Source organism: Pseudomonas sp. JUb42, assembly GCF_024807945.1.
Taxonomy (GTDB): Bacteria; Pseudomonadota; Gammaproteobacteria; order Pseudomonadales; family Pseudomonadaceae; genus Aquipseudomonas.
On record NZ_JANUFD010000011.1, the window covers coordinates 1 to 57671 of the forward strand.

The window sequence follows — 57671 nt, forward strand, 5'->3', positions numbered from 1 at the left end:
GCTCCTACCCGTGCTCTAAGGCACGTCGGCTTATCAGCTTGCCATTCACCCCTCTCACCTATGACTTTAACTCTCCTTGCAGACACAAGCGGCTTTAGCCGCGAGGATGCTCTCGCGGCTAAAGCCGCTCCTACGGGGATGTGTCTAGAGCGCTGGATCAGGCAGCCAGCGGCTGCCCTGTCAGGGTAATGTCCACGCCCGGCGAGCCAATGGAGTTGGCATCACCCACCTGGGCATAGGCGCCCAGAGCGCCCGCCTTGGCATAGGTGTAATGCGGATCGCTGGTGGACGTCTGGTCCCATACCGCCGTATAGCTGTCCTTCGAGCCGCCAAACGCCGTGCCGGTATGGCTGCCGGCCTTGAATGTGCCGCTGGTAATGGCGGAGGTTGCGATGGACGTGCCGTCCGCATCAAACGCCGCAGCACCGTAGTTGAAGGACGTCGCTACGTTACCGTTCTGGTCGTAGATCACCACACCATCGCCTTTGCCAAGGCCCGGGCCGTCAACGTTGATGACGTTGCTGGCACCCGTCAGGTTCCAGGCCGTTTTGAATGCCCCCGCAGCTGAGTCTTTCACCGAAGCAATGACCAGGGTCTTGCCAGCGGCGATCTGCAGGTTGCTGCCCAGGGAAACACCCGAGACGAAGGTCTTGCCGTCGGAGTCGGTGAACTTCCAGTTGGACAGGTCAATGGTGGTGGTGCCGTAGTTATACAGCTCGACGAAGTCACCACCCGTTGAGTTGGATGCCACCTCGCTGATCAGCAGGTTGTAGTGCGGCACTTCGCCGGTCTTGAAGCTGAGGTTCTGGCTGGCGATGGCGTTGTTGTAGTGATCGGCCACCGCGTTGGACTGCAGCTCGACGCTGTACTGGGTATTGGCGGCGAGCTTGGCGGTCGGGGTCAGAATGACTTTGTTGTAGTCCACCTTCACGCCCGTGCTGGCGCTATCAAAGGTCTGCACCACGTTGCCGTTGCCGTCCTTGAGCACGATCTTGCCGCTGCCCAGCGCCACGCCTTCGTCGAACGTCAGGGTAATGCTGCTGGTGTTCTTCGATACCCCGGTCGCCGCATTGGCTGGCGTGCTACCGACCAGCTTGGGCGCGGTGGTATCGGTCACCGCGTTGCCGACGGTCACCAGATTGCCTTTGAACTGCTGATTGGCGGCGTTGAGGTCCTTGGATGCCTGGGTCTGGCCAGCCCATACGGTGTCGCCATTGTCCTGCAGCAGCAAGATTTGAGTGCCGGCGGTGATGCTGGTAGGCGAGGCAATGGATTCAAAGCTGCCGCCAGTGGTCTTGAGCAAGGCATCGAGGTTGTTATCCCGCTCGACCGGCTGGTGGGTCTTGTCACCATCCCAGGTGAACAGGCGGAAATCGTTCGGCACATCTGCGCTGGCGCTCCCCGAGGGACCGGCAATGATCAGGTAGCCGCTGCCGTCGCTGGCCTTGTCGATGGAGCGGATACCGCGACCGCCCAGGTTCAGTTCGATGGCTTCAAAGTTCGGCGCCTTGGTGCTGTCGGCCAGCACGTCCTTGTAGTTGGTCACCGCGATGATCAAGGCTTTATCGCGTGCGACGTTGTCCATCTGCGGGGCGCGAAAGCCCAGCCACAGGGCGCTGTCGTTACTCGAGGTGGTCATGCCTTCGATGGAAAAGCCATTGGTGTTCTCCGGAGCAATGCCCGCACCGGCTGACGTGGCAAAACCGTAATAACCCGCTGCCTTGCCGTTCGCGCCCGAGGCATCCCAGGCGGTCAGCGCGGCCACCAAACCGGTGTATTTGTCGGTGGTCACCGAGAAAGTCGGCTTGCCGTCGACGGCGGTGATTTTCAGGCTGGTAATCACCTCACGACCCGGGGCCTCCACACCTTTCTTGTCGTTGCTGTGGGAGCCGGTCAAATACAGATTGCTGCCCACCAGGGTCATGGCTTCGAAGTCCATCTCACCGGTGAGCCCCAGCGCGGTGCCGTAGTCGAATTCGCTGATGGCCGGGCCACCGTTTTTGTCGTACACCCGCACCACGTTGGCTTCGTCATCACCGACGATGATGTAGTTACCCCACGCCACTACGCCCGATGCGTCGGAAGAACCGAAGGTGCTGCCGACCTTGGGTTTGAACGTGAACTCGGTGGGCTGCGGGGCTGGCGGATCGACCGGCGTCACCGGGTTGACCGGCGCGGTGGGTGTGGCCGGCGCCGTGGGTGCTGTGGCCGGGTCGCCGTTGGTGATCAGGTTAGTCGCCAGTTTGTTGACCAGGTCTGCGGTGCTCTGGGCGCCCTTGGACTGTAACGCGGTGTTGAGCTCGGTGTTGCTGGGTGAACGACCGACGATTGCTTGGTAGGTCAGGACGACCTGAGCCTTGTCAGCGGTGGCACTCTGCCCTTCAGGGGAGGCAGTGATAGAAGACAGCAGGCCCGAAACACTGCCGCCATTACTCAACTGCGCGCTCCAGTACGCCAGGCCCGCCGCATCCGGGGCACGGCCCAAGGTGTTTTGATAGAGCGTGGAAACCAGCTGAGAGACAGATCCACCCGCTACGTTGGCGAACTCGGTAGACCCGGCGAACGAATGGGTCACGTCATCCAGCGAGGCGCCGCTGCGTACCTGCTGCGTCCAGTACTGCAGACCTGCGGTGTCGGGAGTACGGCCGAAAGCGGCCTGATACAACGCAATGATCGGCTGTACCGTGGTCACCGACTCGGTCGAGGTGGTGAAACTGGTCACCACATCCGAAAGTTTTGCGCCGCCGGACTCTACCTGCGCAGTCCAGTAGGACAGACCTGCAGCATCGGGCTCACGACCGAGAATATTCTTGTAATAGGAGGTGATCGATTCAGTGGTAGTGGCCATGATGTCCGGGCTCTGTATCAAAATGGATACGCGACCGTAACAATGGATTTTGACGAAATTGTTTCAGGGGGGCAGAAAAATGGCTGGCCCCGCGTCCTATAGGAGATCCCGCACCGTCGCGCGGCGAACACTAACCGGGGCAGGAGGCAAATCTTGTGTGCGAACTCATTCGCGATTTGGTCGGGACATCCGACGCATTTGTAGCGTTTGAAATACCGCTTTCGCGAATGAATTCGCTCCCACAGAGCCTTGTGATTCAGTCAGTTTTACGTTGTTTGATAGAAGCCGACTTCCACAGAGTCTCACTCCAACACAGACAATTACCGCGCCGAAAACCGCGCCTCAATCAGGTCCAGTTCGCTCAGCACCTGGCGCAAGGCGTCATCGCCGATCTTGTGCTGGCGCCGCAGCGCATACAACTCCAGGCGTTGTGCACGCAAGGCGCTGATCCGCAGGCGGCGCTCCAGCTGATCCATGCGCCAGGCCAGCGCCTGCGCCTCCGAGGTATCATTGAACACCTCCAGTTGATGGCGATACTCCGACATGATCCGCGCCTTGACCTCGGTGGCCATGGCCGCTTGCGCAGCATCCACCGGGCCATCACCTGGCGCTGGCGCATCGGCCTCGAGTGCGCGAATGGCGGCTTCGGCCGTGCTTTTCCAGGCCTGCTGCACCTCCTGCTTCGTCGCCTGATCTGGCGCCAGGGCGATACCACGCAGCAACAGCGGCAAGGCCACGCAGGCCGAAATCAGCGACAACAGAATCACCCCGGCGGCGATGAATACCATCATGTCGCGCACCGGAAAGGCTACACCGGCGCCCATCAACATCGGCACCGACAGGACGCCTGCCAGGGTCACCGTGCCGCGCACGCCGCCAACCGTCAGCAACCAACAGGCCCGGGCCGTCAATACGCCGGTGGCGCTATCCCGGCCGAGCCTGTTATCGATCAGCACCCGCAGCCGCCAGAACACTTGCACCCAGACAAAACGAAGGGCCAGCAGCGCCAGGAAAATCGCCAGCAGCTCCAGGCAACGCCAGAACAATACCGGCCACAGCGTCGGCTGGTCATGTACCACGGCACTGATGATGTCCGGCAGTTGCAGCCCCAGCAGCAGGAAGATCAGGCCATTGAAGGCGAACTCCAACAACGCCCAGACACTGCGATTGAGCAGGCGGGTACTGGTCTGGCGCGGCAGCAAATCGACCCAGCTCTGCATCATCCCGGCCGCCACGGCAGAAAGAATGCCCGATGCGCCCAGGCGCTCGGCCAGCACATAAGCGGCAAACGGCAATAGCAGCATGAACACCACATGGGCTGCAGGGTCATCCCAGCCGCGATCGATCATCCAGCCGCGCATGCGCCCGACCAGCCAGCTCAATGCCACACCAATGGCCAGGCCGCCACAGGCCACAAGAACGAAGGTCAGGCTGGCATCGGCCAGGGAAAATAACCCGGTCAGCGCCGCTGCGAGGGCAAACTTGAAGGTCACCAGGCCCGAGGCGTCATTCATCAGGGCCTCGCCCTGCAACATATACATCAGCGGGCCCGGCATACGGTCACGGGCAATCGCCGACACCGCCACGGCATCCGTAGGTGACAGCACCGCCGCCAGGGCAAAGGCCAGGGGCAACGAGATATCTGGCAACAACCAGTGAATGAAATAGCCTGCGCTGACCACGGTAAACAACACCAGGCCCACCGCCAGTGTCAGGATCGGCCCGCGATAGCGCCACAATTCACGCTTGGGCATGCGCCAGCCGTCGGAAAACAGCAAGGGCGGTAAAAACAAAAACAGAAACAGCTCCGGGTCCAGGGCCACATGCAACCCCAGGGTCGGCCAGGCCAGCAAGGCCCCGGCAGCGATCTGCACCAACGGCAACGGAATGGGGAGCAACCGCCCGAGGGGCCTGGACACTGCAACCAGGGTCAGCAGGATAAGGACGGTGTAGGCAGTTTGCATGCAGATATTCCTGACAGGCGCTGAACGCTCCAGATGACTGAGCCCCATCCTAGCCGCTCAGGCATGTGCTGTGCCTTACACCTAGGTATGAAGGGGGCGTTTTTTGCCTGCGAAAAAAACCGAAATTACCTACATAGCTGCACCTAGAACGCCATTACAGAGCCGATGCTAAGGTGCACTACCTTGCCGAGATCAAATAATCGTCGAGGTTTTATTCATCCTTTTCCCCGACTCGATCACGCCGAATAAATCCAGGCCGTTGTATTGTTTTGCAAGGAAATTAATGGACAACAGAACTGTTCGATGGATTACGAACCTTTTACTGTGTGTAGGTACAGGTTTCATGGTGACGGCAGCAAGCGTTCTTACCCTTGGTGATCACGGCAGAGCCGACACGATTCTTTACAGCGCTACCATGCTCGTATGCAGTGTAATTGTTGTGGTGGTGTCTTATTTGATTGCCATGCAGGAGTTGAATTGATGGTCCTACTGTTAATGTCAATGTGGTCAGCCGCTATCGCAGCTTTAATCCTGTTTGCGGTATATCGCTCCAAGGCCAGGATGCGATCACTGGACGCCACCCGTGACAAAATTCAGGACTGCTCGCAAACCAAAGCTGGCAAAACGCAGCAGCCCGAATGATTCCCCCTCTGTGGGACCGGCTTTAGCAGCGAAGGCATATCCCGGCCAACGCCGCTCCCACCGACGCATAAAAAACGCAAATAAAACACCTGCCATACAGCATCCTGTCATCCCCCATGGTGTATAGAGCTTGCAGCCAGTCACACACCGCCGCGATATCGAGACAGACCGGGCGCCGGATGCAATGGCATGGCATAATCCCCGGCTGTTTTTTTTGATTCCATGGGGACGTTCTGGCGATGGGCAATTCCACCAGTGACCACGGCGCTATCAGCCTGTACGGCATCAAAGCATGCGACACCATGAAAAAGGCTCGCACCTGGCTCGATGAAAAGGGTGTGGACTACCAGTTCCACGATTACAAGGCGGTCGGTATCGATCGTGAGCACCTGACGCAGTGGTGCAACGAACACGGTTGGCAAGTGGTGCTCAACCGCGCCGGTACGACCTTTCGCAAGCTCGACGATGCGCAGAAGGCCGATCTCGATCAGGCCAAGGCTATCGAATTGATGCTTGCGCAGCCTTCGATGATCAAGCGCCCGGTGCTGGATCTCGGCGACAAAACCCTGATTGGCTTTAAACCTGAACTGTACGCAGCGGCCATCGCCTGATTGAGATGGCCTTTTAATCTAGAGGTATTTACATGTCCACTTCCCTGTTCAGCCTGGCCTTCGGCGTTGGCACTCAAAACCGTCAAGGCACCTGGCTGGAAGTTTTCTACGCCCAGCCCCTGCTCAACCCGTCTGCCGAACTGGTCGCTGCCATCGCACCGATCCTGGGCTACACCGGCGGCAACCAGGCGATCACCTTCACCACTGATGTGGCATCGAAACTGGCCGACGCGGTCAAGTCCGTCGATGCCGCCCAGGCTGCCCTGCTGACCCGTCTGGCCGAGAGCCACAAGCCGCTGGTCGCCACGCTGCTGGCCGAAGATGCCGCGCTGACCTCCACGCCTGAGGCCTACCTCAAACTGCACCTGCTGTCCCATCGCCTGGCCAAGCCGCACGGCCTGAGCCTGGCCGGGATCTTCCCGCTGCTGCCGAACGTTGCCTGGACCAGCCAGGGCGCCGTAGACCTGGGCGAACTGGCCGAGCGTCAACTGGAGGCGCGTCTCAAGGGTGAGTTGCTGGAAGTGTTCTCCGTCGACAAGTTCCCGAAAATGACCGACTACGTGGTGCCGAGTGGCGTGCGTATTGCTGACAGCGCCCGCGTGCGCCTGGGTGCCTACATCGGCGAAGGCACCACCGTAATGCACGAAGGCTTCGTCAACTTCAACGGCGGCACCGAAGGCCCTGGCATGATCGAAGGCCGAGTATCTGCGGGCGTCTTCGTCGGCAAGGGTTCGGACCTGGGCGGCGGTTGCTCGACCATGGGCACCCTGTCCGGTGGCGGCAATATCGTGATCAAGGTCGGTGAAGGCTGCCTGATCGGCGCAAACGCCGGTATCGGTTTCCCGCTGGGCGATCGCAACACAGTGGAATCCGGCCTGTACGTCACGGCTGGGACCAAAGTCGCCCTGCTGGACGACCAGGGCAAGCTGGTCAAAGTGGTCAAGGCACGCGAACTGGCCAACCAGCCTGACCTGTTGTTCGTGCGCAACTCGCAGACCGGCGCGGTAGAGTGTAAGACCCGCAAGTCCGCGGTCGAGCTGAACGAAGCGCTGCACGCTCACAACTGATCGATGCTGCCTCCGGGTTCGGGCCTTCGCGGCCCGGACCCGCTTCACCGGGTTATATCGATGACCATGTTCCTGCCCTCCCCCTGGCGTGCTGACTTTCCAGCCATCGCCGAACTGCAACGGCAAGGCCAGACCTATCTGGACAGCGCCGCGACTGCACAAAAACCCCAGGCCCTGATCGACGCCCTGACGCGCTATTACGTCAATGGTGCGGCCAACGTCCATCGTGCCCAGCATATGCCGGGCATGCTCGCGACACAGGCCTTCGAAGACAGCCGTAACCATGTCGGTCAATGGCTCAATGCCGGTGAATCCGGACAGATTATTTTCACCCATGGCGCCACCTCGGCCTTCAATCTGCTGGCCTATGGCCTGGAGCATGAGTTCGTCGCCGATGACGAGATCGTTGTCAGCGCCCTGGAGCACCACGCCAACCTGTTGCCCTGGCAGCAACTGGCCCAGCGTCGCGGCCTCAAGCTGATAGTGCTGCCGCTGGACGCCAATGGCCTGATCGACCTGGCCGCTGCCAGCCAGCTGATCGGTCCCAAGACCCGCCTGCTCGCCGTCAGCCAGCTGTCCAACGTGCTCGGCACCTGGCAGCCGCTGCCTGCCCTGCTCAAACTGGCGCAAACCCATAACGCCCTGACCGTGGTCGATGGCGCCCAGGGTGTGGTCCACGGTCGCCATGACGTGCAGGCACTGGGCTGCGACTTCTATGTATTTTCCAGCCACAAGCTCTACGGCCCTGACGGCGTCGGCGTGCTCTATGGCCGCCATGACGCGTTGGCACGTCTGCATCACTGGCAGTTTGGTGGCGAAATGGTCCTGACCACCGATTTCCATCAGGCCAGCTTCCGCCCCGCGCCCCTGGGCTTCGAAGCCGGCACGCCGCCGATTGCCGGGGTGATCGGCCTCGGCGCCACCCTCGACTATCTGGGCAGCCTGGATCAGGAGGCCGTGTTCGAACACGAAGCGGCCCTGCATCAACTGCTGCGCGACGGCCTGCGCCAGCGTGACGGGGTGCATCTGCTCGGCGCGCCGCAACTGGCCCTGGCCAGCTTTGTCGTCGATGGCGTACACAATGCCGACCTCGCCCACCTGCTGACGGAGCAAGGCATCGCCGTGCGTGCCGGGCATCATTGCGCCATGCCGCTGCTGCAAAGCCTCGACCTGCCCGGCGCGTTGCGCGTGTCTTTGGGCCTGTATAACGATTCGGAAGATATCCAGCACTTCTTCAACGGCCTGGATCAGGCCCTGGATTTGCTGCGATGAGCCTGCCGACACAAGCCCAGGAAGCCCTGGATATCTTCGGCCAACCGCAAGGCTGGGAGCAGCGCGCACGTCTGCTGATGCAATGGGGCGAGCGTTTGCCTGCCCTCAGCGACGAAGAGAAGATCGACGACTACCGGGTGCATGGCTGCGAAAGCAAGGTCTGGCTGCTGGGCAGTGTCGAGGACGGTCACTGGCAATTTCGCGCGGCCAGCGATGCGCGGTTGATTCGCGGGCTGGTGGCGTTGCTGCTGGCACGGGTAAACGGTTTGTCTGCGGCGCAGCTGCAGCAAGTCGACCTGCCCGGCTGGTTCGAACAACTAGGGTTGAGCCGTCAGCTCTCGCCCTCACGCAGCAACGGCTTGAATGCCGTGCTGCAACGCATGCGCGAGATGGCGCTTTTGTAGGAACAGCGGTGCATCAGGGAGACCCATTCGCAGCCTTCGGCAGCTCCTACAGGGCAGCGCCGCGTCAGGGATTAATCCTTCACCCGCTCCGAAGGCCGACGCGCACCCGCCACAATCTTGTCCACCGCCTTGGTCGCCGCCACCATGCCAAAGGTCGCGGTGACCATCATCACCGCACCGAACCCACCGGCGCAGTCGAGCTTGACGCCGTCCCCAACGAAACTTTTCTGCAGGCAGATGCTGCCGTCCGGCTTGGGATAGCGCAGCTGTTCGGTGGAGAACACGCAGGGCACGCTGTAGTGGCGGTTGGGTGTGCGCGAGAAGTTGTAGTCGCGGCGCAGGGTCGAACGCACTTTCGAGGCCAGCGGGTCGTTATAGGTGCGGTTGAGATCACAGACCTGGATCTGGGTCGGATCGATCTGCCCGCCCGCGCCGCCGGTGGTGATGATCTGGATCTTGCGCCGCTTGCACCAGGCAATCAGCGCGGCCTTGGCGTTGACGCTGTCGATGCAGTCGAGCACGCAGTCGATCTCTGGCGTGATGTAGTCGGCCATGGTCTCGCGGGTGACGAAGTCAGCTACCGCGTGAACCACCACATCCGGGTTGATCGCTCGCAGCCGTTCGGCCATGACTTCGACCTTGGGCCGCCCTACCGTGCCCTCAAGGGCGTGCAACTGGCGATTGCTGTTGCTGACACAGACATCGTCCATATCGAACAGGGAAATTTCGCCCACGCCCGTGCGGGCCATGGCTTCCGCCGCCCACGAGCCGACGCCGCCAATACCGACCACAGCGACGTGGGCAGCGCGCAAACGCTCCAGGCCTTCGATGCCGTACAAACGGGCGATACCGGCAAAACGCGGATCTTCAGTGCTCATGGGCCTTACCTCAAAAAACCGGCGCGCAGTATAGAGCGCCTTATGGCGCCGTTACACATGGTTTTGCTTTAAGATAGCCGCCTTTTCATGCTTTGAATCCTGCCACCGGAGTCCTGTTCATGACGGCCCCAGCCGATCTCTCGCCTACCCTGCAGCTCGCCTGCGACCTGATTCGCCGTCCGTCGGTCACTCCACTGGACGCTGACTGTCAGGCCGTGATGATGAAGCGCCTGGGCGCTGTCGGCTTCAAGCTTGAGCCGATGCGCATCGAAGATGTGGACAACTTCTGGGCGACCCACGGCGAAGGCGATGGCCCGGTGCTGTGCTTTGCCGGTCATACCGATGTGGTCCCGACCGGCCCGGTCCAGGCCTGGCAGAACGACCCGTTCAATGCCCTGATCGACGAGCACGGCATGCTTTGCGGCCGCGGCGCCGCCGATATGAAAGGCAGCCTGGCGTCGATGGTTATTGCAACTGAACGTTTCGTCGCCGAATACCCGAATCATCGGGGCAAGGTCGCCTATCTGATCACCAGCGACGAAGAAGGCCCGGCCCATCATGGCACCAAGGCCGTGGTCGAGCGTCTGGCGGCACGCAAGGAGCGCCTGGACTGGTGCATCGTCGGCGAGCCGTCGAGCACCACCCTGGTCGGTGACGTGGTCAAGAACGGCCGGCGCGGCTCCCTGGGCGCGACCCTTACCGTACGCGGCGTACAGGGCCATGTGGCCTATCCGCATCTGGCGAAGAACCCGATCCATCTGGTCGCTCCGGCCCTGGCCGAACTGGCCGCCGAGCACTGGGACAACGGCAACGATTTCTTCCCGCCGACCAGCTTCCAGATTTCCAACCTCAACTCCGGCACCGGCGCGACCAACGTCATCCCCGGTGAACTGACGGCGGTGTTCAACTTCCGCTTCTCCACCGAATCCACCGTCGAAGGCCTGCAACAGCGCGTCGCCACCATCCTCGACAAGCACGGCCTCGACTGGCATGTGGACTGGGCCTTGTCCGGACTGCCGTTCCTCACCGAGCCGGGTGACTTGCTCGACGCCGTGTCGGCCAGCATCAAGGCGGTCACTGGCCGCGACACCAAGGCCTCCACCAGCGGCGGCACCTCCGATGGCCGCTTCATCGCCACCCTGGGCACCCAGGTCGTGGAACTGGGCCCGGTCAACGCCACCATTCACCAGGTCAACGAGCGCATCCTGGCCAGCGACCTCGACGTGCTGACCGAGATCTACTACCAGACCCTGGTCAAGTTGCTCGCCTGATGCTGACTTGCCCGATCTGCTCAGCGCCCCTGGCCAACGTCGATAACGGTGTGGTCTGCCCGGCCAACCACCGTTTCGACCGCGCCCGCCAGGGCTACCTGAACCTGCTGCCAGTGCAGCACAAGAACAGCCGCGACCCTGGCGACAACCAGGCCATGGTCGAAGCCCGCCGCGACTTTCTCAATGCCGGGCACTATGCCCCGGTGGCGCGGCGCCTGGCCGAACTGGCGGCCGAGCGCAATCCGGCACGCTGGCTCGACATCGGCTGTGGCGAGGGTTACTACACCGCGCAGATCGCCGAGGCCCTGCCCCATGCCGACGGCTATGCTCTGGACATTTCCAGGGAAGCAGTCAAGCGTGCCTGCAAGCGCAACCCGCAGCTGACCTGGTTGATTGCCAGCATGGCGCGGGTGCCGTTGCCCGATGCCAGCTGCCAGTTCCTCGCCAGCGTGTTCAGCCCCCTGGACTGGAACGAGGCCAAGCGCCTGCTCAGCCCGGGTGGCGGCCTGATGCGTGTCGGCCCGACCAACGATCACCTGATGGAACTGCGCCAGCGCCTGTACGACGAAGTCCGCGACTACGCTGATGACAAACACCTGGCCCTGGTGCCCGCGGGTATGCAGCTGCAACACAGCGAAACCCTGCGCTACAGCCTCAAGCTGATCGACGGCCAGTCCCGCGCCGATCTGCTGGCCATGACGCCACACGGCTGGCGGGCCAGCGCCGAGCGTCGCGCCCAGGTCATCGACCAGCCAGGACCGTTCAAGGTCACCGTATCCATGCGTTACGATTATTTCGTACTGCAATAGCATTCAATTGAGGCCCTTATGCGCCAGCCCGATATCGAGATTTACCTGAAAGACGCCGACGTTGATCACAAGGCCATTACCACTTGGCTAACCGACGCCATTGGTCCGTGCAGCGACTGGTCGCAGAAAGGCCAGACCTGGAAATGCACCGCTAACGGCATTCCGGTGGTGTGGATCCCCAAGGCTGTAGGCAAATGGAACAGCCTGTGCCTGGACAGCGACAAGACCCCATGGGAAGACGACATCGCCTGCGCTCGCGCCGCCTTCGCTGCGCTGAACGTCGAAGTGCGTTGCGCACCGGGCACCTGGATCGAGGACGAAAGCGACGAAGCCGCTGATCGCTGGATCCGCATCAGTGCCGACGGTGAAGAAGAAATTACCTGGCATACCTCGTAACAGCGCTTTTCAAAGCAGGAGCGAATTCTGTGGAAGCGAATTCATTCGCGAAAGCAGTTATGAACACGAAACAAATGCGTCGGTGGTACTGGCCCCTTCGCGAATGAATTCGCTCCCACATTCAATCCTTACAGATGTTCGACCTGTGCAAGCCGAACTATCCACCAAAAATCCGGCCAAACCCTTGCCCGCCCCTTCCAATACAGCAGAAGCCGTATGACCCGATCCCCGTTTCGCCGTCTCGTGTTCGGCACCCTGCGCCGCCTGCTGTATCTGTGGGTGCGCTCGGAAACCATCAATCAGTCGTCCTTCACCCTCAATCTGGATCGCAGCCGGCCGGTGTTCTACGCCTTGCAGTCGCCGTCCCTGAGCGACCTGGCGGTGATCGATACGGAATGCCGCAAGGCCGGTCTGCCTCGGCCGATCCTGCCGGTGGCGGTAGGCGGCATGATGGAGCCGGCGGCGTTCTTCTACCTGACCCCGGAGCCGGACTGGCTCGGCCGTCAGGACAAGCGCGGCGCCCCGCCGGTACTCGAACGACTGGTCGGCGCGGTCAGCCAGAACCCCGGCGAAGACGCGCAAATCATTCCCGTCAGCGTGTTCTGGGGCCAGTCCCCGGACCGTGAATCGAGCCCATGGAAACTGCTGTTCGCCGACAGTTGGGCGGTCACCGGGCGCCTGCGCAAACTGGTCAGCATCCTGATCCTCGGCCGCAAGACCCGGGTACAGTTCTCCGCACCTATCCACTTGCGCGAGCTGGTCAATGAAAACAAGGGTTACGAACTGACCCTGCGCATGAGCCAGCGCCTGTTGCGGGTACACTTTCGCAACCTCAAGAGCGCCGTGATCGGCCCCGACCTGTCGCACCGGCGCAACCTGGTCAAGGGCCTGGTGGACGAGCCGCTGGTCAAGCAGGCCATCCTCGAAGAAGCCGAACGGGAGAAAATCCCCGAAGCCAAGGCCCGGGAACAGGCCCTGCGCTACGGCAATGAAATCGCCTCGGACTACACCTACTCGGCGATCCGCTTTCTCGAAGTCGTGCTCAGTTGGTTCTGGAACAAGATCTATGACGGCATCAAGGTCAGCCATATCGATGGCGTGAAGGATGTCGCGCCGGGCCACGAGATCATCTACGTGCCCTGCCACCGTAGCCATATCGACTACCTGCTGCTGTCCTACCTGCTGTTCCGCAATGGCCTGACGCCACCGCATATCGCCGCAGGCATCAACCTCAATATGCCGGTCATCGGCGGCCTGCTGCGCCGTGGCGGTGCGTTCTTCATGCGCCGCACCTTCAAGGGCAACCCACTCTACACTGCGGTGTTCAACGAATACCTGCACACCCTGTTCACCAAGGGTTTCCCGGTGGAGTACTTCGTCGAAGGCGGCCGCTCGCGCACCGGACGCATGCTGCAACCCAAGACCGGCATGCTCGCCATCACGCTGCGCAGCTTCCTGCGCAACTCGCGCACGCCCATCGTTTTCGTGCCGGTGTATATCGGTTACGAACGGGTCCTGGAAGGTCGCACCTACCTCGGCGAACTGCGCGGCGCGGCAAAGAAGAAAGAGTCGATCTTCGACATCTTCAAAGTCATCGGCGCCCTCAAGCAGCGCTTCGGCCAGGTATCGGTGAACTTCGGTGCACCGATCAAACTGGCTGAGTTTCTCGATCACGAGCAACCGGACTGGCGCGAACAGGAACTGGGCCCGCAATTCAAACCGGCCTGGCTCAACGAAACCACCAATCGCCTGGGTGAGCGTGTCGCCCGGCACCTGAACGAAGCGGCGGCGATCAACCCGGTCAACCTGGTGGCCCTGGCCCTGCTCTCGACCCAGCGTATGGCCCTGGACGATCAGGCCATGGAACGGGTGCTCGAGCTGTACCTGACCCTGCTGCGTCGCGTGCCCTACTCGCCCCACACCACCTTGCCCGAAGGCGATGGCCGGGCGCTGATCGAGCACGTCAAGGCCATGGACCTGGTGTCCGAGCAGAAGGACGCCCTGGGCCGGATTCTGTATCTCGACGAACAGAACGCCGTGCTCATGACCTACTACCGCAACAACGTGTTGCACATCTTCGCCCTGCCCGCGCTGCTCGCGAGCTTCTTCCAAAGCTCGTCGCGCATGAGCCGTGAACAGCTGCTGCGCTACATCCATGCGCTGTATCCGTACCTGCAATCGGAGCTGTTTATTCGCTGGTCGATGGCGGAGCTGGACGGGGTGGTCGATCAGTGGCTCGAGGCCTTTGTCGAACAAGGCCTGCTGCGCTTTGAAAACGATGTTTATCTGCGCCCGGCGCCCAGCTCCCGAGAGTTCGTGTTGCTGACCTTGCTGTCCCGGGCCATCGCCCAGACCCTGCAACGCTTCTACATGGCCATCGCTCTGCTGCTCAACAGCGGCCAGAACACCCTCAGCGCCGAAGAACTGGAAGACCTGTGTACGATCATGGCCCAGCGCCTGTCGATTCTGCATGGCCTCAATGCGCCGGAATTCTTCGACAAGAGCCTGTTCCGCCACTTTATCCAGACCCTGCTCGACCTCGACGTCTTGCGCCGGGACAGTAATGGCAAACTGGGCTATCACGAACTGCTCGGCGAGCTCGCCGAAGGCGCGGCCAAGCGCGTACTGCCAGCGGAGATTCGCTTGTCGATTCGTCAGGTGGCGCTGCATCGCAACGAGCAAGCGAGTGAAGTTGCGGAAAAACAGGAGTAATTCGCGGGAATTTGTAGGGATTTTCTGAGGGAGAGTGTCGATTGGCGGACGAAGCTTTATTTAGCGCTACGAACATTTCGTTCACTGCTAACTTTTCGTCCGTGCCACTTTCGGCACTTCTTTCAATAAGGAAATTGAAATGACCAGTGAACGCGTTACCCGCCTGCAAGGCGAAGTTTATTACCTGCCACGCATTGCATTGCCTGAGGGCTGCACCCTGACGGTCACGCTGAATGACATCACCGCATATGACGCTCCGGCAATCACTATTGCGGTCAGCCAAACCGACGTTACCCGACAAGTGCCGCTACCCTTCGAACTCGGCTATAACGCCAGGCTGTTGCCGCAAGGCCGTGATTATGAACTGGAGGCGCGCATCGAGCTGCAAGGCCGCCTGCTGTGGATCAACGACACAATGCAACGCGTACAACCGACCGACACTGATCAGACCGGCCTGAGAATTCAGGTCGTTCAAGTCAACGGCTGATCGATCCAGCGCGGCACATCGCCTTGATGTGGCGCGCCCTCCCTTCTTCCCGCAACCCGTCTAGACTGTGTTACAGGACATCTCAGCTGCTGATCTGCGCGGGCAAATCCTATAAATTCCGGCCCCTCGCGCAAGCTCTTTGTCAGCGCAACCGAAATACGGATAGGCCCATGAAAAAACTTACCCTATTGCTGATGGCCGCCCTGCTCGGCGCCTGCAGCAACCTGCAACCATCCACTCACGCCAGCCTCGATGGCGAAGTCTTCTACCTGCAACGCATGGCCTTGCCGCCGACCGCCACCCTGAGCGTCAGCCTGCAGGACGTTTCCCTCGCCGACGCCCCGGCGTTGGTCCTCGCCCAGCAAAACGGCCCAGTCAAAGGCCAGGTGCCGCTGCCCTTCCATCTGCATTACGATCCGACGCAGATCCAGCCCGGCCATCAGTACGCAATCAGTGCGCGAATCGAATCGGATGGACAACTTCTATTCGTCACCACCGAACGGCATGGCGTACAGTTGGACGGCAAGGATCCACAGCCGTTGCGCATTCGCCTGAATCCGGCGCGCTGACGCCTGGGATCTTCCCGACCAGGGCTGCGCCATCGTGCAATGGTGCTGCCAGCAGTTTTCAAGAAAGCTTTATTAGAAAAGGATGCCCCTATGTTCCGCTCTTCCCTCGGTTTCGCCGCCCTGTGCAGCGGCCTGCTGCTGTCGGCCAACGCCTTTGCCCTGTCGCTGGGCGATCTGTCGCAGTCCGACGCCACCGGCGGCCTGAAAGACGCCCTCAGCCAGGGTGCGCAGATTGCGGTCAAACAACTGGGCGTGCCCGGTGGTTTCAGCAACAACAAGGACGTGCGCATCGAGTTGCCGGGCAACCTGGGCAAGGCCGCCAAGAAAATGAAGCAGTTCGGCATGGGTGATCAGGTCGATCAGCTGGAGAACAGCATGAACCAGGCTGCCGAAGCGGCAGTGCCTCAGGCTCAGGCTTTGCTGGTCGATGCCGTGAAGAAAATGAGCGTGTCCGACGCCAAGGGCATTCTGGCGGGCGGCAAGGACTCAGCCACCCAATACCTGGACAAGAGCAGCCGCGAACAGATTCGCGCCAAGTTCCTGCCCATCGTCAAGCAAGCCACCGACAAGGTTGGCGTGGCCCAGAAATACAACGCCTTCGCCAGCCAGGCTGCGTCCTTCGGTGTGATCGACAGCAAGTCGGCCAACGTCGAAAACTACGTGACCGAACAGGCGCTGAACGGCCTGTTTGAAATGATCGCCAAGCAGGAAGAAAGCATCCGCGCCAACCCGGCCGCTGCCGCTACCAGCCTGGCGAAGAAGGTATTTGGCGCGCTGTAACGTCGGATTGGAATGCAATGATCCGTAGGACCGGCTTTAGCCGGAGGGCGCCTTTGAAACTGATGACGCTCTCCCGGCTAAAGCCGAGCGCCGCCCGGCCGGTCCCACAGGATGTCGTTGATTCAGATAGTTATGTACTACCCGCTGCGGTTTTGAGCACACCAAATGAGACGATTCCGAAGGATCGCTCTCTATCCTTTGAGTGAAATTTCCTAAACAATCCTCCCCCGCTTGTGCTCGTCAGATTCAGGAATTAGCCTGCGTCCCGCCGCTGAAATCAGTGGCCGGGTGTGGAAACCTGTCTTTTACGAACGCATCAGTGCCTCAGGTTATTTACCTTCGGGTAAGGCTTTATGGCAGCTATGTTCGGGCAGACTTCGGTCTGGCCGGGGTGCTCGTGACTCGGTTTTCCACCCCGTTCATAGCTGCCACCTCTTCGCCGTGTGGAAACGGCAATGAGAAGGCTCCAAAACTTACGAGGCTACACCATGATTAAAAAGCTCGTCCCCGACCCACCCCACACCTTCGAAGAACTCCTGACTCGCCTGTTCGACCTGCTGCGATGCGCGGCGGCGGTGATCTATGAAGCAGGCGATCAACACACAGGTTCCGACCGCAATCTGGCGTTTGCCGGGCTGTATTTGATCGATATGGCCAAGGCCCTGGCCGATGAGTTGCTGAACCTGATCAGCGAGCATCAAGAGAGTTAGCGCAAAACCGTGGGAGCCGCCTTGGTGGCGATCGAGTGCGAAGCGCTCGCAAGGGCGTCAGTGACCGCACCGACGCCATCGCCAGCAAGCCGGCTCACACTTTATTTTTTCACCCTGAACCACGCCGCATACAGCGCCGGCAGAAACAGCAGCGTCAACGCCGTCGCGACAATCAGCCCGCCCATGATCGCAACCGCCATCGGCCCATAGAACACGCTGCGTGACAGCGGGATCATCGCCAGCACCGCCGCCAGGGCGGTCAGCACGATGGGGCGGAAGCGGCGTACCGTGGCTTCCACCGTAGCGTTCCACGGCGTCAGGCCCGCCGTGATGTCCTGCTCGATCTGGTCCACCAGAATCACCGAGTTGCGCATGATCATCCCCGACAGGGCGATGGTGCCCAGCATGGCGACGAAGCCGAACGGTTGGTGAAAGACCAGCAGGAACAGGGTCACGCCGATCAGCCCCAAGGGCGCGGTAAGGAAGACCATGAACATCCGCGAGAAGCTGCGCAGTTGCACCATCAGCAGCGTCAGCACGACCACAATAAACAGCGGCACCCCGGCATTCACCGACTTCTGCCCGCGCTCGGAATCCTCCACCGTGCCGCCCACTTCCAACAAATAACCGTCCGGAAGTTCAGCGCGCACATCGTCCAGAGTCGGCAGGATCTGTTTGACCAGGGTGACCGGCTGTTCCTTGCCGTAGATATCACCGCGAACGGTCACCGTCGGCAAGCGATTGCGGTGCCAGATGACACCTTCCTCGAAGCCGTACTCCAGCGTCGCCACCTGGGACAGTGAGACACTGGCGCCATTGGCCGTAGGAATCGCCAGGCTGGCCAGTGAGCCCAGTTGCTGACGTTCTTCCGGCGTGCCGCGCAGGAGGATTTCGATCAGTTCGTCGTCTTCACGGTACTGGCTTACGCTGGAACCGGTCAGGGAGCTTTGCAGGAAGCGCGACAAATCCGCCGTGGTCACGCCGAGGGCCCGGGCGCGGTCCTGATCGACGTTGAGGTACACCACTTTGCTCGGCTCTTCCCAATCCAGATGGACGTTGGCCACATGGGGATTCTGCTGCACCTTGAGCGCGACCTTGCGCGCCAGGGCGCGTACTTCCTCGATATGCTCGCCGGAGACGCGGAACTGCACCGGATAACCCACAGGCGGGCCGTTTTCCAGGCGCGTGACCCGTGAACGCAGGGTCGGGAACTGCTCATTGAGGGCGCCGATCAGCCAGGTACGCAGGGCCTCGCGGTCCTCGATGGTCTTGGCCAGCACCACGAACTGGGCAAAGCTCACTGCGGGCAATTGCTGATCCAGCGGCAGGTAGAAGCGCGGCGAACCGGTGCCGATATAGGCCACGTAGTTATCGATGCCGACCTTGTCCTTGAGCATCGCTTCCAGGCGCTTGACCTGATCGGCGGTGTTATTCAACGAGGCGCCTTCGGCCAGTTTCAGGTCGACCATCAACTCCAGTCGCCCCGAGGCCGGGAAGAACTGTTGCGGCACAAACTTGAACATGAGGATCGACAGCACAAACAGGCCGACGGTGAGCACGATCACCGTCTTGCGCCAGCGTACGCACCACTCGATGACCCCGCGCACCCGACGATAGAACCGGGTGTCGTAAGGATCGTGAGGGCCGCTGCCATGTTTGGCCGCGTGGATCTTCGCCAGGTCCGGCAGCAGCCGATCCCCCAGATAAGGCACGAATACCACCGCCGCTACCCACGACGCCAGCAGGGCAATGGTCACCACCTGGAAGATCGAGCGGGTGTATTCGCCGGTACTGGACTGGGCGGTGGCAATGGGCAGAAAGCCTGCGGCGGTGATCAGGGTCCCGGTGAGCATGGGGAACGCCGTGCTGGTCCAGGCATAACTGGCCGCCTTGAGCCGGTCGAAGCCCTGTTCCATTTTGATCGCCATCATCTCCACAGCGATGATCGCGTCGTCCACCAGCAAGCCCAGGGCCAGTACCAGCGCCCCCAGAGAGATCTTGTGCAGGCCGATGCCGAAGAACGACATACTGGCAAAGGTCATGGCCAGTACCAACGGGATGACCAGTGCAACCACCAGCCCGGTACGCATGCCCAAGGAGAAAAAACTCACCAGCAGGACGATGCCCAAGGCTTCGGCCAGTACATGCACGAACTCGCCAACCCCGGTTTTCACCGCCGCCGGCTGATCGGACACCTTGCGCAGTTGCATGCCCACCGGCAGGTTGCGCTGGATCTTCTCGAACTCGCCCTCCAGCGCGTGACCCAACTGCAGAATGTCGCCACCATCCTTCATCGACACGGCCAGACCGATGGCGTCATCGCCCATGAAGCGCATGCGTGGCGACGGTGGATCGGTGAAGCCGCGATGCACCTCGGCCAGATCGCTGATGCGCAGAGTGCGGTCACCCACGCGCAGGGGGAAGTTGCGGATCTCGTCCACCGAGAGGAAACGCCCCGTCACCCGCAACTGCACGCGCTCGGTGGGGGTTTCAAAGAAGCTGGTGGCCTGCACCGCGTTCTGCGCTTCCAGGGCCTGCTGTACCGCTTGCAGGGACAGGCCGAGGGTGGCCAGCTTGACGTTCGACAGCTCGATCCAGACCTTCTCGTCCTGCAGACCGATCAGTTCGATCTTGCCGACGTCCTTGACCCGCTGCAGCTGAATCTGGATGCGGTCGGCGTAGTCCTTGAGCACCGCGTAGTCGAAGCCGTCACCGGTCAGGGCGTAGATATTGCCAAAGGTGGTGCCGAATTCATCGTTGAAGAAAGGGCCTTGAATGCCTTGCGGCAGGGTCTGGCGGATATCGCCGGTTTTCTTGCGCAGTTGATAGAACAGATCCGGCAGCGCCGAGGACAGCATCGAGTCACGGGCGGCGAAAATGATCTGCGACTCACCGGGCCGGGAGAACGAACTGATACGCTCGTACTCGCCGGTTTCCATCAGCTTCTTTTCAATGCGGTCGGTGACCTGACGCGCCACTTCTTCGGCGCTGGCGCCGGGCCACAGAGTGCGTACGACCATGGCCTTGAAGGTGAACGGCGGGTCTTCGCTCTGCCCCAGCTTGGTGTAAGACATTGCTCCAACAAGAGCCAGGACAATCATCAGGTACAGCACGATCTGGCGGTTACTCAGCGCCCATTCGGAAAGATTGAAACGCATCCGTGCCTACTCCTTCGCCGCCAGCTTGATCGTGCGGTTATTGCGATCCACCGGACGGACCTTCTCCCCTTCGTGCAATACATGCACCCCCGCTGCGACAACCCAGTCGCTGGCGGCCAGGCCCTTGAGCACCGGCACGGTTTCCTGACCGTAGGGGCCAATCTGTACCGGAATGCGCTTGAGGGTGTCGTCGGCCTGCAACTGCCAGACGTAGGTATTGCCGTTTTCCGCCGTCAGGGCCGACAACGGCACCGCCAAAGGCACCGCCTGTTCGGACTGGATAAACACCTGTGCGCTCTGGCCCAGTTCGGCGGGAATCTTGCCGCTGCTGAAGGCAATGCGTGCGGCGAAGGTGCGTGAACGCGGATCAGCGGCCGGCGACAACTCACGGATGCGCCCCTGGAAACGCTGGTCGCGCTGATTCCACAGTTCCACCGACACGGCCTGGCCGACCTTGAAGCGGTTGAAGCTCTGCTCCGGCAGGCCGATCAGCACTTCGCGCTCGCCATCGGCGGCCAGGGTAAATACGGTTTGCCCGGCAGCCACCACCTGGCCGACTTCCACCAGGCGTTTGGTGACTACACCATCCTGTTGGGCACGCAATACGGTGTAGCTGGTCTGATTGTCGGCGACGGTCAGCTCGGCCTTGAGCTGCTTGAGGCGGGCTTCACCGGCGCGATAAAGGTTTTCGGCATTATCGAACTGCGAATGACTGACCATCTGCTTGTCCACCAACGCCCTGTAGCGATCACGCTCGGAGCGGACCGTCTGCAGGTTGGCCTCGGCGGCGGCGACCTGGGCGCGGGTGGCGTCCAGTTGCAGGCGCACATCCTGGGCATCCAGCTCAGCCAGCGGTTGATTAGCCTTGACCCGCTGGCCTTCCTCGACCAGGCGCTTGCTGACCTTGCCGCCGATGCGGAAAGCCAGGTCCGGCTCGAAGCGGGCGCGGACTTCACCGGGATAACTGTCTGCCGACTGTGAGGATGGCAGCGGCTGCACTACCATGGCAGGACGAACACTGGCAGGAGGTGCGACTTCCTGACCACAGGCGGCCAGTAACGACACCAGGCTTAATGGCAGGACAAGAGACAAGGCATCGCGGAACATAGTGAAGACCTTTGCAGTCAGAGCTTGGAATAATTGTACTCGCCAGTATATTAAGAATTACCGAACTCAAGAGTCCACTATTAAAACGTTTATGTCCGACAATTCTACAGGCGCATCCGGCCCCGGCCGTCCCAAGGACCTGGCCAAACGCCAGGCCATCCTCGAAGCCGCGAAAAATCTGTTCGTGCGTAATGGCTATGCCAATACCAGCATGGATGCCGTGGCGACCGAAGCCGGGGTCTCGAAACTCACGGTGTACAACCACTTCACCGACAAGGAGACGCTCTTCTCCGCCGCCGTGGTGGCGCGTTGTGAGGAGCAGATCCCGGAACTGTTTTTCAATCTCAACAGCGGCCAGTCGGTAGAGACGGTGCTGCTGAGCATCGGCCGCGGCTTCAATACCCTGGCCAACAGCGCCGAATCCATCGAACTGCACCGCCTGATGGTGACCCTGGGCAGTCAGGACCCGAAGCTGTCGAAGATCTTCTTCGAAGCCGGGCCACAGCGTTTGCTGATGGAAATGGAGCGGGTGTTGGTACAGATCCAGGCGTGCGGCGCCCTGCACTTCCCTTCTGCGAAAACCGCAGCCGAGCACTTTTTCAGCCTGCTCAAGGGCGCGTGCAATTTCCGCCTGATGATCGGTCTGTGCGACGAGCTGGACCCGGCCGTCGAAGAGCAGCATGTGCAGGATGTGGTGGGGTTGTTTATGCGGGCGTATCAAGCTTGAGACTTCGGTTCGAAGCCGTAAGCTCCTATCGCAGTAGCGATTGATTTCTGTGGGAGCGAATTCATTCGCGAAGAGGACGGTACATTCGAATCGGTTGTATCGCTCGACGCACCGCTTTCGCGAATAAATTCGCTCCCACAAAGAATCATGGATTTCGGTTAGCGATGACTTTTTAAAAGCTGCGACAATCAGGTCTTCAGGGCCTTCTTCGGATACACATCATAACGACTGGATTTGCCATCCAGCGCATACCCAGGCTTAGGCCCGTCGATGCACGGTGCCTTGCGCGGGCGTTTGACCACCACCCGGTGACTGGCCAGGGCCAGGGCGGCTTCGAGCAGCGCCGGGGCGTCCATGTCATCACCCACCAACGGGCGAAACAGGCGCATTTCTTTCTTCACCAGCGCGGTTTTTTCCCGATGGGGAAACATCGGATCAAGGTAAATCACTTGCGGTGGCGTGCCTTCCCAGGCGCGGATCAACTCGATGGAGTTACCGGTCAACAGGCGCATGCGACGGGTGATCGGGCCCGCGTCGGCATCGTTGGCACCCCGTGCAAGACCGTCTTCCAGCAGCGCGGCAATGATCGGCTGGCGCTCGATCAGGCTCATCTCGCAACCCAGGCTGGCGAGGACGAACGCGTCTTTGCCCAACCCCGCCGTGGCATCGAGCACGCTGGGTCGCACGCCGGGCTGAATGCCCACGGCCTTGGCGATCATCTGCCCGCTGCCGCCACCGAACAACCGCCTGTGGGCGACCGCACCCTCGGCGAAATCCACCCGCACCGGGCCAGGCACATCGTCGCCCAATTGCTGCAGCTGCAAGCCGTCGCTGCTGACCTGCAGGGCGAAATCGGCGCTGTCATCCTCCAGCGGCAGACCCAGGCGCCCCGCCCACTTGGCGGCCTGCTCCTGGCTCTGACCGGCCAGGGCTTCGACCCGGATTCGACTGCCCGCTTGTTGCTCACTCATTGTGTGTCCGCACGCTCAAAAAAGTATTAATGATTGGCAAAAACTGCCGATAAACAAAGTATCCGGCATTTTGCCAGAACCCACGGTATGTACTGAGCGCTATGTCAGACATTCAGACCTCATCCTCAATCGGTTACTTGGCCTACGCTGGCGATTACAGCGTACCCAATACCCGTGTGCTCGGCGGCGTTACGCAGCTGTGGCAGGATGCGTTCAGCCGGGCGATGGCTCAGGGTGTCGACGATAACGCCAACGAGCCTGCTGCACCGACCTTCAGCGTCAGTGTCGACAGCAGTACCGGCGAACCGGTTGCCGGTGCGCAAGTATTGGGCAAGATCGTCGAGCAGCGCGGCTGCCCGGTGGTGGATGCCGAGCGCAAGCCGCCTGAGCCGCTGTTTCTGCCGATTGCCGAATTCGAAATGAACCTGCTGCCACCGGCGCCTGAGCCGTTCAGCATCAGCGACATGATCGCCCAGCAGCGCCACCTGGACGTCGAGAACAACTGGGTCCGCCCAAATGTGCTCAACCCGTACGACGACACCGTCAACCCTGGCCCAGGCCCGCAGCCAAAACCTCTGCACCTGCCGATTGCCGAATTCGAATGGGATCTGCTGCCACCGCCTGCCGAGCCGTTCAGCGAACACGAAATGACCGAACAACAGCGCGCACTCAACTTTGATAGCGGCTGGGCCCGTCCGATCATTCTGCAGAATCTACGGATGGCTGCCTAAGGTCTACACCCGTTGGAGCGAGGCTTGCCCGCGAAGATGACGACCCGGTCTTTCAGTCACACCGCAGCGAACGATTCGCGAGCAAGCCTCGCTCCAACAGCTTAATCTTTAAATAACCCATTCAACCTGGCAAACGGCATCGCCTGTTCGGCATAGGTAAAGGTGCCATGGTCGCGCATCTCCTCGGCCGCCCGTAGCAGGCCGCCAAACGCCGCCCGCGCAAGAGATGAACCGACGCTGATGCGCTTGACCCCCAGCTCGCTCAGATCGCGTACCGACAACGCCACGCCGTCCAGGCCCATCAGCACATTGACTGGCTTGGGCGACACCGCCTTGACCACCGCCGCAATCTGATCGCGCGTCTGCAAACCCGGCGCGTACAGCACATCCGCGCCTGCCTCGGCATAGGCTTCAAGGCGTCTCAGGGTATCGGCGAAATCCGTGCGGCCATGCAGCAGATTCTCCGCGCGGGCCGTCAGCATGAAGGGGAATGGCAGGCTGCGCGCCACGGCCACAGCAGCTTTGACCCGCTCCACGGCATGCTCGAATTCATAAATGGGGGCTTCTGCCTTGCCGCTGGCATCTTCGATGGACGCGCCGACAATGCCGCAGGCAATGGCCTGGCGCAGGTTCTCTGCACAGCCTTCGGGGCTATGGGCAAAACCGTTTTCCAGGTCAGCGGTGATGGGCAAGGCGGTGGCGGCGATGATCTGCCGGATGTTTTCCAGGGTCTCGTCACGGCTGATACCGCCGTCACCATCGGTACGCCCCAGGCTGAAGGCCAGGCCCGCACTGCTGGTCGCCAGTGCTTCAAACCCCATCGCGGCCAGCAGTTTGGCGGAACCGGCATCCCAGGGATTGGCGACGATAAAAGCGCTTTTGCGCTCATGTAGCGCTTTGAACGTGTGGGCACGAAGCCGTTGCAGCGAATCCATGTGCTTACTCCCAAGGCTGTGTCCTACACAGGGTAGCCACATGTACAGGGTTTGTCAGAGTAAACCCAGCTGTTCGACCTCGGGCTTGAGCTCCGGCAGGGGCGCAAGGCCCGGCAAGCGTGCCATCAATTGCTGATGGAAGCGGCGGGCCAGGTCCGGTGCCTGGATATTGTCCGGGGTATGCAGAAACACATACGGCGTGCGGCCTTCTTCGATCCACTCGGCGACTTTGCTGACCCAAGGGGCGAGAAACGGATCATTGGCTTCCAGTAAAGGATGGCCGATAAAGCGCACCTGCGGAAACTGCGTCATGGCCGCCGGGCGCAGTGGCACCTTAGGCTTTTTCGATTGCGCATGGAGCACCGCAGGGTCGCTGGAAACACAGCTGAACAGCGGCCGCGAATCCAGGCAGATACGTTCGACACCGCGATCAAGCAACAGGCGGTTGAGCATGCGCTCCTCTTCACCCTTTTCGAAGAAGGCCATGTTGCGCACTTCTACCGCCAGAGGGCACTCCAGGGCATCGATAAAGGCGGCCAGTTCACCCAGGCGATTGGGCGTGAAACTGCGGGACAGCTGCAGCCAGAACGGACTGACCCTGGCGCCCAGGGGTGCGAGCAGTTGCTTGAACTCTTCGGCGGCCTGTAGCCGATCTCGCAGATCACCACCGTGGCTGATATCGCCGTGGAATTTGGCGGTGAAACGAAAATGCTCCGGCCACACTTGCGCCCAGCGTTGCACCGTAGAGGCGGCGGGACGTGCATAAAAAGTGGTATTGCCTTCGACGGCATTGAAGACCTGGGCGTACAGGTCGGGCATTTCGTTGTTGCGGGTTTGCGGCGGATACAACGAGCCGCGCCAGGCATTATCACCCCAGGACGGACAACCGATGTAGTAAGGCAGGCTGTTCAAACGTGCAGATCGAGCCCGGACACTTCCAGATCCCAATCGACGAAACTGGCAGTATTCAGGTAACTGGCCAGTGCGGTCGCGACACGGCGACTCATGGAGCGAGGGAAGATAATGTCTTGCTGACGTGCAGGAACGTTGGGAGTAGGCGCCGACTGGGCGCCGCCGGCACTTTGCCGACGAGCAGTATTGGCCGGTTGCGCAGGAACCTCGATTTCACTGTCTACTACTTCTTCGAAGGTGCCTTCGACCGTCGCAGAGCCTTTGCGTGGCTTGCGCTTTATCGGGTAGGAGCGTGCTGAGGGTCCGTCTATACGCATAACGGCGTTCTCTACTTTATTAGATAGTGGCAATTTAACGTCACGGAGAGCCCCCTGGCAATTCTCCGAACGATAACTAGACCACACATCTTGAAAAAGAGTTCAGAACAGGGCTCTGAATCGCGGGTTTGGCGATGAAAGGTCGCTTATCGACGAAGTTAGTTCGATAAGTGCCATTACATCGCTATTGCCTTGGTATCGGCCTGACATCACCGCGCTTTAGGCGTCGCGACCTGATCACGAAGGTAAACCGGCTGAGCCTGATCGGCGACGATCGCTTCACCACGTTGCCAGGCAAAGGTCGCCAGAGTCAGCAGGTCCTCGGCGTGGGGCAGCAGGCTGGCGTCCATGGCAACGGGTTTGACGGCGATGCGTTCGGCATAGCCCCAGCCCGTGCCGGAACCGTACCATTCGCCGCTGGCGTCCGCTGGCAGGGACGCACGTTCCGGCGGCAGAACAGCTTCGTTGCCCAGCAGACGCATTTCGCCGCCGACTTCGTGATAGCAGCCCCAATACACCTCATCCATGCGCGCATCGATGGCTGCGGCCACCTGGCGAACGCCGTGCTCGCGATAGGCGCGCTGGGCCAGCACCGCCAGGTTGGACACCGGCAATACCGGACGCTCGAGACCGAAGGCCAGGCCCTGAACCACACCGATGGCGATACGCACACCGGTAAAGGCACCCGGCCCACGACCAAAGGCAATCGCGTCCAGGGCATTGAGGCCGATCCCGGCTTCGGCCAGCAGGGTCTTGATCATCGGCAGCAGGCGCTGAGCGTGCAGGCGTGGAATCACCTCATAGTGGCTCAGCACCTTGCCGTCGTGCAGCAAGGCAACCGAACAGGCTTCAGTGGCGGTATCCAGGGCCAGCAGGGTGCTCATCAGGGGGTATCCATGGTCGGGAAAAAAAGTGCGCCATTGTAAACGCAAAACAGCCCGCAAGCGGGCCGTTGTTCACTGCGTACGGTTTCTCTTAGCTGAGGGCTTCGAGAACCTTGGCCGTGATCGACTCAACCGAACCGACGCCTTCGATGTGGCTGCACTTGGGCGTACCGTCCTGGGCTTCGAGCTTCTCGTAGAAGTCGACCAGTGGCTTGGTCTGCGAGTGATAGACCGACAGGCGATGACGAACGGTTTCTTCGACGTCGTCCTTGCGCTGTACCAGCCGCTCGCCGGTCACATCGTCCACGCCTTCGACTTTCGGCGGGTTGAACACGACGTGGTACACGCGGCCGGAGCCTTCGTGGACGCGACGACCGGAAATACGCCGGACGATTTCTTCGTCATCGACCTTGATCTCGACCACGAAATCGATGGCCAGGCCAGCGGCTTTCAGGGCTTCAGCCTGAGGAATGGTGCGCGGGAAGCCGTCGAACAGGCAACCGTTGGCGCAGTCAGGCTGCTCCAGGCGGTCCTTGATCAGGCCGATGATCAGGTCATCGGATACCAGGCCACCGGCGTCCATCACGCTCTTGGCTTTCAGGCCCAGCTCGGTGCCGGCCTTGACCGCTGCGCGCAGCATGTCGCCAGTAGAGATTTGCGGAATGTCGAACTTCTCGGTGATGAACTTTGCCTGAGTACCTTTACCGGCCCCCGGAGCTCCCAACAGGATTACGCGCATCGATGTGCTCCTCAATTTTTATATAAAAACGCAGGATTCGCCTCTTGGGGCCAATCGCTAAAAACAGGTCTCGGCCAAACGGCCAAAGGCTGATCAAGATACACAGCAGACACAGGTGGCACAAGCCGCCTAAGGTCGCACTAACCGAAGGTGTAATAGCAGCTATAAGGTAGTGGATTAACCTGCGACGCCCTGCCCCGCCAGATTTTTGGCGATTAGCCAACCCTTGCCGGACAAGGCCTTGGCGCACCTTGCCCGACAATAGTCGGAAAATCGACTCAACCGGTGTTGCGCAATCCGGCAGCGATCCCCGCAACAGACACCAGTAAAGCCTGTTCCAACGGGCTGTCCAGACGCGCCTCGCGAGTTCGTGAACGGGCCAGCAGTTCGGCCTGAAGCAAATGCAGCGGATCCAGGTAGATATTGCGCAGGCTGATGAAATCCAGGGTAGCCCGGCTGTGGGCCAACAGCTGCTTCTGCCCTGTCAGGCCCAGTACCACTTGGCACGCCTGCGACAATAGGTCGCGCAAATGCGCGCCCAGATGACGCAGCCCAGGCTCCACCAGACGTTCGTCGTACATCTGCGCAATATCGCTGTCAGCCTTGGCCAGGACCATCTCCAACATGTCGATACGGGTGCGAAAAAACGGCCACTGTTCACGCATCTGCCCCAGCAAATCGCCCTCGCCCCGCTCCAGCGCGCGGCTAAGGGCCGACTCCCAGCCGAGCCAGGCAGGCAGCATCAGGCGGGTCTGGGTCCAGGCGAAGATCCACGGAATCGCCCGCAGGCTTTCCACCCCGCCCTCACGTCGCTTGGCCGGACGACTGCCCAACGGCAGACGGCCCAGTTCCTGTTCCGGAGTGGCCTGGCGGAAATACTCGACGAACTCGGGGTTCTCCCGCACCACCGCGCGGTAGGCACTGACGCCATCGGCCGCCAGCTGATCCATCATTGCGCGCCAGGCAGGCTCGGGCAGTGGCGGCGGTTGCAGAGTCGCCTCCAAAACCGCAGCCAGATACAGGTTGAGGTTCTGCTCGGCGATATCCGGCAGGCCGAACTTGAAGCGGATCATCTCGCCCTGCTCGGTGGTGCGGAAACGCCCGGCCACCGAACCCGGCGGCTGCGACAGAATCGCCGCATGAGCCGGGCCGCCGCCACGGCCCACGGTGCCGCCGCGACCATGGAACAACAGCAATTCGACCTGTTGCGCGCGGCAGATATCCACCAGCTTTTCCTGGGCCCGGTACTGCGCCCAGGCCGCCGCCGTCGTGCCGGCATCCTTGGCCGAGTCGGAATAGCCGATCATCACTTCCTGCGGGCCATGCAGGCGCGCGCGATAACCCGGCAGGCTCAGCAGTTGCTCGATCACCGGCCCGGCGTTATCCAGGTCGGCCAGGGTCTCGAACAGCGGCACCACGCGCATCGGCCGCAGCAGCCCGGCTTCCTTGAGCAGCAATTGCACGGCCAGTACATCCGAGGCGGCACCGGCCATGGAGATCACGTAGGAGCCGAGAGACGCTTGCGGCGCCATGGCCACTTCACGGCAGGTCGCCAGTACTTCAGCGGTATCCGCCGCCGGTTTGAAATGGCTGGGCAGCAATGGCCGCCGGTTATTCAGTTCGCGCAGGAGAAAATCGATCCGCGCCTGCTCGTCCCAGTCTTCGTAACGACCCAGGCCGAGGTAGTCGGTGATCTCGGTCAGGGCCGAACGATGGCGGGTGGAGTCCTGGCGCACATCCAGGCGCACGAGGAACAGGCCGAAGGTCACCGCCCGACGCAGGCAGTCGAGCAGCGGCCCGTCGGCAATCACACCCATGCCACATTCATGCAGGGAGCGATAACACAGCTGCAACGGTTCCAGCAGTTCGCGATTGCTGTGCAACACGGCTTCCGGCGCCGGTTGCGTGCTGCTCAACGAGCTGTGTGCCCAGTTACGGGTGGCGCGCAGGCGCTCGCGCAGCTGCTTGAGTACGGCGCGGTAAGGCTCGGCGCTTTCGCCGACTGCAGCCTGCAATTCAGCGCTGGCCTGTTGCATGGACAGCTCGGCGGCCAGTTGATCGACATCGCGCAGGTACAGGTCGGCGGCCATCCAGCGCGCCAGTAACAGGACTTCACGGGTCACGGCAGCGGTGACGTTGGGGTTGCCATCACGGTCACCGCCCATCCACGAAGCAAAGCGGATGGGTGCGGCTTCCAGGGGCAGATGCAAGCCGGTGGCGGCATGCAGGGCCAGGTCGGCCTTGCGCAGATAATTGGGCACGGCCTGCCACAGGGAATGCTCGATCACCGCAAAGCCCCACTTGGCTTCGTCCACCGGCGTGGGCCGAGTGCGGCGAATTTCTTCGGTGTGCCAGGCTTCGGCGATCAGCCGTTGCAGGCGCTGGGTGATCTGTTCGCGCTCGGCGCTGCTCAGGTCACGGTGGTCGAGGGCGGCCAGTTGCGCGGCAATGGCGTCGTATTTCTGGATCAGGGTGCGGCGCGCCACTTCGGTGGGATGCGCGGTCAGCACCAGTTCGATTTCCAGTTTGCCCAACTGCCGGGCCAGGGCTTCCGGCGCCTGGCCTGCGGCTTTCAGACGGTCCAGTAACTGCGGCAGGATCACCGATTCGAATGGCTGTTCCTGAGACTCTTCGCGACGGCGAATCAACTGATATTGCTCGGCGATATTGGCCAGGTTGAGGAACTGGTTGAACGCCCGCGCCACCGGCAGCAGCTCATCCTCGCTCAAGCCGTCGAGGCTGGCGCTCAGTTGCTCGGTGCCCGCCGCCGAACCGCGCCGACCGGCCTTGGCGCCCTTGCGGATGCGCTCGATGGTCTCCAGAAAATCCGCGCCGCGTTGCTCGCGGATGGTGTTGCCCAGCAGTTCGCCGAGCAGGTGGACGTCTTCACGCAAGCGCACATCGATATCGGCCATGGTCCCTTTTTCCTTGTTGTCGATGGACGAACAGATCAGCAAATCGCCTTCCAGAATGACCAGAGCGCCGGGCAGATACAAGTGCGCAACGGTAATCAAGGTCGGCGAAAAGCGCGTCAAAAGACCAACGTCAAAAGTATGAAACGGAATAAAAAGCTGACTGGTTAGTGGGAAATAACTCTGAACTATTCAAAAACGTGGCAGGTCCCAGCCAATAACCATGACAGGGAACCTTCTTACCCCGGTCATGGAAAATCGAGTTTTCGGGAGCAACACAATGGAGTTGACCACCATGACTACCAGCACAGCCAAATCCACGTACTCACGCCTTCGCGGGCTCAAGCTGGCCGCGTTGGCGGTGGGCGCCAGTTTCGTTCTCGCCGGTTGCGCAGGCAATCCGCCGACCGAGCAGTACGCCGTGACCCAATCTGCCGTGAACAGCGCGGTCAGCGCCGGTGGCCCGGAATACGCCGCCGTGGAAATGAAATCGGCCCAGGACAAATTCAAGCAGGCTGAAGTGGCCATGCACGATCAGAAATATGACGAGGCCCGTCGCCTGTCCGAACAAGCCGAATGGGATGCCCGGGTAGCCGAGCGCAAGTCCCAGGCAGCCAAGGCGCAGAAAGCGTTGGACGACGCGCGCCAGGGCGTCAATGAACTGCGTGAAGAAAGCATGCGTCAGGTGCAACCGGCGCAATAAGCCGCCGTGTTCCTTGCCGCTTTCATGCATTCACTATCGATTTGAAGGACGAATATTATGCGTAAGCAATTGATGATCCCTGCCCTGCTGGCCCTGAGTGTTGGTCTGGCTGCTTGTGCGACGCCGCCCAACCAGAATCTGGAACAGGCCCGCGCCAACTACACCGCGCTGCAAAGCAATCCTCAGGCAACCAAGGTCGCCGCCCTGGAAACCAAGGACGCCAGCGACTGGCTGGACAAGACCGACGCCGCCTACCGCAATCATGAGAATGAAGCCAAGATCAATCAGATGGCCTACCTGACCAACCAGCGCGTAGAGCTGGCCAAGCAGACCATTACCCTGCGCTCGGCTGAAGAAGACCTGAAAAACGCCGCCGCCCAACGCGCCCAGGCCCGTCTGGATGCCCGTGACGCGCAAATCGCCGCGCTGAAGAACAGCCTCAACGCCAAGCAGACCGAACGCGGCACCCTGGTGACTTTCGGTGACGTGCTGTTCGACTACAACCGCGCCGAGCTCAAGCCCAACGGCCTGACCAACGTCAATTCCCTGGCCCAGTTCCTTCAGCAGAACCCGGACCGCAAGGTGATCGTCGAGGGTTATACCGATAGCACCGGTTCAGCCAGCTATAACCAGTCGCTGTCCGAACGTCGTGCTGACTCCGTACGCATGGCACTGGTGCGCATGGGCGTCGACCCGGCCCGTATCGTCGCTCAGGGTTATGGCAAGGAATACCCGGTTGCCGACAACACCAGCAACTCGGGGCGTGCGCAGAATCGTCGGGTGGAAGTGACCATTTCCAACGATAACCAACCGGTGGCGCCGCGGTCTTCGCTGCATTAAAAAATGCTGCGCCCCCGGCACAACTGGAGGCGCGCTGCATGGATAATTTTGTGGGAGCGAATTCGCTCCCACAATTCGCTCCCACAGGAATTGGCTCCTACAGAATCCTCCCCTCCCCTACGGCAACACCTTCTTCGGCGTCTCCTCCCCCGCGCAGCGCACAGCCTGCTTCTTGTCGTTGATCAGCACACCTGACAAGCCTTTCTTCTCGGTATTGAACAGCACCAGCACGCCATCAATGCACTGGGCCACTTCCACGGCAGGCTCAATGGCGATCTTGTATTCCTCCCCCGGTGCGGCCATGAGCATGGTGAACTGGTTGAGCAGCAGCGCATCCTCCGGCTTGGCGAAGTGCAGGTAGCCGTAGTACCACAGGGCACCTACGGTGCCGATGATGGTGCAGATACCCGTGATAACCATCGGGATGGCGTTACGTTCTTCAGTCATTGCGGGGTCTCAGGCTTGTTCGATTGCGAAATCGGATCGGGGTAATTGGGAATCTCGCCCAGGCGGCGCAGGCCGTTGAAATGCTGCGGGTCATCGAGATAACGCAGCATCACCTGGCGCCAGGTAGGGTCGGCGAAGGTCTGCACATGTGCGCCCCGGGTCAGCTGCAGGACCCGCGGCAGGGGCGCCGCTTTATACAGGGCAATGCCATTGCCCATTGGCACCTGAGTGTCGTCCATGCTCTGGAACAACAGCAGCGGCGTACCCTGCAACTGCGCCATGCCGTTGATTGCGCTGTCACCGTCGGGAATCAGCCAGGACAGCGGGGTCTGCAAGGTCCAGGTCAGCCAGGACGTACCCAGTGTGTAACGGGCGACGTCGCGATAACTTGCCGGAGTGCCGTCGAGCACGAGTGCCTTGAGTCGTTGACGCTGCTGCGAGTGCTCGGCCAGATAGTGCACCGCCAGGGCGCCGCCGATGCTTTGCCCCAACACCACCAGGGGTTTGCCTTGGGTTTCGGGGGCCTTGTCGATCCAGCTGAAGGCGGCATCGATATCCTGATAGATCGCCGGCAGGCTTGGCTCGCCTTCGGACAGACCATAGCCGCGATAGTCCAGCAGCAGAACCTGATAACCCTGCTCCGGTAACCACCAACTGCCGCCCAGATGCCAGGCCAGGTTGCCGCCATTGCCGTGCAGATGCAGCACCGTGCCCTTGACCGCCACACCTTCCTTGGCGGGCAGCCACCAGGCATGCAGATGCGTGCCATCGGCGGCGGTCAGGGTGATATCACGGTATTGCAGATGGGCCTTTTCCGGGGTGAACGGCAAGCCCGGCTCGGGGTAGAACAGCATCGAACTGCAACCACTCAGGGCCAGCAGTATCAGCAGGATGATTGGTTTCAAACGCGCTTTTCCTCGTTAAACCGGGGGGGAGCTATTTGCAGGTACTCCGTGGGAGCGAATTCATTCGCGAAAGCGGTATTTCAGGCCATGCAAATGGGTCAGATGTAATGGCCTATTCGCGAATGAATTCGCTCCCACAGAGTTCGCCTCCCCCAACACGACAGACAAAACGCCTGCCTAGAGAATATTGGAATAATCCGCTTCGATCCGATCCAGGCTCAGGTGGTTGAGGAAGTTGGAGAAACACATCCAGGCCGACAGGGCATTCATGTCGCGGAACTGGTCCGGCAGGTATTTGGGCGGCACCACCAAGCCTTCGTCCACCAGTTGGCGCAGGGTCCGCATGTCTTCCAGGGTGGTCTTGCCGCAGAACAGCAGCGGCACCTGCTCCAGCTTGCCTTTGCGCACGGCGAGCTGAATATAGTTGTAAACCATGATGAAACCCTTGAGGTAGGACAAGTCTTTGGTGAATGGCAGACCGTCCGGCACCGACCCACGGAAAACCCGACTGGCATTACCGTAACTTTCCGGCATGCCGAAACCCTGCTCGCGGTAGAACTCGAAGACTTGCAGAAAGTCCGCGCCCTCCTCGGCCATATGAATGGCGCGGGTGCGGTTGGTCAGCTTGCGCAGGCGGCTGGGGTAGGAGGCAAAGCCGATGACTTCCATGAGAATCGCCAGCCCTTCCTGGGTCACCGTCGACGAAGGCGGGCCCTTGGCAAGGAAGGTGCAGATCGGCTGGTTCTGACCGTTGAGCGTAGTGCCCACATGGACCAGACCTTCATGGACTTCCAACGCGCGTACGTCGCGCTCGTTGAACATCGCATCGGAACGAATCTTGATGTAGTCCGCACCCGCCGCCGCATCGGCGACGATACCGTCGGACTCGAACACCCGAATGGTTTCCTCGGCCTCGCCGAACACCTTGTTCAGGCGGCTTTGCAGCATCGCCACGGCATCCTTGGCGGTGAGGGTCTTGGGTTCGTCCTTGAGATCGCCGCGCCCGGCAATATTGTTCAGATAGTCGGAGAGCATCATGCCTAGGTCGGCCAGGGTCGGATCACCGGCGTGGAAGGCATCGGATGCCGCGCCGTACAGCTCCTGGGAAATCAGGCCGAAATCCGCCGTGCCACGGGCTTCGAGCATGCGGATCACCATGCGGTATTCCTTGCACATGCGCCGCATGATCTGCCCCACCGGGCTGAACTGGCCAAGGCGCCGGGTGATATCGCGCTCGATATTCTGGAACTCCAGCTTCACCGCCGTCGAATCGAAGGCCAGCGGCCGGCCTTCGTAATAGGCCCGGTCCACCTTGGGCATGGCCTTGCCCTTGGCGGCAAGGAAGTCCTTGCGGATGCTGTCATCCCACTTCACCGCATCCAGTACCCGGATCGGGGTCTGCGCCTGCACGATGCGGTCTGACAAGGCTCGAATAGTCTGTTGGTAATCGTCCACCCGCTACTCCTTGGTTGGTCAGCTGTATCGCCCTACTTGGGCACGCGCTGGTAATGCGCGGCATCGAGGAAAACATCGGAATTGGCCGGGTCGTCGAGGTAGCCGAAAACCTGCTCCAGGGGGCTGTCGATCAACAATACCTCACCCTTGTCGGTTTCCAGCTTCTGGCCGCTGAGAGCCTTCTGCTCGACCCATTGTTTGAAGCGCTGCGGATCGAGGCTGTAGACCACCAATTGGTCATTTTCGATCAGTTCGAAACCACCCATGATGAAATGTCCACCGTACTTGTCCGGCAGCTCGGTCGACAGATACCAGCGCCCGTGATGCTCGGCCACGGTCATGCTGTATTCGTCACGGTTCTTGCGGTCGCCCTTGCGGTAGCTGACGGCCCTGTAACGCCCTTCACCCACGCGGCTGATCTCCAGTTCCAGAGGCTCACCCCAGGCATTTTTGCTGGCCCAGGTGCCGAGCAACGCTGAAGGGGCGATGTCATGGGCGGGGATGGTGCCGGTGAAGGTGACGAGGCAGCCGCTCAATGTCAGAAGTATCAGGACCACCGCTACGCGCCATAGATTCTTGAGACACCCCGTAGCCATATCAATCAATGGCATCAGTGGCACCGGCTTTAGCCGGGAAGGCGCATTCCCGGCTAAAGCCGGTCCCACAGTGTGTGCTGTGTGATGGTGCAGTGTCAGCGACACAGCGCAATCTCCTAGGCGGCAGTCCCCAAAACCAGACGCATCTGGCGAGTGAGAATAGCGAGTATTTCAGCATCCGCTTCCGGCTGCGGGCCATGCAACAGGCCTTGATACTCCATCCGCCGGATAATCGCCGTCAACACTTGCGCGTCCTGCGATGGTTGGGCAGAGCCAATCACCTGCAGAAACTGGCAGGTACCCTGCAACAGAATCTGCTGATGGGACGCGACCAGTTCGGCCAGTTTGGGGTTGATCAGCGCTTCGTGATGGAAGGCATGCTCGGCGATCAACTGATCACGACGAATCAATGACTGATGGCGAATATAGTCGTGGGCCATCACGGCAATTTGATCGGCCAGAACGGCACGGGCACCGGCGCTGCCATCGCTGCGGGCGACCATTTCGCGCAGGATGACTTCGGTATTGCTCCACAGCCGGGCCATATAGGCCGCGCTGCGCTCGACGTAACGGGAGAAGGCGTCGGTGAGCAGCGCGTCGATGTCCTTGAAGTAATAAGTGGTCGCGGACAACGGTACATTGGCCTCGGCAGCGACGGCCCGGTGACGCACGGCACGCACGCCGTCACGAATGACGATGCGCATCGTGGCGTCGAGAATGTCCTGGCGACGTTGCTCGCTGCCTTGCCGACTGGCCTTGCGGCCCTGGTAACGGACGCTGTTGGCGACAGCGGTAGCGATACCGGCGGCGCCATTCTGAGCGATCGTGGGGGTCACGACGGGGGTTCCTTTTTTTAAATCAAACACAGCTATCTGAATTGGAATGAGGCCACCTACGGATGACGCGGCGTTATAGGATTCATTCCTGCAGACAAAAAAAAGCCGCCCTGCGCGGGCGGCTTTCTTGTCTTACGCCTGTGGCCGCATGTGCGGGAACAGGATGACGTCACGAATCGATGGCGAGTTGGTCAGCAGCATGACCAGGCGGTCGATACCGATGCCCTCGCCCGCCGTTGGCGGCATGCCGTATTCCAGGGCGCGAACGAAGTCGGCGTCGTAGTGCATGGCTTCGTCATCACCGGCGTCCTTGTCGGCCACCTGGGCCATGAAGCGCTCGGCCTGGTCTTCCGCGTCGTTCAGCTCGGAGTAGGCGTTGGCGATTTCACGGCCGCCGATGAACAGCTCGAAACGGTCGGTGACATTCGGGTTGTCATCGTTGCGACGGGCCAGCGGCGAGACTTCGAACGGGTACTGGGTAATGAAGTGCGGCTGTTCCAGCTTGTGCTCGACCAGCTCTTCGAAAATCATTACCTGCAATTTGCCCAGGCCTTCGAAGCCCAGCACCTTGGCGCCGGCTTTCTTGGCGATGGCACGGGCCTTGTCGATGTCGTTGAGGTCGTCGGCAGTCAGGTCCGGGTTGTACTTGAGGATCGAGTCGAACACCGACAGGCGCACGAACGGCTCGCCGAAATGGAACACCTTGTCGCCGTACGGGACGTCGGTGCTGCCAAGTACCAGCTGGGCCAGCTCGCGGAACAGTTCCTCGGTCAGGTCCATGTTGTCTTCGTAGTCCGCGTACGCCTGATAGAACTCAAGCATGGTGAACTCGGGGTTGTGGCGAGTCGAAACACCTTCGTTTCGGAAGTTGCGGTTGATCTCGAAGACCTTCTCGAAACCGCCGACCACCAAGCGCTTGAGGTACAGCTCAGGCGCGATGCGCAGGAACATTTCCATGTCCAGGGCATTGTGGTGAGTCTCGAACGGCTTGGCCGCAGCGCCGCCAGGAATGGTCTGCAACATCGGCGTTTCCACTTCCAGGAAGTCACGCTTCATCAGGAAGCTGCGGATATGGGCGATGACTTGCGAACGCACGCGGAAGGTCTCGCGCACTTCTTCGTTGACGATCAGGTCGACGTAGCGCTGGCGATAGCGCTGTTCGGTGTCGGTCAGGCCGTGGTGCTTGTCCGGCAGCGGGCGCAGCGACTTGGTCAGCAGGCGCACGCTGGTCATTTCGACGTACAGGTCGCCCTTGCCGGAACGGGCCAGGGTGCCTTCGGCGGCAATGATGTCGCCCAGGTCCCAGGTCTTGACCGCAGCCAGGGTTTCTTCGGACAGGGTTTTGCGATTGACGTAGACCTGGATGCGACCGGTCATGTCCTGAATCACCATGAACGAGCCACGGTTGAGCATGATGCGACCTGCAACCTTGACCGGGATCGCTGCCTCAGCCAGTTCTTCCTTGGTCTTGTCCACGTACTGCTTCTGCAGGTCATTGCAGTAGCTGTCGCGGCGGAAGTCGTTGGGGAAGGCCTGACCCTTGGTGCGCTCGGCAGCAAGCTTCTCCTTGCGCAGGGCGATCAGGGTATTTTCTTCCTGTTGCAGGGCTTGCGGGTCGAGTTGTTGGTCGCTCATGTCTTTAGATTTTCCATCACAGGTTCGTTGCCCCCGGCAGTCGGCAGGGGATCGCGGGCTCGTCTTGCGAACGGCCCGCCATGCAGTATTTAAAGCCCTTGCTTGAGGCTGGCGATCAGGTATTCGTCGAGGTCGCCGTCGAGCACCTTGTCGCAGTCACTGCGTTCGATGTTGGTACGCAGGTCCTTGATGCGCGAGGCATCAAGCACGTAGGAGCGGATCTGATGACCCCAGCCAATATCGGACTTGGTGTCTTCCAGTGCCTGGGAAGCGGCGTTGCGCTTCTGCACTTCCTGCTCATACAGACGCGCGCGCAACATCTTCATCGCGGTGTCTTTGTTAGCGTGCTGGGAACGTTCGTTCTGGCAGCTGACCACGGTGTTGGTCGGAACGTGGGTGATACGTACCGCCGAGTCAGTGGTGTTTACGTGCTGACCACCGGCACCGGAGGAGCGGTAGGTATCGATGCGCAGGTCCGACGGATTGATGTCGATTTCGATGTTGTCATCGATTTCCGGCGAAACGAACACGGCCGAGAACGAGGTGTGGCGACGATTGCCGGAGTCGAACGGGCTCTTGCGTACCAGACGGTGCACGCCGATTTCAGTGCGTAGCCAGCCAAAGGCGTACTCACCCTTGATATGCACGGTGGCGCCCTTGATCCCGGCGACTTCACCGGCGGACAGTTCCATGATGGTCGCATCGAAGCCGCGCTTGTCGGCCCAGCGCAGGTACATGCGCAGCAGGATGTTGGCCCAGTCCTGGGCTTCGGTGCCGCCGGAACCTGCCTGGATATCCAGGTAAGCGTTGTTGGGGTCCATGTCGCCACTGAACATGCGGCGGAACTCCAGCTTTTCCAGTGCCTCGCGCAGACGCTCGACTTCAGCCGCGACGTCATCGACGGCAGCCTGGTCTTCTTCTTCGGCGGACATCAGCAGCAGGTCCTTGGCATCGACCAGGCCGGTGGACATTTCGTCCAGGGTCTCGACGATCTGCGCCAGCAAGGCACGCTCGCGGCCCAGGTTCTGTGCGTATTCGGGGTTGTTCCAGACGCTTGGATCTTCGAGCTCGCGGTTTACTTCGGTCAGACGATCATGTTTGTGATCGTAGTCAAAGATACCCCCGAATGGTTTCGGAGCGCTCGGACAGGTCCTTGATGCTGTTTAGGATCGGGTTGATTTCCATGGTGGGCAGCACTCGCAGGCGAAAATTACAAAGCCGACGAGTATACCCTACCGGGCTGATGCATGGCAGCCCGTCGGGACCAGAAGCCGGCCCCGATTATTGGCCCACCGACACCCGGTTACGCCCGTTGTGCTTGGCTTGATACAGGCCCTTGTCGGCTTCCTGGATCAACTGGCGGCTGTTGCTGCCCACGCCCGGGGTCACGGTGGCCACGCCGATGCTCACGGTCAGGTGCGAGCCCGGTGCCGGTGCGATGTGCGGGATGTTCATGGCGGCCACAGTCTGGCGCAGCTTTTCCGCCAGCAGGCGAGCGCCGCCAGGGGTGGTACTGGGCAGCACCAGGGCGAACTCTTCGCCACCATAACGCGCTGGCAGGTCCGACGGACGGGCGCAGCTGGCACGGATGGCCTTGGCCACCTGGCGCAGTGCTTCATCGCCTTCGAGATGGCCGAAGCTGTCGTTGTAGGCCTTGAAGAAGTCCACGTCGATCATCAGCAGCGACAGTTCGCTCTGCTCACGGGTGGCCCGGCGCCATTCCAGCTCCAGGTACTCATCGAAGTGGCGACGGTTGGACAGGCCGGTCAGGCCGTCGGAGTTCATCAGGCGTTGCAGCACCAGATTGGTGTCGAGCAACTGTTGCTGGCTGACCCGCAGCGCGCGGTACGCTTCGTCACGTTGCAGCAGGGTCATGTAGGAGCGCGAGTGATAGCGGATACGCGCGACCAGCTCGATATTGTCCGGCAGCTTGACCAGGTAATCGTTGGCGCCTGCAGCAAAGGCCGCACTCTTGATCAGCGGATCTTCCTTGGTCGACAACACGATGATCGGGATATCCCGGGTGATCGGGTTGTTGCGGTATTCGCGCACCAGGGTCAGGCCGTCCAGACCCGGCATCACCAGATCCTGAAGAATCACCGTGGGCTTGATCTCGATGGCCTGGGCAATGGCCTGATGCGGATCGGCGCAGAAGTGAAAGTCGATATTCTCTTCGTTGGCCAGCCCGCGGCGCACGGCTTCTCCGATCATGGCCTGGTCGTCGACCAGCAGCACCATGGCGGCGTTTTCATCCGTGGCCTTCAGTTCGTCCATTTGCAAGTCATGCATGTGGGTGCTCCTGGTCACTGGCTGGCAGTGAATTCACCTGGAAAATCATTGCGCAAATACCTCGGTCAAACGAGGTGCGATTGTGGAAAGCGGGCGAATTTCGACCGCCGCGTCAATGGCGGCAGCGGCCTTGGGCATGCCATAGACCGCACTACTGTGTTGATCCTGAGCGATGGTCAGGAAACCTTGCTGACGCATCAACTTGAGGCCTTCAGCACCATCTCGCCCCATCCCGGTCAACAGGACACCCACGGCATCACCACTCCAATAGCGTGCCACACTTTCGAAAAACACGTCGATTGAAGGGCGGTAGATTTCGTTTACCGGCTCTGCGGTGTAGGCCAGATTGCCGTTCTGCAACAGCCGAATATGGTGATTGGTCCCCGCCAGCAATACCGTTCCCGGCTGCGGCGGCTCACCCTCACGGGCCAGGCGCACGGGCAGTCCGGAAGCGCTGCTCAGCCACTCGGCCATGCCGGCGGCGAACACCTGATCCACATGTTGTACCAATACGATAGCCGCCGGAAAACTGACGGGTAGTGCCTTGAGAAGCAATTCCAGTGCCGCCGGGCCGCCAGCCGAAGAACCGATTGCCACCAGCCCCCGGCGCTTGACCGCCGAGCGTATCGGCGCGGCAACCATGGGCTCGCGGGTATGGCGCTTGCCGATCAGCCAGCCGATGTTGAGAATCTTGCGCAGCAATGGCGCAGCGGCATCCTTGGGGTTGGCGCCGCCAATGGCCGGCGTGTCGACCACATCCAGCGCGCCATGGCCCATGGCTTCGAACACACGATGGGCATTCTGCTGGCGATCAACGGTCACTACCACGATCGCGCAAGGCGTTGCCGCCATGATCCGACGAGTTGCCTCGACACCGTCCATGACCGGCATGATCAGATCCATCAGGATCAGGTCCGGCGTGTGCTCGGCACAACGGGCCACCGCGTCGGCACCGTTGGCCGCGACCCAGATCACTTCATGCTGCGGCTCGAAAGCGATGGCCCGGCGCAGGGCTTCAATTGCCATGGGCATATCGTTGACGATGGCAATCTTCATCCTTGTGCGTCTCCTATCAGCTCCGCGACCACATCGAGCAAGGCGTCATCGTGGAAGCTGGCCTTGGCCAGATAATAGTCGGCACCGGCATCCAGCCCACGGCGCCGATCCTCTTCGCGGTCCTTATAGGACACCACCATCACCGGCAGCGATTGCAGGCGGCTGTCGCGACGCAACAGCGTGACCAGCTCGATACCGTCCATACGCGGCATGTCGATATCGGTAATCAACAGATCGAAATCCTCGCTGCGCAAGGCGTTCCAGCCGTCCATGCCGTCCACGGCCACGGCGACTTCATAACCGCGGCTGAGCAGCAACTTGCGCTCCAGCTCGCGCACTGTCAATGAATCGTCTACCACCAGCACGCGTTTGCGCGCAACGCTGTCGACCTGGCGACTGCGCCGGTCGATACGCTCCAGGCGCCCGGTATTGAGCAGTTTCTCCACCGAACGCAACATGTCTTCGACATCAACGATCAACACCGCCGAACCGTCGTCGAGCAAGGCTCCGGCGGAAATATCCTGAATCTTGCCCAGACGCGCATCCAACGGCAAGACCACCAGGGTGCGCTCGCCGACAAAACGCTCCACCGCCACGCCATAAGCGCTGTCGCGCTCACGGATGACCACGACCTTGAGTACTTCCTGCGGGTCCGGATTGTGCGGGCGCTGCAACAGTTGAGTGGCGGCAACCAGGCCGATATGCCGCTCTTCGTGCCAGAAATGCTGACGCCCTTCCAGCTGGACAATGTCTTCGGTGGCCAGGTCGCGCATGCATTCGATATGCGCCAGGGGGAAGGCATACGCCTCGCCACCCACTTCCACTACCAGGCTGCGCACCACCGACAGGGTCAGGGGCACTTCGAGCTGGAAGCGACTGCCCTGGCCTGCGGCCTGATGCAGCTCAACGCCACCGCGCAGCTGGCGAATCATGTGTTGCACGGCATCCAGGCCGACGCCGCGCCCGGAAATTTCCGTGACCTTGTCGCGCATGCTGAACCCCGGCAGGAACAGAAAGCTGAGCAGCTCTTCCTCGCTCATCTGCGCGGCGGTTTGCGCCGGTGACAGTTGACGCTGGACGATACGATTACGCAGGCGGTCGAGATCGACGCCATTGCCGTCATCGCTCAGCTCAACCACCAGCATGCCGGCCTGATGCGTGGCCTTGAGCCGGATGACGCCCTCGGCCGACTTGCCAGCGGCGGCGCGCACATCCGGCATCTCGATGCCATGGTCGACGGCGTTGCGCAGCAAGTGAGTCAGCGGCGCTTCGAGTTTTTCCAGCACGTCGCGGTCGACCTGGGTTTTCTGCCCTTCGATATCCAGACGCACCTGTTTGCCCAATTCCCGACCCAAGTCCCGGACCATTCGTGCCAGGCCCTTGAGCACATCGGCAAACGGACGCATGCGGCAGACCAGAGCCGTGTCATAGAGCAACTGGGCGCGCTGATTCGACTGCCAGCCAAACTCGTCCAGCTCGGCAGTCTGCTGAATCAGCATCTGCTGGGCTTCGCTGTTCAGGCGCCGGGCATCGGCCAGGGCCTGGCGCACGTCCTGCGGCATGTCGGCGCCGCCAAGGGTGGTTTCCAGCGTTGCCAGGGCCCGATCACTGCCGCTCTGCATGCGCTTGAGGCGCTGCATATTGCTGAGAATCGGCTTGACCCGCTGGGTTTCCACCAGGGATTTGCTGGCCAGATCAAGCAGGTTGTTCAGACGGTCCGCGCTGACCCGCAGAATCCGTTCGCCTGTGTCGGTGACCCGTCGATTGCGTGCCTGAGCGTCGGCATCGGCGGGTGCACTGGCGACCGGCTCCGGCTCGGCAGGTGCCTCGACATCGGCCTGTGCATCAGCCTGGGCCATGGTCAGACTGGAAATATCGTCGGCCAGTAACGGATTGACACCCGCCGGCATGGCACTGCCCAGCAACAAGGCATTGGCCAGCAACATTTCATCCGCACCCATAGGCGGCGCCACCGGCACGCTGACCCCAGCACGAGTGCCCTTGCCCTGACTGGACAGGGCATTCATCCGTTCGACGAACGCATCAATATCGCCCTGTCCGAGACTGCTGTCTCCCGGTGTGGCAATGCGCATCAGCAAATCGGTGCCGAACAACAAGGCGTCGATATGCTCAGGTTGCAGGTAGATACGCCCTTCCTGGGCGCTGACCAGACAGTCTTCCATCACATGGGAAACACTGACGCCGAAGTCCACACCAACAATCCGCGCCGCGCCCTTGAGCGAATGAGCGGCACGCATGCAGGCCTCGAGCTGATCGGCCTGGGTCGGATCGCGCTCCAGGGCCAGCAGGCCAAGGCTCAACACCTGGGTCTGCGCCTCGGCCTCCAGGGTGAACAGCTCGAACAGTGAAGCGTCGCGCATTTGATCGGGGGTCATGTCAGGCTCCGAGTGATTGCGGACAGCAGTTGTTCCTGATCGAGCAGACGCAGGCTGCGGGATTTCCATTGCAGCACGCCCAGGGTAAAGCGGGCATTGGCCTGGTTCCCGGACGCAGAGGCGGATTCCAGCTCGCGCTCGTCCATGGCATGAATGCCGTCAACTTCATCCACCGGCACCACCACCGGGCCGCCCTGGGCTGCAACGATCAACATGCGTGGGGTAATTCGCCCGGTCGGATCAGTGACCACGGCAGGGTCCAGACCGAGCAGTTCGACCATCGACAGGCACGGCACCAGTACGCCACGAACATTGGCTACCCCCATCAACGCCCGGGAGCGCTGGTGCGGCAACGAATGCACGGCCTGGACCGGGGCGATTTCCGACAGGCAACGGGTCGGCAGGCCAAGCCATTCTTCGCCGAGACGGAACACCACGATCGAACGGGTCTTGATCTCGCCCTGCACATACTGGGCAGAACGGTCGTCATGGGCTTCCTGGGACAACGAATAGCGATCCAGCAGGCGCGTGGCCGCCGACGAATACACCGCACAGTTACGGCAATGAATATGCTCTGCCAGTAACGGACAGGAACGGTCGCCATGGATGCCGATACGGTTCCAGCAGTCGTCGATAGCCTGGGCACCCTGGTCAATCACGCTCACATGGCTATAAGAATCAGTCATCGACGGCTTCCTTCTTTATTATTGTTGCTGCGCGCCGCGCGATCCTGAAGACGCCGGGCACCGGCAGCGTCACCCTGGGCGGCCAGCAAGGCGGCCAGTTGCGCCAGGGCTTCGGGGTGCTGCGGTTGCAGGTACAACGCCTTGCGGTAAAAACCCTGGGCTTCATGGGTGCTGCCGGCCACTTCGCTGAGCAGCCCCAGCCAGTAGAACACCTGGGCCACCGGCTCATGCTGTTGCAGATAACGCTCACAGGCCGCCTTGGCCTCGCTGCTTTTGCCTTGATTGGCCAGGCTGGCGATAGTGGCGAGCAGGGTCGCCACATCATCGCCACCCGAGGGGGCCAGCGTCGGCCGCAGACTGCGGCTGGCAAATGCCGTGGCGCTGGCGCCAAAGGGGCGCGACGAAGCAGCCGGGGTCGGCAGCGGCAGATCGACGACCTTGCGCGGGCTGGTGCGGGCAATGGGTGACAGCACCGACGGCAATAGCGGTTGAGCAGCCTCGGCATCCGCACCGGCATGACGAAAAGCGAACGACTGGGCAATCCCCGTCGAGCGCATGCCCATGCGGCTGAGCAGCGAACCTTCGGCCGGACCGATGAACAGCACGCCGTCGGCATGGGTCAGGCGCTTGAGGGCTTCGAAAACGTGTTTTTGCGTGGCCTGGTCGAAATAGATCAGCAGATTGCGGCAGAAGACAAAATCGTAATCCAGCTTCTTGGCGGGCAGCATCGGATCGAGGATGTTGCCGGGCTGGAAGTCGACCTGATCACTGACCCGCTGATCGATCTGGTAACCGTCGTTGATCGCGGTGAAGTAGCGCTCGCGAAACTCGATGCGATCGCCGCGAAAAGAATTCTTGCCATAGATGCCACGCTTGGCGCGCTGGATCGACAGCGGACTGATATCGATGGCATTGACCTTGAACTGCTGCGCCGTGAAGCCGGCATCGAACAGCGCCATGGCAATGGAGTAAGGCTCTTCGCCCGTCGAACACGGCACACTGAGAATACGCAGCGGGCGCACGCCATTAAGCGTCTGCAGCCGTTCAAAGGCCAGTTTGCCCAGGGCAACAAAGGATTCGGTATAACGAAAAAACCAGGTCTCCGGCACGATTACCGCTTCGATCAGCGCCTGCTGCTCGGCACTCGACCCCTGCAGCAACAGCCAGTAGGCATCGCTGTCGATGGCCCCAGACGCGATAAAGCGCTGACGCAAAGCCCGCTCGATGATTGACTCGCCCACGGAGGTCACATCCAGGCCGATGCGCTCTTTGAGAAACCTGAAAAAGCGCACGTCGTCGCTCATGGCGCTTCCTCAAGCGAGGCAAGGTCCCAGGGCTCCTGCGGATAGAGCAACTCACGCACCGGATCGCTGAGCAGCTCCTGCACGCGGATCCACTGCAATAATCCAGTCTCACTTTCACGCACCGGCCCCAGATAAGGCGCCTGGCGATTGTCCAGACCATAGGCCTTGAACTCGCTGCGCGGGCAGCGCAGGGTGTCGGTGGCCTGTTCCAGAATCAGACCCAGCAGCTGTTCCGGGCACTCGGCATCAGCACGATAGTGGACCATCACCAGTCGCGTGCTGGTACGGGTGTTGGCCGGGCGACCGAACGTCAGCGCACTGACATCGATGACCGGCACCACCTGGCCGCGGTGAGGCAAGACACCCGCCACCCAGTGCGGCGCATGGGCAATGGCACGCAGGGGCAGACGCGGCAGCACTTCAGCGACTTCCACCGCTTCCAGGGCGTAGCGTTCTTCGCCTATGCGAAACAGCAGGAACAGGGTGTTCGACGCTGCCTTGGCAGCACCGCGCTCAGCCGTACGTTCGCTCATAGGCAGGTCTCAAACCTTGAAGCGCGAGACGCCGCTGCGCAGGCCGACAGCGACCTGGCTCAGCTCGTCGATGGCAAAACTGGCCTGGCGCAACGACTCCACGGTCTGGCTGCTGGCATCGCCCAACTGCACCAGTGCCTGGTTGATCTGTTCAGCGCCAGTGGCCTGAGCCTGCATGCCTTCGTTGACCATCAGCACTCGCGGTGCAAGGGCCTGGACCTGATGAATGATCTGGGTCAACTGCTCGCCGACCTGGGTCACTTCGTACATGCCCCGGCGTACTTCCTCGGAGAACTTGTCCATGCCCATGACGCCGGCCGACACCGCCGACTGGATTTCCCGGACCATCTGTTCGATGTCATAGGTCGCCACGGCGGTCTGGTCCGCAAGACGCCGCACTTCGGTCGCCACGACCGAGAAGCCGCGGCCGTACTCACCCGCTTTTTCCGCTTCGATGGCGGCGTTGAGGGACAGCAGGTTGGTCTGATCGGCAACCTTGACGATGGTCACCACCACTTGATTGATGTTGCTGGCCTTCTCATTGAGGATCGCCAGCTTGTTATTCACCAGATCAGCAGCACCCATGACCTGATGCATGGTTTCTTCCATGCGCGCCAGACCTTGCTGGCCGGAGCCTGCGAGTACCGAAGCCTGGTCGGCAGCGGAAGTCACCTCAATCATGGTGCGTACCAGATCGCGGGAAGTGGCCGCAATTTCACGGGAAGTCGCGCCAATTTCCGTGGTGGTCGCAGCGGTCTCGGTGGCCGTAGCCTGTTGCTGCTTGGAGGTGGCGGCAATCTCGGTAACCGACGTGGTCACCTGCACCGACGAGCGCTGGGCCTGGGAAACCAGGGCGGTCAGCTCGGTCATCATGTCGTTGAAACCGGTTTCCACCGCATTGAACTCGTCGCGCCGCTCCAGATCCAGACGCTTGCTCAGATCACCGGTACGCATCACTTCGAGGATGCTGACAATACGGTTCATCGGTGCCAGGATCGAGCGCATCAACAGCAGGCCACAGCCACCGGCTGCGATAACCGCGATAAGCAGCGAAAGCCCCATGCTGATTTTGGCCGACTGTACCGATGACCCAATGTGATCGGCTGCGGTATCAGCTACCAGTTTGTTGGCGGTAATCAACTCATTGAGCTGTTTGCGCCCGGCCTGCCAGACCGGCCCGACCTGATCGTAGAAAGTCGAATGAGCAAGGGCAAAATCATTGTGCTGGTAAGCGGTCAGAGTGTCCTTCAACAATTTTACAAAGGCATCACGCTGCTTCTCGAATACCGCAAAACGGTCACCGTCGGCGTTATCGAAGATGGTTTTCTTATAGTTATCCATTTGGTCTTGCAGACGACTTTCGGTGTCCGTGAACTGGTCCAGCTCCGGGCGCGTCAATTCGCGGCCCTTGCCTTCACTCATCAGTTCCAGGGTGCGGATATAACTTTCACCCCAAGTGCTGCGCACGATGGTGCTGTAGTAAACACCGGGCAAGGCGTCTCGACGCACTTCGTCGGCGTTGGACTCAATCGACAACAGGCGCGAATACGATACGACAACCATCAACAACATGATGGCGATGATCACGGCGAAACTCGCCAGGATCCGTTGGCGCAGAGTCCAGTTCTTCACAGTCAGCCCTCAGGAAGTCAACACAGGCGTCGAGCCGTGTTCGAGAAGCGGACCGACGAACGGTCCAGGCTGGCGAAGTATAGCCCAGCCGATGGTTCAATAGCGTGCAGCGATGTCAATGCAATGACACTGCCCGATACAAAGAGGATACATAGCGCAGAAGCGTCAGAGAGTGAACGGTCAAAAAATATGGCCCTTAGCCATTGCAGCAAAGGGCCGAGTGCTCAGGCAGCCTGTCTAGCCTGAGCCTCCAGCTCACTCTTGAAAGCAGGTTCGAGTTTCAATTGCCGCGCCAACTCGTCAAGGTAAGCACGTTCCATGAAGTGTTCATCGTCCACCATCATGACACTGGCCAGGTACATTTCCGCGGCCATTTCCGGGGTACGCGCGGCGCGGGCCACTTCGACCGGGTCCAGCGGCTTGTTCAGTTGCGTGTGCAGCCAGTCGCGCAGGGACGCATCGTCACTTAACCGGGCGAACTCCCCCTCGATCAACTCTCGCTCACGTTCATCGACATGACCATCGGCCTTGGCGGCTGCGACCAGCGCCTGCAGGATTGCCTGGCTATGAGCCTCGACCTCGGGCGCTGCCAGACGGTCGATGGTCTGCGGCTCGCGTTGCGGCGCCGTGCCCTGATTGGCCTGCCAGTTGCCATAGGCCTTGTAGGCCAGTACGCCGAGGGCAGCCAGGCCGCCGTAAGTCAGGGCCTTGCCACCCAGCTTGCGCACCTTTTTATTACCCATCAGCAAGCCCATGGCCCCCGCCGCCAAGGCGCCACCGCCCGCGCCGGACAGCAGGCTGCCCAACTGGCCCTTGGTTGAGGATTGACCACCCGCCTTGTTCTGCAACAGATCCTGGCCGGACTTGAGCAACTGATCGAGCAAACCGCGCGTAATCATGGAAAACCTCCTGGAGCCATTGGCTCATGACAGATGCGCAGCAGGTTAAATCTTGTTACCTGCGTTCAGGGGCCGGGTGTTTTTCCGGATGTTGCCGGGATCCAAAGAGCTGATAGACGGCTCATCGCTAAAAACGATATACATTCGTACCATTCGATAAAACTCACCTGAGCCGTGCCCGCCATGATGACGCTGCGTCAGATTCGCCACTTCATCGCCGTCGCCGAGACCGGTTCGATTTCCGCTGCCGCTCAGGCCGTATTCATTTCCCAGTCGACCCTGACCCTGGCGATCCAGCAACTGGAGCAGGAAATCGGCGTCACGCTGTTTAACCGCCACGCCAAGGGCATGACCCTGACTCATCAGGGGCATCAGTTTTTACGTCAGGCGCACCTGATTCTGGCGACCGTGGACAACGCCAAGCGCAGCCTGCAACAGAGCACTGACCAGGTCGCCGGGCAGTTGATCATCGGTGTGACCAGCCTGGTCGCAGGCTACTACCTGGCCGACCTGCTCACCCGCTTCCAGCGCGCCTGCCCCAATGTCGACATCCGCGTCATGGAAGACGAACGGCCTTATATCGAGCACCTGCTGGTCAGTGGCGAAATCGATGTCGGCGTACTGATCTTGTCCAATCTCGAAGACCGCCACGCCCTGCAGACCGAGGTGCTGACTCATTCCCCTCACCGCCTGTGGCTGCCCGCCCAACACCCGCTGCTGGAACACGACAGCATCAGCCTGGCCGATGTGGCCGGTGAGCCGCTGATCCAGCTCAACGTCGATGAAATGGACCTCAATGCCCAGCGCATCTGGTCCGGTGCCGGCCTGCAGCCGCGCGTGACCTTGCGCACTGCCTCCACCGAAGCCGTGCGCAGCCTGGTGGCGGCAGGCCTGGGGCTGTCGATTCAAGCGGACATGACCTACCGGCCGTGGTCCCTTGAAGGCGACATCATCGAAGCCCGCCCGCTGGTCGACCTGACCCGCACCCTGGACGTCGGCCTGGCTTGGCGCCGCGGCACCGCACGACCGTCGCTGGTCGACCCGTTCCTGACGATTGCGCGGGAACACCACCATACCCAGCGCAGGCTATCGATTTAATCGAACGCTGCTTTCAGTATTTGGTATTTGTTGTCTACCGGGGCGGGCACTAGTCTCAAGGTCCTGCAATACCTGCAGGAGCGGCTTTAGCCGCGAGAGTCGTGGGGCCACGCGCCCGGCTAGAGCCGGTCCTGCGCCGGTCCCACAATAAGAACAGGCCGCGTACGGATAAAAGGCTTCCCGGACCATGACGGACTTCTGCACCGCGCTACTGATCGACGGCGAACTGGTCAAAGGCCAGGGCTTTGTCGAGCCGATCCTCAACCCGGCCACCGGGGAGGTGTTGGTCGCCATCGCCGAAGCCAGCACCGAACAGGTCGAGAGTGCGATTCTCGCCGCCCACCGCGCCCTCTGCGGCTGGTCCAGAACCACGCCACAGCAACGCTCCAACACCCTGTTGGCCATCGCTGACGCCATCGAACAGCGCGCCGATCTGCTCGCTGGCCTCGAAGCCCTGAACTGCGGCAAGCCGTTGCACCTGGCCCGTCAGGACGATTTGAGCGCCACCGTCGATGTCTTCCGTTTCTTTGCCGGTGCCGTGCGCTGCCAGACCGGTCAGTTGTCCGGCGAATACCTGCCCGGCTACACCAGCATGGTGCGGCGCGACCCGATTGGCGTGGTCGCCTCCATTGCGCCGTGGAACTACCCGATCATGATGGCGGCCTGGAAAATCGCCCCGGCCCTGGCGGCGGGCAACACCCTGGTGTTCAAACCGTCGGAACATACGCCGCTGTCGATCCTGGCTCTGGCGCCGGTCCTCGCCGAGCTGTTACCGCGAGGGGTGATCAATATTGTCTGCGGCGGTGGCGAGGGGGTCGGCAGCCATCTGGTCAGCCACCCGAAAGTGCGCATGGTGTCCCTGACCGGCGATATCGTCACCGGTCAGAAGATCCTTCAGGCCGCATCCAAGACACTCAAGCGCACCCACCTGGAACTCGGCGGCAAGGCGCCAGTGATCGTCTGCGACGACGCCGACCTGCAAGCCGTGGTCGAAGGCATCCGCACGTACGGCTACTACAACGCCGGGCAGGACTGCACCGCCGCCTGCCGCATCTACGCCCAGGCCGGTATTCATGATCGTCTGGTGGCCGAACTCGGTGCCGCCGTGAGCAGCTTGCGCTTCGCAGGCAAGCGCGACGCCGACAACGAGATTGGCCCGCTGATCAGCACCCGCCAGCGCGACCGCGTGGCCAGCTTCGTCGAACGCGCCCTGAGCCAACCCCATATCGAACGCATCACCGGCGCCGCCGTGCATTCCGGCGCAGGCTTTTTCTATCAACCAACCCTGCTGGCCGGTTGCAAGCAGAGCGATGAAATCGTCCAGCGCGAAGTGTTCGGCCCGGTCGTCACCGTGACCCGCTTCGAACAACTGGAACAGGCGGTGGACTGGGCCAACGATTCGGAATACGGCCTGGCCTCATCAATCTGGACCGGCAACCTGGACAAGGCCCTGCAAGTGGCCGCGCGTCTGCAATACGGCTGCACCTGGATCAACAGCCATTTCATGCTGGTCAGCGAAATGCCCCACGGCGGCCTCAAGCGTTCGGGGTATGGCAAGGATCTGTCGAGCGACTCACTGCAGGACTACAGCGTGGTGCGACATATTATGGCCCGGCATGCCGGGCAGCTATGAAGCAGCTCTGAGCTTCGAGCTACAAACAAAAACAAAAGCGCAATGAGACATCCATAAGAACAGTTACACCCGCGACTTCAGATTGAATGCGACAGCAAGCGCACCCACTGACTTGTAGCTCGCGGCTCGAAGCTCGAAGCTCGCAACTCACAACTGCCCCGACCGACAATTAAAGAAGAGGGAAAATCATCATGTCAGCACCCAAGATCGCACTGCTCGGCGCCGTGGTTACGACGCTGTTCGCCAGTGTCAGTTTGCAGGCCACCGAAGCACTCAAGAGTGTCGGCGCCGGTGAAGGCCAGCTCGATATCGTCGCCTGGCCGGGTTACATCGAGCGGGGTGAGAGCGACAAGGCCTATGACTGGGTGACGGGCTTCGAGCAGGAGACCGGTTGCAAGGTCAACGTCAAGACCGCCGCCACCTCCGACGAGATGGTCAGCCTGATGACCAAGGGCGGCTATGACCTGGTTACCGCGTCGGGCGACGCCTCGTTGCGCCTGATCGCCGGCAAGCGTGTGCAGCCCATCGATACCAGCCTGATCCCCAACTGGAAGAACCTCGACCCGCGCCTGAAGGACGGCCCCTGGTACGTGGTCAACAAGCAGACCTACGGCACGCCCTATCAGTGGGGCCCGAACGTGCTGATGTACAACACCAACGTGTTCAAGACGCCACCGGTGAGCTGGAGCGTGGTGTTCGAGCCGCAGGATCTGCCCGACGGCAAGCCGAACAAAGGCCGGGTCCAGGCCTATGACGGCCCGATCTACATCGCCGATGCCGCGCTGTACCTCAAGTCAGCCAAGCCGGAACTGGGCATCGTCGACCCCTATCAGTTGACCGAAACCCAGTACAAGGCCGTGCTCGATCTGCTGCGCAAGCAACATCCGCTGGTGCATCGCTACTGGCATGACGCAACCGTACAAATGAGCGACGTGAAGAACGAAGGCGTAGCGGCCAGCAGTTCGTGGGGTTACATGGTCAATGGCCTGCAGGCCGACAAACAGCCCGTAGCCTCGACCATTCCGCAGGAAGGTGCGACTGGCTGGGCCGATACCACCATGCTCCACGCCGAAGCCAAGCACCCCAACTGCGCCTACAAGTGGATGGACTGGTCGATGAAGCCGAAAGTCCAGGGTGACGTCGCTGCCTGGTTCGGCTCGCTGCCCGCCGTACCTGCCGCCTGCAAAGGCAATGAACTGCTCGGTGAGCAAGGCTGCACCACCAACGGCTTCGATCTGTTCGACAAGATCGCCTTCTGGAAAACACCCCAGGCCGAGGGCGGCAAGTATGTGCCTTACAGCCGCTGGACCCAGGACTACATTGCGATCATGGGCGGGCGATAGGGCGCCATCCTGGCTCTGTGGGAGCGAATTCATTCGCGAAGGCGGTGTTACAGGCGATGAAGATGCGTCGAATGTACCTGCCTCCTCGCGAATGAATTCGCTCCCACAAGATTTGCTCCGCGCATTCATGAGAATTTGCTCTGCCGGCGAGCCCAAGGCAGTCGCTCGCTTCCATCTTGAGGTTTCACCATGACCCTTGCAGTCCAGTTCACCCAGGTTTCCCGCCAGTTCGGCGAGGTGAAGGCCGTTGACCGGGTCTCCATCGATATCCAGGACGGTGAGTTCTTTTCCATGCTCGGCCCGTCAGGTTCGGGCAAGACCACCTGCCTGCGGCTGATTGCCGGTTTCGAACAGCCGAGTAACGGTTCCATTCGCATTCATAGCGTAGAAGCGGCGGGATTGCCGCCCTATCAGCGTGACGTCAATACCGTATTCCAGGACTACGCCCTGTTTCCCCACATGAACGTGCAGGACAACGTCGCCTATGGCTTGAAGGTCAAGGGCGTCGGCAAGAGTGAGCGTCTGGCCCGGGCCAACGAAGCCCTGGCCATGGTCGCTCTCGATGGCTACGGCGCGCGCAAGCCGGTGCAACTGTCCGGCGGCCAGCGCCAGCGCGTGGCTCTGGCTCGTGCCCTGGTCAATCGTCCGCGAGTCCTGCTGCTTGATGAACCCCTCGGCGCCCTCGACCTGAAGCTGCGCGAGCAGATGCAGAGCGAGCTGAAGAAGCTGCAACGCCAGTTGGGCATCACCTTTATCTTCGTCACCCACGACCAGACCGAAGCCCTGTCGATGTCCGACCGGGTCGCCGTGTTCAACAAGGGCCGCATCGAGCAGGTCGACACGCCGCGCAACCTGTACATGAACCCGGCCACGCGCTTTGTCGCCGAATTCGTCGGCACCTCCAACGTTGTCGACGGGCAACTGGCGCAGTATCTCAACGGCACGTCGCGACCCTTTTCCATTCGCCCGGAACATATCCGCTTCAGCAGCGGCCCTTTGGCCACGGGCGAGCTTCAGGTCAGTGGCGTACTTCACGATATCCAGTACCAGGGCAGCGCCACCCGCTACGAGCTGAAACTGGACAACGGCCAGACCCTCAGCGTCAGCCAGGCCAACAACCAATGGCAGGACAACAGCGGCCAGCGCCAGGTCGGCCAACGCCTGCAAGTCAGTTGGCCACGTCAGGCCATGACCCTGCTGCAGGACGCCATCACCCCCGGCGAGGGCCTGTAGGCATGATCCAGACCCTCCCCCATCCGGCGCAGACAACGCCTGCGCAGTCGCCGCTGCGGCGCTTCGCCAACCTGTTGTATCGACGGCCGAACCTGTATCTGTCGTTGCTGCTGATTGCGCCGCTGCTGTGGTTCGGCGCGATCTACCTGGGCTCGTTGCTGGGCCTGTTGTGGCAAGGCTTCTACACCTTCGACGACTTCAGCATGACGGTCACCCCGGACCTGACCGTCGCCAACTTCGCGGCCCTGTTCAACCCGGCGAACTTCGACGTCATCCAGCGCACCCTGCTGATGGCCATTAGCGTGTCCATTGCCAGCGCCATCATCGCCTTCCCCATCGCCTATTACATGGCGCGCTATACCACGGGCAAGACCAAGGCGTTTTTCTATATCGCAGTGATGATGCCGATGTGGGCCAGTTATATCGTCAAGGCCTATGCTTGGACCCTGCTGCTGGCCAAGGGCGGCGTGGCGCAATGGTTCGTCCAGCACATGGGGCTTGAACCTGTGCTGCAATGGCTGTTGGGCGTGCCGGGAATTGGTGGCAGTACCCTGTCGACCTCGGCCCTGGGACGCTTTCTGGTGTTCGTCTATATCTGGCTGCCGTTCATGATTCTGCCGATCCAGGCCTCACTGGAACGCTTGCCGCCGTCGCTGCTGCAAGCCTCGGCCGACCTCGGCGCCAAGCCACGGCAGACCTTCATGCAAGTGATCCTGCCGCTGTCGATACCCGGCATCGCTGCAGGATCGATCTTCACTTTTTCCCTGACTCTGGGCGACTTCATCGTGCCGCAACTGGTAGGCCCGCCCGGCTACTTCATTGGCAGCATGGTCTACGCCCAACAAGGCGCCATCGGCAACATGCCCATGGCGGCGGCTTTCACTTTGGTACCCATCGTGCTCATCGCCGTGTACCTGTCCATCGTCAAACGCCTGGGGGCCTTCGATGCACTCTGAAAAAGCTTCTGTGGGCCTGAAGATCGCCGCCTGGGGCGGGCTGGTGTTTCTGCACTTCCCGATCCTGATCATCTTCGTCTATGCCTTCAATACTCAGGACGCCGCGTTCAGCTTTCCGCCCCAGAGCTTTACCCTGAAGTGGTTCAGCGTGGCGTTTTCCCGTGCGGATGTGCTGGAGTCAATCAAGCTGTCCCTGCAAATCGCCTGCGTCGCCACTCTGATTGCCCTGCTCCTCGGCACCCTGGCTTCGGCGGCGCTGTACCGGCGGGATTTCTTTGGCAAGGACGGCATCTCGCTGATGCTGATCCTGCCCATCGCCCTGCCCGGCATCATCACCGGCCTGGCCCTGCTGGCGGCATTCAAGGCCTTGGGCATCGAGCCTGGGATGTTCACCATCATCGTCGGCCACGCCACCTTCTGCGTGGTGATCGTCTACAACAACGTCATCGCCCGCCTGCGCCGCACTTCCCACAGCCTGATCGAGGCGTCGATGGACTTGGGTGCAGATGGCTGGCAGACCTTTCGCTACATCATCCTGCCCAACCTGGGCTCGGCGCTGTTGGCGGGGGGCATGCTGGCCTTTGCCCTGTCGTTCGACGAAATCATCGTCACCACTTTTACCGCCGGGCATGAACGCACCCTGCCGATCTGGCTGCTCAACCAGCTCAGCCGACCGCGGGATGTGCCGGTGACCAACGTGGTGGCCATGCTGGTGATGCTGGTGACCATGCTGCCGATCCTCGGCGCCTATTACCTGACCCGGGGTGGCGAAAGCGTGGCGGGGAGTGGTGGCAAATAAACGAACACAATCCCGGTAGGAGCAACTATGGGAGGCACTCTGTGCGAGCGAATTGTGGGAGCGAATTCATTCGCGAAAGCGATATTTCAGACGATACGGATACGTCGGATGTACCGGCCTATTCGCGAATGAATTCGCTCCCACAGGACTCGCTCCCACAATTTGCTCTTACCAAACTCACCCCCTCAAGGCCCTCATAACGGCTTGAAAAGGAGACAACCATGCAAACCAAACTGCTGATCAACGGTCATCTGGTCGCCGGTGAAGGTCCGGCCCAGGCGGTGTTCAACCCGGCAACCGGGCGTGTGCTGGTGGAGATCAACGAAGCCAGTGAAGCCCAGGTCGATGCGGCCGTGCGCGCTGCCGACGCGGCCTTCGACAGTTGGTCGCAAACCGCGCCAAAAGACCGTTCGCTGTTGTTGCTCAAGCTCGCCGATGCCATCGAGGCCCACGGTCAAGAGCTGGCAAAACTGGAATCAGACAACTGCGGCAAGCCCTACAGCGCCGCCCTCAACGACGAAATCCCGGCCATTGCCGATGTATTCCGCTTCTTCGCAGGGGCCAGCCGCGTGCTCAGTGGTTCGGCCGCGGGCGAATACCTGCCGGGGCATACCTCGATGATCCGTCGTGATCCGGTGGGCGTCATTGCTTCCATTGCGCCCTGGAACTACCCGCTGATGATGGTCGCCTGGAAAATCGCCCCGGCCCTGGCCGCCGGTAATACCGTGGTGCTAAAGCCATCCGAACAGACCCCGCTAACCGCCCTGCGCCTGGTCGAGTTGTGCCAGGAAATCTTCCCCGCCGGTGTGCTCAACCTGGTGTTCGGCCGTGGCCAGACCGTCGGCAATCCATTGGTCACCCACGCCAAGGTACGCATGGTGTCCCTGACCGGCTCCATCGCCACCGGCTCGCACATCATTTCCAGTACCAGCGACAGCGTTAAACGCATGCACATGGAACTGGGCGGCAAGGCTCCGGTAATCATTTTCGATGATGCCGATATCGACGCCGCCGTCGCAGGCATCCGCACCTTCGGTTTCTACAATGCGGGTCAAGACTGCACCGCCGCTTGCCGCATCTACGCTCAGGATGGCATCTACGAGAAGTTCGTCAGCAAGCTCGGCGAGGCAGTCAGCACGATCAAGGTCGGCCTGCAGGACGACCCGGACACCGAACTCGGCCCGCTGATCACCGCCCAGCACCGCGACCGCGTCACCGGCTTCGTCGAGCGCGCCCTGGCGCAGTCCCATATGCGCCTGATCACCGGCGGCAAGGCCATCGACGGCAACGGCTATTTCTTCGAGCCGACGGTCATCGCCGATGCCCAGCAGGATGACGAGATCGTGCGCCGCGAAGTGTTTGGCCCGGTGGTCTCGGTCACCCGTTTCCAGGACGAAGCCCAGGTGCTCGGTTGGGCCAACGATTCGGACTACGGCCTGGCATCGTCGGTCTGGACCCAGGACGTCGGCCGCGCCCATCGCCTGGCCGCGCGCTTGCAGTACGGCTGCACTTGGGTCAACACCCACTTCATGCTGATCAGCGAAATGCCCCACGGCGGTCAGAAACTGTCCGGCTATGGCAAGG

Annotated in this window: 49 protein-coding genes and 2 pseudogenes (1 of these 51 running past the window's edge); 23 read left to right on the plus strand and 28 right to left on the minus strand. The window is 61.1% G+C overall.

The features are described 5' to 3' along the window. Positions 1–157: 157 nt before the first annotated feature. Both M2401_RS21100 and M2401_RS21105 read right to left on the minus strand, forming a co-directional pair. Positions 158–2848, minus strand: a complete 2691-nt coding sequence (locus M2401_RS21100) for a DUF3616 domain-containing protein (protein ID WP_259105772.1) — start codon at positions 2846–2848, stop codon at positions 158–160. 320 nt (positions 2849–3168) lie between these two features. After that, positions 3169–4812: a Na+/H+ antiporter gene (locus M2401_RS21105; RefSeq protein ID WP_259105773.1), complete on the minus strand. Its 1644-nt coding sequence runs from the start codon at positions 4810–4812 to the stop codon at positions 3169–3171. An 881-nt stretch (positions 4813–5693) separates the two neighbouring features. On the opposite strand from M2401_RS21105, the gene M2401_RS21110 reads away from it, so the two are divergent. From M2401_RS21110 to M2401_RS21125, 4 genes are all read left to right on the plus strand, one after another. Next, complete coding sequence (locus tag M2401_RS21110; protein WP_259105774.1) at positions 5694–6065, plus strand: ArsC family reductase; 372 nt, start codon at positions 5694–5696, stop codon at positions 6063–6065. A 32-nt stretch (positions 6066–6097) separates the two neighbouring features. Further along, positions 6098–7132, plus strand: coding sequence for a 2,3,4,5-tetrahydropyridine-2,6-dicarboxylate N-succinyltransferase (gene dapD / locus M2401_RS21115; protein ID WP_259105775.1), 1035 nt, complete (start codon positions 6098–6100; stop codon positions 7130–7132). A gap of 66 nt (positions 7133–7198) precedes the next feature. Further along, positions 7199–8404 (plus strand): aminotransferase class V-fold PLP-dependent enzyme, encoded by a 1206-nt coding sequence (locus M2401_RS21120; protein ID WP_259106005.1) that lies wholly within the window; start codon positions 7199–7201, stop codon positions 8402–8404. Next, a complete protein-coding gene (locus M2401_RS21125; RefSeq protein ID WP_259105776.1) occupies positions 8401–8808 on the plus strand; it encodes a SufE family protein in 408 nt (135 codons plus the stop codon). The genes M2401_RS21120 and M2401_RS21125 overlap by 4 nt, the downstream gene beginning before the upstream one ends. 71 nt (positions 8809–8879) lie before the next feature. On the opposite strand, the gene tcdA is transcribed toward M2401_RS21125, so the two are convergent. Then, a complete protein-coding gene (gene tcdA / locus M2401_RS21130; protein WP_259105777.1) occupies positions 8880–9686 on the minus strand; it encodes a tRNA cyclic N6-threonylcarbamoyladenosine(37) synthase TcdA in 807 nt (268 codons plus the stop codon). A 119-nt stretch (positions 9687–9805) separates the two neighbouring features. Here tcdA and dapE point away from each other — a divergent pair, with 119 nt between their 5' ends. The 8 genes from dapE (at position 9806) to M2401_RS21170 (ending at position 17420) form a co-directional block, all read left to right on the plus strand. Then, the gene (gene dapE, locus M2401_RS21135; RefSeq protein ID WP_259105779.1) at positions 9806–10957 is read left to right on the plus strand and encodes a succinyl-diaminopimelate desuccinylase; all 1152 of its coding nucleotides are present in this window, start codon (positions 9806–9808) and stop codon (positions 10955–10957) included. Further along, positions 10957–11766, plus strand: coding sequence for a putative RNA methyltransferase (locus tag M2401_RS21140; RefSeq protein ID WP_259105781.1), 810 nt, complete (start codon positions 10957–10959; stop codon positions 11764–11766). Before dapE ends, M2401_RS21140 begins: the two co-directional genes overlap by 1 nt. Before the next feature lie 18 nt (positions 11767–11784). Beyond that, positions 11785–12162: a hypothetical protein gene (locus M2401_RS21145; RefSeq protein WP_259105783.1), complete on the plus strand. Its 378-nt coding sequence runs from the start codon at positions 11785–11787 to the stop codon at positions 12160–12162. 216 nt (positions 12163–12378) lie between these two features. Further along, positions 12379–14874, plus strand: coding sequence for a glycerol-3-phosphate 1-O-acyltransferase PlsB (gene plsB, locus M2401_RS21150; protein WP_259105785.1), 2496 nt, complete (start codon positions 12379–12381; stop codon positions 14872–14874). A gap of 139 nt (positions 14875–15013) precedes the next feature. After that, on the plus strand, positions 15014–15361 hold the full coding sequence (locus M2401_RS21155) for a YbaY family lipoprotein (protein WP_259105786.1): 348 nt from the start codon (positions 15014–15016) through the stop codon (positions 15359–15361). 170 nt (positions 15362–15531) lie between these two features. Beyond that, positions 15532–15930: a YbaY family lipoprotein gene (locus tag M2401_RS21160; RefSeq protein ID WP_259105787.1), complete on the plus strand. Its 399-nt coding sequence runs from the start codon at positions 15532–15534 to the stop codon at positions 15928–15930. 90 nt (positions 15931–16020) lie between these two features. Then, positions 16021–16710 carry a DUF4197 domain-containing protein gene (locus M2401_RS21165; protein ID WP_259105788.1) on the plus strand — a complete coding sequence of 230 codons (690 nt, stop codon included), beginning with the start codon at positions 16021–16023 and terminating at the stop codon, positions 16708–16710. 488 nt (positions 16711–17198) lie between these two features. Then, a complete protein-coding gene (locus M2401_RS21170; protein WP_259105789.1) occupies positions 17199–17420 on the plus strand; it encodes a DUF6124 family protein in 222 nt (73 codons plus the stop codon). 101 nt (positions 17421–17521) lie between these two features. On the opposite strand, the gene M2401_RS21175 is transcribed toward M2401_RS21170, so the two are convergent. Both M2401_RS21175 and M2401_RS21180 read right to left on the minus strand, forming a co-directional pair. Further along, the gene (locus M2401_RS21175) at positions 17522–20578 is read right to left on the minus strand and encodes an efflux RND transporter permease subunit (protein WP_259105790.1); all 3057 of its coding nucleotides are present in this window, start codon (positions 20576–20578) and stop codon (positions 17522–17524) included. Positions 20579–20584: 6 nt separating this feature from the next. Continuing rightward, positions 20585–21685 carry an efflux RND transporter periplasmic adaptor subunit gene (locus M2401_RS21180; protein WP_259105791.1) on the minus strand — a complete coding sequence of 367 codons (1101 nt, stop codon included), beginning with the start codon at positions 21683–21685 and terminating at the stop codon, positions 20585–20587. A 91-nt stretch (positions 21686–21776) separates the two neighbouring features. Here M2401_RS21180 and M2401_RS21185 point away from each other — a divergent pair, with 91 nt between their 5' ends. After that, positions 21777–22412 (plus strand): TetR/AcrR family transcriptional regulator, encoded by a 636-nt coding sequence (locus M2401_RS21185; RefSeq protein ID WP_259105792.1) that lies wholly within the window; start codon positions 21777–21779, stop codon positions 22410–22412. Between the two features lie 188 nt (positions 22413–22600). Here the strand turns inward: M2401_RS21185 and M2401_RS21190 are convergent, their stop codons facing one another. Then, complete coding sequence (locus M2401_RS21190) at positions 22601–23383, minus strand: class I SAM-dependent methyltransferase (protein ID WP_259105793.1); 783 nt, start codon at positions 23381–23383, stop codon at positions 22601–22603. 101 nt (positions 23384–23484) lie between these two features. Between M2401_RS21190 and M2401_RS21195 the strand changes: the two genes are divergently transcribed. Then, positions 23485–24114, plus strand: a complete 630-nt coding sequence (locus tag M2401_RS21195; RefSeq protein WP_259105794.1) for an energy transducer TonB — start codon at positions 23485–23487, stop codon at positions 24112–24114. Between the two features lie 101 nt (positions 24115–24215). Here the strand turns inward: M2401_RS21195 and M2401_RS21200 are convergent, their stop codons facing one another. The 6 genes from M2401_RS21200 to ppc form a co-directional block, all read right to left on the minus strand. Continuing rightward, complete coding sequence (locus tag M2401_RS21200; RefSeq protein ID WP_259105795.1) at positions 24216–25049, minus strand: oxaloacetate decarboxylase; 834 nt, start codon at positions 25047–25049, stop codon at positions 24216–24218. Positions 25050–25103: 54 nt separating this feature from the next. Then, complete coding sequence (locus M2401_RS21205; protein ID WP_259105796.1) at positions 25104–25961, minus strand: DUF72 domain-containing protein; 858 nt, start codon at positions 25959–25961, stop codon at positions 25104–25106. Next, entirely contained in the window at positions 25958–26278 is a 321-nt protein-coding gene (locus tag M2401_RS21210) for a hypothetical protein (RefSeq protein WP_259105797.1), read from the minus strand. Before M2401_RS21210 ends, M2401_RS21205 begins: the two co-directional genes overlap by 4 nt. Before the next feature lie 209 nt (positions 26279–26487). Next, positions 26488–27162: a tRNA (adenosine(37)-N6)-threonylcarbamoyltransferase complex dimerization subunit type 1 TsaB gene (tsaB, locus tag M2401_RS21215; protein WP_259105798.1), complete on the minus strand. Its 675-nt coding sequence runs from the start codon at positions 27160–27162 to the stop codon at positions 26488–26490. A 91-nt stretch (positions 27163–27253) separates the two neighbouring features. After that, complete coding sequence (adk, locus tag M2401_RS21220) at positions 27254–27901, minus strand: adenylate kinase (protein ID WP_259105799.1); 648 nt, start codon at positions 27899–27901, stop codon at positions 27254–27256. Positions 27902–28179: 278 nt separating this feature from the next. After that, on the minus strand, positions 28180–30816 hold the full coding sequence (ppc, locus tag M2401_RS21225; RefSeq protein WP_259106006.1) for a phosphoenolpyruvate carboxylase: 2637 nt from the start codon (positions 30814–30816) through the stop codon (positions 28180–28182). Between the two features lie 277 nt (positions 30817–31093). Here ppc and M2401_RS21230 point away from each other — a divergent pair, with 277 nt between their 5' ends. Together M2401_RS21230 and M2401_RS21235 are read left to right on the plus strand one after the other, a co-directional pair. Beyond that, positions 31094–31516 carry a DUF4398 domain-containing protein gene (locus M2401_RS21230; RefSeq protein ID WP_259105800.1) on the plus strand — a complete coding sequence of 141 codons (423 nt, stop codon included), beginning with the start codon at positions 31094–31096 and terminating at the stop codon, positions 31514–31516. Positions 31517–31573: 57 nt separating this feature from the next. Next, positions 31574–32356, plus strand: a complete 783-nt coding sequence (locus M2401_RS21235; protein WP_259105801.1) for an OmpA family protein — start codon at positions 31574–31576, stop codon at positions 32354–32356. Positions 32357–32473: 117 nt separating this feature from the next. Here M2401_RS21235 and M2401_RS21240 read toward each other — a convergent pair whose 3' ends face one another. The 16 genes and pseudogenes from M2401_RS21240 to M2401_RS21310 form a co-directional block, all read right to left on the minus strand. Further along, entirely contained in the window at positions 32474–32803 is a 330-nt protein-coding gene (locus M2401_RS21240; protein ID WP_259105802.1) for a hypothetical protein, read from the minus strand. Then, on the minus strand, positions 32800–33657 hold the full coding sequence (locus M2401_RS21245) for an alpha/beta hydrolase (protein WP_409033963.1): 858 nt from the start codon (positions 33655–33657) through the stop codon (positions 32800–32802). The genes M2401_RS21240 and M2401_RS21245 overlap by 4 nt, the downstream gene beginning before the upstream one ends. A 228-nt stretch (positions 33658–33885) precedes the next feature. Continuing rightward, positions 33886–35163, minus strand: coding sequence for a flavohemoglobin expression-modulating QEGLA motif protein (locus M2401_RS21250; protein WP_259105804.1), 1278 nt, complete (start codon positions 35161–35163; stop codon positions 33886–33888). Positions 35164–35195: 32 nt separating this feature from the next. Further along, positions 35196–35774: a hypothetical protein gene (locus tag M2401_RS21255; protein WP_259105805.1), complete on the minus strand. Its 579-nt coding sequence runs from the start codon at positions 35772–35774 to the stop codon at positions 35196–35198. Between the two features lie 101 nt (positions 35775–35875). Beyond that, entirely contained in the window at positions 35876–36643 is a 768-nt protein-coding gene (locus tag M2401_RS21260; RefSeq protein WP_409033964.1) for a TetR/AcrR family transcriptional regulator, read from the minus strand. Between the two features lie 84 nt (positions 36644–36727). Next, the gene (gene lysS / locus M2401_RS21265) at positions 36728–38230 is read right to left on the minus strand and encodes a lysine--tRNA ligase (protein ID WP_259105807.1); all 1503 of its coding nucleotides are present in this window, start codon (positions 38228–38230) and stop codon (positions 36728–36730) included. A gap of 89 nt (positions 38231–38319) precedes the next feature. Next, positions 38320–39415 (minus strand): peptide chain release factor 2 gene (prfB, locus tag M2401_RS21270; RefSeq protein ID WP_259105808.1). Its coding sequence is split into 2 segments (ribosomal slippage): positions 38320–39342 and positions 39344–39415, totalling 1095 coding nucleotides; the frame shifts between segments, so codons are not numbered across the junction. Positions 39416–39511: 96 nt separating this feature from the next. After that, on the minus strand, positions 39512–40519 hold the full coding sequence (locus M2401_RS21275) for a PleD family two-component system response regulator (RefSeq protein WP_259105809.1): 1008 nt from the start codon (positions 40517–40519) through the stop codon (positions 39512–39514). 45 nt (positions 40520–40564) lie between these two features. Then, positions 40565–41575 carry a chemotaxis response regulator protein-glutamate methylesterase gene (locus M2401_RS21280; protein WP_259105810.1) on the minus strand — a complete coding sequence of 337 codons (1011 nt, stop codon included), beginning with the start codon at positions 41573–41575 and terminating at the stop codon, positions 40565–40567. After that, a pseudogene (locus M2401_RS21285) lies at positions 41572–43407 on the minus strand (hybrid sensor histidine kinase/response regulator); the annotation flags it as partial. The pseudogene M2401_RS21285 and the gene M2401_RS21280, both read right to left, overlap by 4 nt. Positions 43408–43589: 182 nt before the next feature. Then, a pseudogene (locus M2401_RS34670) lies at positions 43590–43971 on the minus strand (Hpt domain-containing protein); the annotation flags it as partial. Then, positions 43968–44657 carry a chemotaxis protein CheW gene (locus tag M2401_RS21290; protein WP_259105812.1) on the minus strand — a complete coding sequence of 230 codons (690 nt, stop codon included), beginning with the start codon at positions 44655–44657 and terminating at the stop codon, positions 43968–43970. The pseudogene M2401_RS34670 and the gene M2401_RS21290, both read right to left, overlap by 4 nt. Beyond that, entirely contained in the window at positions 44654–45961 is a 1308-nt protein-coding gene (locus tag M2401_RS21295) for a protein-glutamate O-methyltransferase CheR (RefSeq protein ID WP_259105813.1), read from the minus strand. Before M2401_RS21295 ends, M2401_RS21290 begins: the two co-directional genes overlap by 4 nt. Then, positions 45958–46494 carry a chemotaxis protein CheW gene (locus tag M2401_RS21300; RefSeq protein ID WP_259105814.1) on the minus strand — a complete coding sequence of 179 codons (537 nt, stop codon included), beginning with the start codon at positions 46492–46494 and terminating at the stop codon, positions 45958–45960. Before M2401_RS21300 ends, M2401_RS21295 begins: the two co-directional genes overlap by 4 nt. 9 nt (positions 46495–46503) lie before the next feature. Next, positions 46504–48126 carry a methyl-accepting chemotaxis protein gene (locus M2401_RS21305; protein ID WP_259105815.1) on the minus strand — a complete coding sequence of 541 codons (1623 nt, stop codon included), beginning with the start codon at positions 48124–48126 and terminating at the stop codon, positions 46504–46506. Between the two features lie 224 nt (positions 48127–48350). Further along, entirely contained in the window at positions 48351–49025 is a 675-nt protein-coding gene (locus tag M2401_RS21310) for a tellurite resistance TerB family protein (protein WP_259105816.1), read from the minus strand. A 183-nt stretch (positions 49026–49208) separates the two neighbouring features. On the opposite strand from M2401_RS21310, the gene M2401_RS21315 reads away from it, so the two are divergent. From M2401_RS21315 to M2401_RS21345, 7 genes are all read left to right on the plus strand, one after another. Beyond that, positions 49209–50123 (plus strand): LysR family transcriptional regulator, encoded by a 915-nt coding sequence (locus M2401_RS21315; RefSeq protein ID WP_259105817.1) that lies wholly within the window; start codon positions 49209–49211, stop codon positions 50121–50123. Between the two features lie 187 nt (positions 50124–50310). Further along, positions 50311–51756, plus strand: a complete 1446-nt coding sequence (locus tag M2401_RS21320) for a gamma-aminobutyraldehyde dehydrogenase (RefSeq protein WP_259105818.1) — start codon at positions 50311–50313, stop codon at positions 51754–51756. 191 nt (positions 51757–51947) lie between these two features. Next, positions 51948–53099 (plus strand): putative ABC transporter substrate-binding protein YdcS, encoded by a 1152-nt coding sequence (gene ydcS, locus M2401_RS21325; protein ID WP_259105819.1) that lies wholly within the window; start codon positions 51948–51950, stop codon positions 53097–53099. Positions 53100–53288: 189 nt separating this feature from the next. Next, positions 53289–54332, plus strand: coding sequence for an ABC transporter ATP-binding protein (locus M2401_RS21330; RefSeq protein ID WP_259105820.1), 1044 nt, complete (start codon positions 53289–53291; stop codon positions 54330–54332). Positions 54333–54334: 2 nt separating this feature from the next. Then, complete coding sequence (locus tag M2401_RS21335) at positions 54335–55288, plus strand: ABC transporter permease (protein WP_259105821.1); 954 nt, start codon at positions 54335–54337, stop codon at positions 55286–55288. Further along, positions 55278–56087 carry an ABC transporter permease gene (locus M2401_RS21340; RefSeq protein ID WP_259105822.1) on the plus strand — a complete coding sequence of 270 codons (810 nt, stop codon included), beginning with the start codon at positions 55278–55280 and terminating at the stop codon, positions 56085–56087. Before M2401_RS21335 ends, M2401_RS21340 begins: the two co-directional genes overlap by 11 nt. A 221-nt stretch (positions 56088–56308) precedes the next feature. Next, positions 56309–57671, plus strand: the 5' portion of a protein-coding gene (locus M2401_RS21345; RefSeq protein WP_259105823.1) for a gamma-aminobutyraldehyde dehydrogenase. Its footprint extends 62 nt past the window's final position; only the first 1363 of its 1425 coding nucleotides appear in the window; the start codon lies at positions 56309–56311; its stop codon lies off the right edge, out of view.

Coding starts and splice junctions, on each gene's coding strand:
- M2401_RS21185 (WP_259105792.1), top strand. CDS start 21,777: ATGTCCGACAATTCTACAGGCGCATCCGGCCCCGGCCGTCCCAAGGAC.
- M2401_RS21300 (WP_259105814.1), bottom strand. CDS start 46,494: ATGAGCGAACGTACGGCTGAGCGCGGTGCTGCCAAGGCAGCGTCGAAC.
- ppc (WP_259106006.1), bottom strand. CDS start 30,816: ATGGCCGATATCGATGTGCGCTTGCGTGAAGACGTCCACCTGCTCGGC.
- M2401_RS21155 (WP_259105786.1), top strand. CDS start 15,014: ATGACCAGTGAACGCGTTACCCGCCTGCAAGGCGAAGTTTATTACCTG.
- M2401_RS21180 (WP_259105791.1), bottom strand. CDS start 21,685: ATGTTCCGCGATGCCTTGTCTCTTGTCCTGCCATTAAGCCTGGTGTCG.
- M2401_RS21295 (WP_259105813.1), bottom strand. CDS start 45,961: ATGAGCGACGACGTGCGCTTTTTCAGGTTTCTCAAAGAGCGCATCGGC.
- lysS (WP_259105807.1), bottom strand. CDS start 38,230: ATGAGCGACCAACAACTCGACCCGCAAGCCCTGCAACAGGAAGAAAAT.
- dapE (WP_259105779.1), top strand. CDS start 9,806: ATGACGGCCCCAGCCGATCTCTCGCCTACCCTGCAGCTCGCCTGCGAC.
- M2401_RS21140 (WP_259105781.1), top strand. CDS start 10,957: ATGCTGACTTGCCCGATCTGCTCAGCGCCCCTGGCCAACGTCGATAAC.
- M2401_RS21160 (WP_259105787.1), top strand. CDS start 15,532: ATGAAAAAACTTACCCTATTGCTGATGGCCGCCCTGCTCGGCGCCTGC.
- dapD (WP_259105775.1), top strand. CDS start 6,098: ATGTCCACTTCCCTGTTCAGCCTGGCCTTCGGCGTTGGCACTCAAAAC.
- M2401_RS21335 (WP_259105821.1), top strand. CDS start 54,335: ATGATCCAGACCCTCCCCCATCCGGCGCAGACAACGCCTGCGCAGTCG.
- M2401_RS21100 (WP_259105772.1), bottom strand. CDS start 2,848: ATGGCCACTACCACTGAATCGATCACCTCCTATTACAAGAATATTCTC.
- M2401_RS21145 (WP_259105783.1), top strand. CDS start 11,785: ATGCGCCAGCCCGATATCGAGATTTACCTGAAAGACGCCGACGTTGAT.
- M2401_RS21170 (WP_259105789.1), top strand. CDS start 17,199: ATGATTAAAAAGCTCGTCCCCGACCCACCCCACACCTTCGAAGAACTC.
- M2401_RS21315 (WP_259105817.1), top strand. CDS start 49,209: ATGATGACGCTGCGTCAGATTCGCCACTTCATCGCCGTCGCCGAGACC.
- M2401_RS21245 (WP_409033963.1), bottom strand. CDS start 33,657: ATGCTGTTCTACCCCGAGCCGGGCTTGCCGTTCACCCCGGAAAAGGCC.
- M2401_RS21320 (WP_259105818.1), top strand. CDS start 50,311: ATGACGGACTTCTGCACCGCGCTACTGATCGACGGCGAACTGGTCAAA.
- M2401_RS21255 (WP_259105805.1), bottom strand. CDS start 35,774: ATGCCATTGATTGATATGGCTACGGGGTGTCTCAAGAATCTATGGCGC.
- M2401_RS21275 (WP_259105809.1), bottom strand. CDS start 40,519: ATGCATGACTTGCAAATGGACGAACTGAAGGCCACGGATGAAAACGCC.
- M2401_RS21165 (WP_259105788.1), top strand. CDS start 16,021: ATGTTCCGCTCTTCCCTCGGTTTCGCCGCCCTGTGCAGCGGCCTGCTG.
- M2401_RS21190 (WP_259105793.1), bottom strand. CDS start 23,383: ATGAGTGAGCAACAAGCGGGCAGTCGAATCCGGGTCGAAGCCCTGGCC.
- M2401_RS21110 (WP_259105774.1), top strand. CDS start 5,694: ATGGGCAATTCCACCAGTGACCACGGCGCTATCAGCCTGTACGGCATC.
- tcdA (WP_259105777.1), bottom strand. CDS start 9,686: ATGAGCACTGAAGATCCGCGTTTTGCCGGTATCGCCCGTTTGTACGGC.
- M2401_RS21290 (WP_259105812.1), bottom strand. CDS start 44,657: ATGACTGATTCTTATAGCCATGTGAGCGTGATTGACCAGGGTGCCCAG.
- tsaB (WP_259105798.1), bottom strand. CDS start 27,162: ATGAGCACCCTGCTGGCCCTGGATACCGCCACTGAAGCCTGTTCGGTT.
- plsB (WP_259105785.1), top strand. CDS start 12,379: ATGACCCGATCCCCGTTTCGCCGTCTCGTGTTCGGCACCCTGCGCCGC.
- M2401_RS21105 (WP_259105773.1), bottom strand. CDS start 4,812: ATGCAAACTGCCTACACCGTCCTTATCCTGCTGACCCTGGTTGCAGTG.
- M2401_RS21340 (WP_259105822.1), top strand. CDS start 55,278: ATGCACTCTGAAAAAGCTTCTGTGGGCCTGAAGATCGCCGCCTGGGGC.
- M2401_RS21175 (WP_259105790.1), bottom strand. CDS start 20,578: ATGCGTTTCAATCTTTCCGAATGGGCGCTGAGTAACCGCCAGATCGTG.
- M2401_RS21195 (WP_259105794.1), top strand. CDS start 23,485: ATGTCAGACATTCAGACCTCATCCTCAATCGGTTACTTGGCCTACGCT.
- adk (WP_259105799.1), bottom strand. CDS start 27,901: ATGCGCGTAATCCTGTTGGGAGCTCCGGGGGCCGGTAAAGGTACTCAG.
- M2401_RS21210 (WP_259105797.1), bottom strand. CDS start 26,278: ATGCGTATAGACGGACCCTCAGCACGCTCCTACCCGATAAAGCGCAAG.
- M2401_RS21240 (WP_259105802.1), bottom strand. CDS start 32,803: ATGACTGAAGAACGTAACGCCATCCCGATGGTTATCACGGGTATCTGC.
- M2401_RS21235 (WP_259105801.1), top strand. CDS start 31,574: ATGCGTAAGCAATTGATGATCCCTGCCCTGCTGGCCCTGAGTGTTGGT.
- ydcS (WP_259105819.1), top strand. CDS start 51,948: ATGTCAGCACCCAAGATCGCACTGCTCGGCGCCGTGGTTACGACGCTG.
- M2401_RS21230 (WP_259105800.1), top strand. CDS start 31,094: ATGGAGTTGACCACCATGACTACCAGCACAGCCAAATCCACGTACTCA.
- M2401_RS21200 (WP_259105795.1), bottom strand. CDS start 25,049: ATGGATTCGCTGCAACGGCTTCGTGCCCACACGTTCAAAGCGCTACAT.
- M2401_RS21280 (WP_259105810.1), bottom strand. CDS start 41,575: ATGAAGATTGCCATCGTCAACGATATGCCCATGGCAATTGAAGCCCTG.
- M2401_RS21125 (WP_259105776.1), top strand. CDS start 8,401: ATGAGCCTGCCGACACAAGCCCAGGAAGCCCTGGATATCTTCGGCCAA.
- M2401_RS21330 (WP_259105820.1), top strand. CDS start 53,289: ATGACCCTTGCAGTCCAGTTCACCCAGGTTTCCCGCCAGTTCGGCGAG.
- M2401_RS21310 (WP_259105816.1), bottom strand. CDS start 49,025: ATGATTACGCGCGGTTTGCTCGATCAGTTGCTCAAGTCCGGCCAGGAT.
- M2401_RS21120 (WP_259106005.1), top strand. CDS start 7,199: ATGTTCCTGCCCTCCCCCTGGCGTGCTGACTTTCCAGCCATCGCCGAA.